The 46,196-nt window shown below is 71.3% G+C and carries 36 protein-coding genes and 1 pseudogene; 18 read left to right on the plus strand and 19 right to left on the minus strand.

The window, feature by feature from the left end:
• The first annotated feature begins 112 nt into the window (after positions 1-112).
• Positions 113-1,510 (plus strand): DEAD/DEAH box helicase, encoded by a 1,398-nt coding sequence (locus AB1460_RS20755; protein WP_420497325.1) that lies wholly within the window; start codon positions 113-115, stop codon positions 1,508-1,510.
• A gap of 278 nt (positions 1,511-1,788) precedes the next feature.
• Here the strand turns inward: AB1460_RS20755 and AB1460_RS20760 are convergent, their stop codons facing one another.
• On the minus strand, positions 1,789-1,965 hold the full coding sequence (locus AB1460_RS20760; protein WP_018638234.1) for a hypothetical protein: 177 nt from the start codon (positions 1,963-1,965) through the stop codon (positions 1,789-1,791).
• Positions 1,966-2,304: 339 nt separating this feature from the next.
• Between AB1460_RS20760 and AB1460_RS20765 the strand changes: the two genes are divergently transcribed.
• Together AB1460_RS20765 and dnaE are read left to right on the plus strand one after the other, a co-directional pair.
• Entirely contained in the window at positions 2,305-3,723 is a 1,419-nt protein-coding gene (locus tag AB1460_RS20765; protein ID WP_368963420.1) for a pyridoxal phosphate-dependent decarboxylase family protein, read from the plus strand.
• 428 nt (positions 3,724-4,151) lie between these two features.
• On the plus strand, positions 4,152-7,688 hold the full coding sequence (dnaE, locus tag AB1460_RS20770) for a DNA polymerase III subunit alpha (RefSeq protein ID WP_368963422.1): 3,537 nt from the start codon (positions 4,152-4,154) through the stop codon (positions 7,686-7,688).
• A 100-nt stretch (positions 7,689-7,788) separates the two neighbouring features.
• Here dnaE and AB1460_RS20775 read toward each other — a convergent pair whose 3' ends face one another.
• From AB1460_RS20775 to AB1460_RS20785, 3 genes are read right to left on the minus strand one after another with little or no spacing between them, the layout of a single operon-like run.
• Positions 7,789-10,578 carry an FtsX-like permease family protein gene (locus AB1460_RS20775; protein WP_368963423.1) on the minus strand — a complete coding sequence of 930 codons (2,790 nt, stop codon included), beginning with the start codon at positions 10,576-10,578 and terminating at the stop codon, positions 7,789-7,791.
• Positions 10,575-11,444, minus strand: coding sequence for an ABC transporter ATP-binding protein (locus AB1460_RS20780; RefSeq protein ID WP_368963424.1), 870 nt, complete (start codon positions 11,442-11,444; stop codon positions 10,575-10,577). Before AB1460_RS20780 ends, AB1460_RS20775 begins: the two co-directional genes overlap by 4 nt.
• Complete coding sequence (locus AB1460_RS20785) at positions 11,441-12,136, minus strand: PadR family transcriptional regulator (RefSeq protein WP_368963426.1); 696 nt, start codon at positions 12,134-12,136, stop codon at positions 11,441-11,443. Before AB1460_RS20785 ends, AB1460_RS20780 begins: the two co-directional genes overlap by 4 nt.
• Positions 12,137-12,392: 256 nt before the next feature.
• Between AB1460_RS20785 and AB1460_RS20790 the strand changes: the two genes are divergently transcribed.
• A complete protein-coding gene (locus AB1460_RS20790) occupies positions 12,393-12,515 on the plus strand; it encodes a hypothetical protein (protein WP_368963427.1) in 123 nt (40 codons plus the stop codon).
• Here the strand turns inward: AB1460_RS20790 and AB1460_RS20795 are convergent.
• Both AB1460_RS20795 and AB1460_RS20800 read right to left on the minus strand, forming a co-directional pair.
• The gene (locus AB1460_RS20795) at positions 12,509-13,504 is read right to left on the minus strand and encodes an arabinan endo-1,5-alpha-L-arabinosidase (RefSeq protein ID WP_368963428.1); all 996 of its coding nucleotides are present in this window, start codon (positions 13,502-13,504) and stop codon (positions 12,509-12,511) included. The genes AB1460_RS20790 and AB1460_RS20795 overlap by 7 nt on opposite strands.
• A 14-nt stretch (positions 13,505-13,518) precedes the next feature.
• Positions 13,519-14,712 carry a pectate lyase gene (locus AB1460_RS20800; RefSeq protein WP_368963430.1) on the minus strand — a complete coding sequence of 398 codons (1,194 nt, stop codon included), beginning with the start codon at positions 14,710-14,712 and terminating at the stop codon, positions 13,519-13,521.
• A gap of 887 nt (positions 14,713-15,599) precedes the next feature.
• Between AB1460_RS20800 and AB1460_RS20805 the strand changes: the two genes are divergently transcribed.
• Entirely contained in the window at positions 15,600-17,042 is a 1,443-nt protein-coding gene (locus AB1460_RS20805; RefSeq protein WP_420497323.1) for a class I SAM-dependent methyltransferase, read from the plus strand.
• A gap of 54 nt (positions 17,043-17,096) precedes the next feature.
• Here AB1460_RS20805 and AB1460_RS20810 read toward each other — a convergent pair whose 3' ends face one another.
• Positions 17,097-18,716, minus strand: coding sequence for an aldehyde dehydrogenase family protein (locus AB1460_RS20810; RefSeq protein WP_368963431.1), 1,620 nt, complete (start codon positions 18,714-18,716; stop codon positions 17,097-17,099).
• Between the two features lie 5 nt (positions 18,717-18,721).
• The gene (gene lat / locus AB1460_RS20815; RefSeq protein ID WP_368963433.1) at positions 18,722-20,260 is read right to left on the minus strand and encodes an L-lysine 6-transaminase; all 1,539 of its coding nucleotides are present in this window, start codon (positions 20,258-20,260) and stop codon (positions 18,722-18,724) included.
• Positions 20,261-20,651: 391 nt separating this feature from the next.
• On the opposite strand from lat, the gene AB1460_RS20820 reads away from it, so the two are divergent.
• Both AB1460_RS20820 and AB1460_RS20825 read left to right on the plus strand, forming a co-directional pair.
• Positions 20,652-22,559: a protein kinase domain-containing protein gene (locus AB1460_RS20820; RefSeq protein ID WP_368963434.1), complete on the plus strand. Its 1,908-nt coding sequence runs from the start codon at positions 20,652-20,654 to the stop codon at positions 22,557-22,559.
• A gap of 264 nt (positions 22,560-22,823) precedes the next feature.
• The gene (locus AB1460_RS20825) at positions 22,824-24,818 is read left to right on the plus strand and encodes a serine/threonine-protein kinase (RefSeq protein ID WP_368963436.1); all 1,995 of its coding nucleotides are present in this window, start codon (positions 22,824-22,826) and stop codon (positions 24,816-24,818) included.
• Between the two features lie 103 nt (positions 24,819-24,921).
• Here AB1460_RS20825 and AB1460_RS20830 read toward each other — a convergent pair whose 3' ends face one another.
• The gene (locus tag AB1460_RS20830; RefSeq protein ID WP_071081661.1) at positions 24,922-25,581 is read right to left on the minus strand and encodes a peroxiredoxin; all 660 of its coding nucleotides are present in this window, start codon (positions 25,579-25,581) and stop codon (positions 24,922-24,924) included.
• A gap of 186 nt (positions 25,582-25,767) precedes the next feature.
• On the opposite strand from AB1460_RS20830, the gene AB1460_RS20835 reads away from it, so the two are divergent.
• Entirely contained in the window at positions 25,768-26,208 is a 441-nt protein-coding gene (locus tag AB1460_RS20835; protein ID WP_018638105.1) for a carboxymuconolactone decarboxylase family protein, read from the plus strand.
• A 113-nt stretch (positions 26,209-26,321) separates the two neighbouring features.
• Here the strand turns inward: AB1460_RS20835 and AB1460_RS20840 are convergent, their stop codons facing one another.
• Positions 26,322-27,221: a LysR family transcriptional regulator gene (locus AB1460_RS20840; RefSeq protein WP_368963438.1), complete on the minus strand. Its 900-nt coding sequence runs from the start codon at positions 27,219-27,221 to the stop codon at positions 26,322-26,324.
• 214 nt (positions 27,222-27,435) lie between these two features.
• Here AB1460_RS20840 and AB1460_RS20845 point away from each other — a divergent pair, with 214 nt between their 5' ends.
• Together AB1460_RS20845 and AB1460_RS20850 are read left to right on the plus strand one after the other, a co-directional pair.
• Entirely contained in the window at positions 27,436-28,347 is a 912-nt protein-coding gene (locus AB1460_RS20845; protein ID WP_368963439.1) for a TIGR03564 family F420-dependent LLM class oxidoreductase, read from the plus strand.
• 108 nt (positions 28,348-28,455) lie between these two features.
• A complete protein-coding gene (locus AB1460_RS20850) occupies positions 28,456-29,757 on the plus strand; it encodes a hypothetical protein (protein ID WP_368963441.1) in 1,302 nt (433 codons plus the stop codon).
• 102 nt (positions 29,758-29,859) lie between these two features.
• Here AB1460_RS20850 and AB1460_RS20855 read toward each other — a convergent pair whose 3' ends face one another.
• From AB1460_RS20855 to AB1460_RS20865, 3 genes are all read right to left on the minus strand, one after another.
• A complete protein-coding gene (locus AB1460_RS20855) occupies positions 29,860-30,555 on the minus strand; it encodes a Clp protease N-terminal domain-containing protein (RefSeq protein ID WP_368963443.1) in 696 nt (231 codons plus the stop codon).
• Positions 30,556-30,623: 68 nt separating this feature from the next.
• Complete coding sequence (gene hepT / locus AB1460_RS20860) at positions 30,624-31,058, minus strand: type VII toxin-antitoxin system HepT family RNase toxin (protein WP_368963445.1); 435 nt, start codon at positions 31,056-31,058, stop codon at positions 30,624-30,626.
• Between the two features lie 3 nt (positions 31,059-31,061).
• Positions 31,062-31,448, minus strand: a complete 387-nt coding sequence (locus AB1460_RS20865; RefSeq protein WP_368963446.1) for a nucleotidyltransferase domain-containing protein — start codon at positions 31,446-31,448, stop codon at positions 31,062-31,064.
• A gap of 343 nt (positions 31,449-31,791) precedes the next feature.
• On the opposite strand from AB1460_RS20865, the gene AB1460_RS20870 reads away from it, so the two are divergent.
• On the plus strand, positions 31,792-32,628 hold the full coding sequence (locus AB1460_RS20870) for a hypothetical protein (RefSeq protein ID WP_368963447.1): 837 nt from the start codon (positions 31,792-31,794) through the stop codon (positions 32,626-32,628).
• A 310-nt stretch (positions 32,629-32,938) separates the two neighbouring features.
• Here AB1460_RS20870 and AB1460_RS20880 read toward each other — a convergent pair.
• Positions 32,939-33,464, minus strand: a pseudogene (locus AB1460_RS20880) (OsmC family protein).
• A gap of 429 nt (positions 33,465-33,893) precedes the next feature.
• On the opposite strand from AB1460_RS20880, the gene AB1460_RS20885 reads away from it, so the two are divergent.
• Positions 33,894-34,127: a hypothetical protein gene (locus tag AB1460_RS20885; RefSeq protein WP_368963449.1), complete on the plus strand. Its 234-nt coding sequence runs from the start codon at positions 33,894-33,896 to the stop codon at positions 34,125-34,127.
• 29 nt (positions 34,128-34,156) lie between these two features.
• Here the strand turns inward: AB1460_RS20885 and AB1460_RS38370 are convergent, their stop codons facing one another.
• On the minus strand, positions 34,157-34,495 hold the full coding sequence (locus tag AB1460_RS38370; RefSeq protein WP_420497324.1) for a response regulator transcription factor: 339 nt from the start codon (positions 34,493-34,495) through the stop codon (positions 34,157-34,159).
• 238 nt (positions 34,496-34,733) lie between these two features.
• On the opposite strand from AB1460_RS38370, the gene AB1460_RS20895 reads away from it, so the two are divergent.
• From AB1460_RS20895 to AB1460_RS20905, 3 genes are all read left to right on the plus strand, one after another.
• On the plus strand, positions 34,734-35,477 hold the full coding sequence (locus AB1460_RS20895) for a CPBP family intramembrane glutamic endopeptidase (protein ID WP_368963451.1): 744 nt from the start codon (positions 34,734-34,736) through the stop codon (positions 35,475-35,477).
• A gap of 98 nt (positions 35,478-35,575) precedes the next feature.
• Entirely contained in the window at positions 35,576-36,196 is a 621-nt protein-coding gene (locus AB1460_RS20900) for a GNAT family N-acetyltransferase (protein ID WP_368963452.1), read from the plus strand.
• Between the two features lie 6 nt (positions 36,197-36,202).
• The gene (locus AB1460_RS20905; RefSeq protein ID WP_368963453.1) at positions 36,203-36,691 is read left to right on the plus strand and encodes a hypothetical protein; all 489 of its coding nucleotides are present in this window, start codon (positions 36,203-36,205) and stop codon (positions 36,689-36,691) included.
• Between the two features lie 141 nt (positions 36,692-36,832).
• Here the strand turns inward: AB1460_RS20905 and AB1460_RS20910 are convergent, their stop codons facing one another.
• The 4 genes from AB1460_RS20910 to AB1460_RS20925 form a co-directional block, all read right to left on the minus strand.
• Complete coding sequence (locus AB1460_RS20910) at positions 36,833-37,480, minus strand: type II toxin-antitoxin system PemK/MazF family toxin (RefSeq protein ID WP_368963454.1); 648 nt, start codon at positions 37,478-37,480, stop codon at positions 36,833-36,835.
• Positions 37,481-37,560: 80 nt separating this feature from the next.
• On the minus strand, positions 37,561-38,556 hold the full coding sequence (locus AB1460_RS20915; protein WP_368963455.1) for an aldo/keto reductase: 996 nt from the start codon (positions 38,554-38,556) through the stop codon (positions 37,561-37,563).
• Between the two features lie 391 nt (positions 38,557-38,947).
• A complete protein-coding gene (locus AB1460_RS20920; protein ID WP_368963465.1) occupies positions 38,948-39,406 on the minus strand; it encodes a hypothetical protein in 459 nt (152 codons plus the stop codon).
• A gap of 83 nt (positions 39,407-39,489) precedes the next feature.
• Positions 39,490-41,721, minus strand: a complete 2,232-nt coding sequence (locus AB1460_RS20925) for a diguanylate cyclase domain-containing protein (protein ID WP_368963457.1) — start codon at positions 41,719-41,721, stop codon at positions 39,490-39,492.
• A 919-nt stretch (positions 41,722-42,640) separates the two neighbouring features.
• Between AB1460_RS20925 and AB1460_RS20930 the strand changes: the two genes are divergently transcribed.
• From AB1460_RS20930 to AB1460_RS20945, 3 genes are all read left to right on the plus strand, one after another.
• Positions 42,641-44,029 carry an APC family permease gene (locus tag AB1460_RS20930; RefSeq protein WP_368963458.1) on the plus strand — a complete coding sequence of 463 codons (1,389 nt, stop codon included), beginning with the start codon at positions 42,641-42,643 and terminating at the stop codon, positions 44,027-44,029.
• Between the two features lie 413 nt (positions 44,030-44,442).
• Positions 44,443-44,637, plus strand: coding sequence for an NAD(P)H-binding protein (locus AB1460_RS38375; protein ID WP_420497326.1), 195 nt, complete (start codon positions 44,443-44,445; stop codon positions 44,635-44,637).
• Between the two features lie 298 nt (positions 44,638-44,935).
• Positions 44,936-46,093 carry an effector-associated domain EAD1-containing protein gene (locus AB1460_RS20945; protein WP_368963460.1) on the plus strand — a complete coding sequence of 386 codons (1,158 nt, stop codon included), beginning with the start codon at positions 44,936-44,938 and terminating at the stop codon, positions 46,091-46,093.
• Positions 46,094-46,196 lie beyond the last annotated feature (103 nt).

Raw genomic sequence — 46,196 nt, forward strand, 5'->3', positions numbered from 1 at the left:
CCCTGTCCCGTTCCGAGGCGGTGAGCGCCCGGCCGCGCGTCCGGCTCTCGCCACCCGTTCCCCCCGCCCGCCCGCCGAGACGTTCGAGGCTGCCGGGCTGCCCCCGAAGCTCGTGGCGGCGCTCGCCGCCCGCGACATCCACGCGCCGTTCGCCGTGCAGGCCGCCACGTTGCCCGACGTGCTGGCCGGCGAGAACGTGCTCGGCCGGGCTCGCACCGGCTCGGGCAAGACCCTGGCGTTCGGCCTGCCGATGCTCGCCCGGCTCGCCACGACCGGCGCCGCCCGGCCGCGCCAGCCCCGTGGGCTCATCCTCGTCCCGACCCGCGAGCTGGCCCAGCAGGTCAACGACGTGCTGGCCCCGCTCACCCGGGCGCTCGGGCTGTGGATGACCCCGGTCTACGGCGGTACCTCCATCAGCCGGCAGATCTCGGCCCTGCGCCGGGGTGTGCACCTGGTGGTCGCCACGCCCGGCCGGCTCACCGACCTCGTCGAGCGGGATGCCTGCCTGCTCGACGAGATCGACATCACCGTGCTGGACGAGGCCGACTTCATGTGCGACCTCGGCTTCCTCCCGGCGGTCAAGGCCCTGCTGGACATGACTCCGGCGGACAGCCAGCGGCTGCTGTTCAGCGCCACCCTCGACCGTGAGGTCGAGGTCCTCGTCCGCAGCTACCTGCCCGAGCCGGTGCTGGTCGCGGTCGACCCGGAGGTGTCGCAGGTCTCGACCCTGGTCCGGCACGCGATGGAGTCCGTCGACCGCAACGCGCAGCTGCGGCTGATCACCGCGCTGGCCGGCGGCGCCGGGCGGACACTGGTCTTCGTGCGCACCCAGCGGGACGCCGACCGCGTCGCGCAGGCGCTCACCGAGGCCGGGGTCCCGGCCGAGCCGCTGCACGGCGGGATGCCCCAGGGCGCCCGCACCCGGGCGCTGGCCGGCTTCACCGACGGCTTCTACCGGGTGCTGGTCGCCACCGACGTCGCCGCCCGCGGCATCCACGTCGACGGCATCAGCCTGGTCCTGCACCTCGGCCCGCCCGAGGACGCGAAGACCTACCAGCACCGCGGCGGGCGCACCGCACGGGCCGGAGCCGACGGCGCCGACGTGCTCGTGACCGTGCCGGCCGAGCGCGGCAAGGCCCGGTCGCTGCTGCGCGCGGTGGGCGTTCCGACCCAGCCGGTGCCGACGTCGCCCGACGACCCGCTCGTCGTCGAGCTCGCCGGCCCGCCGGCGCCGCCGGTCGATCCCGCCACGATCACGGCCCGCCGCCAGCGCGGCGACAGCCGGCGTGAGGGCGGGCGCCGCGACGGGGGGCGCCGGGAAGGCGGCTTCCGTGACGGCGGCCGGCGCGACGGCACGGGCCGCGAGGGCGGTCACCGCCGCGGCGGGCCGAGCGCCCGCACCGGCGCCGACGGTCCCCGTGCCGACGGGCACCGGCCGGGCAGCCGGCCCGCCCGCAGCTTCACGCGCCCGGCGCCCCGCATCGAGCCGCAGCCCACGCCGGGCGGCTGACGTCCCCGGAAGAGGCTGAGGCTCTCCCGGGGGGCGGTGTAAGTTCCGCCCCCCGGGAGAGCCGAGGTTCGACCCACCAGCAGGATCGTGACCGGTACGGCCCGCCGTGCCGCGGACCCGGACACGACAGTGCCCCAGAACGCTTCGGCGTTCTGGGGCACTGGTGTCTCATGGGGACCGTTGTCTCATCGGGTCCGTCCGCGGAGTTCACGCGGTCCGGGTGCCGACTGCGAGCTCCTCCCACAGGTTCGTGGGTCAGCCGCCGGTGGCCCGGGTGGTCACAGGGAGCGCGAGGCACCCAGCCGCAGCCGGTTCGGGTTCGCCAGCGCCCCGAAGGACAGCCCCTCGGTGGACGCCTGGGCGAGCTCCCCACCCTCGGCCGCCACCGGAACCGCCTCCCCCTGGACGGGCACCGCAGACCCCAGCGTGGGGTCGACCGACTCGTCCTGATTCATGCGCAACACCTTCCGAAGAGTCATCGAATCGACACTGGATACTGCAAAACGGTATCCAGTGGGCGCGCCGCCCAGCACGGGAGGTGGCGTCGGTCACAGCGGGGCCAGCCCACGCGGCCCGCGATGGCCCGTGACGGCGCAGGTGTGCCTCGGGCTGCCGCGTGGACCACGTGGGCCGCGCGGCCCGGCGGGGCCGTCTGGATCGTCACGTCGCCGGGCGGGAGCATCGCCACTTCCGGCATCCTCGGAAACGCGCCCTGATCCGAACAGGCGCCGACGCGCCGAGCCGGCCGGCCCTGCCCAGGCAGCACGCAGCACGGGTCGCGAGAAGGAGAGCCGATGGCGGCAGATCCACCGCGGGACGCCGGCGCCGCAGCCACGCGGGCATTCGAGCACATCACGGACTACCTGACCGGGCTGAGTACCCGCCCGATCGCCCCGACCGCGGGGTACGGGAAGATCCGTGCGCAGCTGGACGTCCCGCTGCCCGCCGGCCCCACCGATCCGGTCGAGGTCGTCGACGCGCTGGCCGCCGGATCGGCCGACGGGCTGACCGGCACCGGCTCACCGCGCTTCTTCGGCTACGTCATCGGCGGGATCCTGCCCGCGGCGCTGGCCGCGGACCTGATGGCGGTCGCCTGGGACCAGAACGCCGGCCTCGCCAGCCTCTCCCCCGCCGCCGCGGCCGCCGAGTCGGTGGCGGGTACCTGGGTCAGAGAGCTGCTCGGCCTCCCCGCCAGCGCCTCGGTCGGAATCACCACCGGCACCCAGATGGCCCATGTGACGGCGCTGGCCGCCGCCCGGCACCGCGTGCTGGCCCGGTACGGCTGGGACGTCGAGGCCGACGGTCTGCACGGCGCGCCGCCGGTGCGGGTGTTCGCCGGGGCCGCCCGGCACACCACGGTGGATGCCGCCCTGCGCCTGCTGGGCTTCGGCACCCGGCGGCTGGCCGTGGTGGACGCGGACGAGGCGGGCCGGATGCGCCCGGACGCCCTGCGGGCGGCACTGGCCGGCGGGCACGGCCCGGCGATCGTCATCGCCCAGGCCGGAGAGATCAACACCGGGGCGTTCGACCCGATGCCGCAGATCTGTGCCCTCGGCCGCGAACATGGCGCCTGGGTGCACGTCGACGGCGCGTTCGGGCTGTGGGCGGCGGTGTCGGCCTCCCCGCGGCGCCGCGCGCTCGTCGCCGGCATCGACCAGGCCGACTCCTGGGCCACCGACGGGCACAAGTGGCTGAACCTGGCCTACGACTGCGGCATCGCGATCGTCGCCGACTCCGACGCGCACCGGGCGGCCATGTCGACCCGTGCCGACTACGTGGTGCACGGCGGCGAGGGCGAGCACGACCCGCTGGAGTGGACACCCGAGTTCAGTCGGCGGGCCCGCGGCTTCGCCCTGTACGCGGCGCTGCGTTCGCTGGGCCGGGCCGGCCTCACCGACCTGGTGGACCGGTGCTGCGGGCACGCGCGCCACTTCGCCGCGGCGCTGGCCGGCCTCGACGGGGTCGCCGTGCTCAACGAGGTCGAGCTCAACCAGGTCCTGGTCCGGGTGGACGACGACGACGCGATCACCGGCGCGACCACCGAGCTGGTCGTCACCGGCGGGGTGGCCTTCGTCTCCGGCACGGTGTGGCGCGGGGCCGTGGCGATGCGGGTGTCGGTCTGCAACTGGATGACGACCGAGGCGGACGTCGACCGCGCGGTCGCCGCGATCGCCGCCGCCGCGATCACCGCCCGCGCACGTGCCCGCGCCTGAGCGCCCGCGAACGGTCCCACGCGAGGCGCGCCCGCCCCGGTCCGGCGGCCCGGTCCGGCGGCCCGGTCCGGCGGTCGGACGGGACACCTCGGCATCTTCTCGGAGTCCTGTCGGCGGGTCGGGCTAGGCTGCATCAATGCCGCCGGACGACAGCCGACAGCCGAGTTCACCACCGAGAGACACAATGACGTCACCCTGGCAATAAGAAACAACTCGAGAACAATCGGGCGAGAAAGTTATTTGATTCTCGCCGCGGTTTCCCCCCGTCCCACCGGGGCCCGCCCGAGCCCCGCCGGGTGGGTCACCGCGCGCTCCGCCGGGCCAGTCCCGGCGGTCGCCCCGGCCCGCTCCCGCACCATCGTCCTGACCGACGTGTCCCCACCCAGCAGCGACCGGCGTGCCCTCCGCGCGCGGGAAGGTCCGACGACATGGCGAACTCTTTCGTCCACCTTCACGTTCACACCGAGTACTCGATGCTCGACGGAGCGGCCCGACTCAAGGACATGTTCGGCGAGGTCTCCCGGCAGGGCATGCCCGCCGTCGCGATCACGGACCACGGCTACATGTACGGGGCGTACGACTTCTACCGGCAGGCGACCGCGGCCGGCGTGAAACCGATCATCGGATGCGAGGCCTACGTCGCGCCGGAGTCACGCCTGCTCAAGCAGCGGGTCCGCTGGGGTGATCCGCACCAGAAGAGCGACGACGTGTCCGGCGGTGGCTCCTACACCCACATGACAATGTGGGCACGCAACGCGGTCGGCCTGCACAATCTGTTCCGGCTCAATTCCAGGGCGTCCATCGAAGGTCATTACATCAAATGGCCACGCATGGATCACGACATCATCGCCGAGCACTCCGAGGGCCTGATGGCCACCACGGGCTGCCCGTCCGGCGCGGTGCAGACCAGGCTGCGCCTGGGGCACTACGAGGAGGCGCTGAAGGCCGCCGCCACCTACCAGGAGATCTTCGGGCCCGAGAACTACTTCTGCGAGATCATGGACCACGGCATCGAGATCGAGCGCCGGGTCCGCGACGGCCTGGTCGACATCGCCCGCGCGCTGAACATGCGCTTCGTGGTCACCAACGACTCGCACTACACCTTCGAGTCGGAGCGGCAGACCCACGCCGCGCTCCTCTGCGTGCAGACGGCGTCGACGGTGGCGAACCCGAGCTTCCAGTTCGAGGGCTCGGGCTACTACCTCAAGACCGCCGAGCAGATGTACGCGATCGACTCCTCCGACGCCTGGCAGCAGGGGTGCGAGACGACCCTCATGATCGCCGAGCGGGTCGACCCGGCCGGCATGTTCGCCAAGCACAACCTGATGCCGCGCTTCCCGGTGCCCGACGGCGAGACCGAGGAGTCCTGGTTCCGCAAGGAGACCTGGGCCGGCATGGCCCGGCGCTTCCCGGACGGGTTCGACGAGGAGCACCGCACCCGGGTCGAGTACGAGCTCGGGGTCATCCTCTCGATGGGCTTCCCGTCCTACTTCCTGGTCGTCGCCGACTTCATCATGTGGGCGAAGAACGAGGGCATCCCGGTCGGCCCGGGCCGCGGCAGCGCGGCGGGCTCCATGGTCGCCTACGCACTCGGCATCACCGACCTCGACCCGATCCCGCACAGCCTGCTGTTCGAGCGGTTCCTCAACCCGGACCGCGTCTCGATGCCCGACATCGACATCGACTTCGACGAACGTCGGCGCGGTGACGTGATCCGCTACGTCACGGACAAGTGGGGCGACGACCGCATCGCGCAGATCGTCACCTACGGCACAATCAAGGCGAAGGCCGCCATCAAGGACTCCTCCCGGGTCCTCGGCTACCCCTACGCGGTCGGCGACCGGATCACCAAGGCGATGCCGCCCGCGGTCATGGGCAAGGACATCCCGCTCTCCGGGATCTTCGACCCCAAGCACCCCCGCTACAGCGAGGCCGGCGAGATCCGCGGGCTGTACGAGTCCGACGCGGACGTCCGCAAGGTCATCGACACCGCCAAGGGCCTGGAGGGGCTCATCCGCCAGGCCGGCGTGCACGCCGCCGGCGTGATCATGTCGGCCGAGCCGATCATCGATCACATCCCGGTGTGGCGGCGCGACGCCGACGGCGCGATCATCACGCAGTTCGACTACCCGACCTGCGAGACGCTCGGCCTGCTGAAGATGGACTTCCTCGGCCTGCGCAACCTCACCGTCATGGACGACGCGGTGCGCAACGTCGAGGCCAACCGCGGGTTCCGCATCGACCTGATGGGCCTGGAGCTCAACGACCCGGCGTCCTACGAGCTGCTGGCCCGCGGCGACACCCTCGGGGTGTTCCAGCTCGACGGCGGCCCGATGCGTTCGCTGCTGCGGATGATGCGCCCGGACAACTTCGAGGACATCTCCGCCGTGCTCGCGCTCTACCGGCCCGGGCCGATGGGCGCGAACTCGCACATCAACTACGCACTGCGCAAGAACGGCCAGCAGGAGATCACCCCGATCCACCCGGAGCTCGCCGAGCCGCTGGCCGACATCCTGGACACCACGCACGGCCTGATCGTGTACCAGGAGCAGGTCATGGCCATCGCGCAGAAGGTGGCCGGCTACACGCTGGGCCAGGCCGACCTGCTGCGCCGGGCGATGGGCAAGAAGAAGAAGGAGATCCTCGACAAGGAGTTCGTGCCGTTCTCCGACGGCATGAAGGCCAGCGGCTTCTCCGCGGAGGCCATCAAGACCCTCTGGGACATTCTGGTCCCCTTCTCCGACTACGCCTTCAACAAGGCGCACACGGCCGGGTACGGGCTGGTCTCCTACTGGACGGCCTATCTCAAGGCGAACTTCCCGGCCGAGTACATGGCCGCGCTGCTGACCTCCGTCCGCGACGACAAGGACAAGAGCGCGATCTACCTGAACGAGTGCCGGCGGATGGGCATCCGGGTGCTGCCGCCGGACGTCAACACCTCCGACGCCGACTACACCCCGCACGGGGACAACGAGATCAAGGTCGGCCTGGCCGCGATCCGCAACGTCGGCATCAACGTGGTCGAGTCGATCGTGCGCAACCGGAAGGCGAAGGGGCGCTTCGTCTCCTTTCCCGACTTCCTGGACAAGGTCGACGCCGTCGCCTGCAACAAGCGGACCGTCGAGTCCCTGATCAAGGCCGGGGCGTTCGACGCGCTCGGGCACACCCGTCGTGGCCTGGTCGAGAAGCACGAGCAGGCCATCGACGCGGTCATGGGCGTGAAGAAGAAGAACGCCGAGGGCCAGTTCGACCTGTTCGCCTTCGACGGCGAGGACGGCGCCGAGGACGCCGCGCCCCTCTTCGGCGTCCAGGAGTTCTCCGACCAGGAATGGGACAAGTCGCTGCTGCTCTCGCACGAGCGGGAGATGCTCGGCCTGTACGTCTCGGACCATCCGCTGCTCGGCGTCGAGCACATCATCGCGGCGAAGGCGGACTGCGGCATCGCCTCGCTCAACAGCGGTGAGTACCCCGACGGCTCGGTCGTCACGATCGGCGGGATCATCTCCAGCCTGCAGCGCAAGGTGACCAAGCAGGGCAAGCTGTGGGCGCTCGCCACCGTCGAGGACATGGGGGGTGGCCTGGAGGTCATGTTCTTCCCAGCCACCTACGAGACCTGCTCGACCCAGCTCTCCGAGGACGCGGTGGTCATCGTCAAGGGCCGGGTCGACAAGCGGGAGGACACTCCGCGCCTCGTCGCCTCCGACCTGACCGTGCCCGACCTCAGCGAGCACGCGCTGAGCCCGCCGGTGGTCATCACCCTGCCGGCGTACCGGGTCAACCCGCCGACGGTCGACCGGCTGCGTGAGGTGCTGGGCGACCACCCCGGCACGACCGAGGTCCACCTGCGGCTGCAGTCGTCGAGCCGGACCACCCTGCTCCGACTCGACGACGCCTACAAGGTCCAGCGCACGGCCGCCCTGATGGGCGACCTCAAGGCCCTGCTGGGTGCCTCCGCCGTGGCCTGACCGCCCTGCCGGGCCGGCTCCCGCACCCAGGCCCGGGTGCGGGAGCCGGGCTTCCCGCGAAGGTCGGGTGAAGCTGCGGCGGGATGCCCCACGCTGGCTGTCAGAGGATGGCGCGCCGTGTCATCGGAAGCCGTGCCCGGGTGAACAGCCAGCCGGCCGTGACCGCGAGCAGCGGCACGGCGACAGTGACGATCAGCAGCGTCTCCCAGGGGATGACCAGCCGCCAGGGCGGGCCGTCCACGCCGTCGCCCTGCCGCATCATCAGGACCGTGGCCGCGCCGGGCAGGAAGCCGGCGATCCCGCCGAGCACGGTGCCCAGCCCGGCCACCACACCGGCCTGGCTCGCCGCGAGCCGTCGGCGCAGGCCGGGGCTGGCGCCGACCGCGGCCAGGGTGGCGAGGTCCGCACGGCCGTCCACGGCCGCCAACCCGATCGTGATCACAGTGGCACTCAGAGTGATCAGGGCGGCGCCGGCGGCCAGCGCCAGCAGGCCGATACCGAACTCGCTGACGTAACCGCGCTCCACCAGCGGGTAGCCGAGCCCGAGATCCTCCGCCGCCGCCTGGAGACGCTCCACCTCGGCCTGGGTGGGCGTGCGGTCCGTGGAGGCGACGATCTGGGCCGGAGCGCTGCGCAGACCCAGGTCGCGGGCGGCCGCAGGGGAAAGGACCAGGCCGCCGAAGGTGAGGCCGGACGAGGACTCCGACGTCGGGATCCGCGCGGCGGGGACCACGATCTCCCGCGTGCCTCCCCCGCCCGCGCCGTCGCCCGCGCCGTCGCCGTCCGGGGTGACGGTGATGTGCACGGTCCCGTCCGGCCAGCGCAGCCGGTCGTCGAGCACCGCCGCGCCGCCGCCCGCCAGCACCCGGCGCAGCACGGGCTCCGTCCGGCCGAGAGCCACCTCCAGACCCGTCCCGTCATCGACCAGCACCTCGCCGCCACCGATGGGGACGGGGTAGGGGGCGGTACCGTCCCAGCCGCGGAAGGCCGCCTGACAGCGCGGGTCGTCCGCGGGCGGCCCCCCGGCCGGTGACGAACAGCCTTCTGGCGGGGGTGATACCAGCGTCATCGGCAGGCTCTGGCCGGAGGCGTCGACGGGCCGCTCGACAGCGTGCACCGCCCGGATGGACAGGTGCTCCCGCAGCACCCGCTCCGCGGCGGCCAGCTCCCGCGCCACCGCGGCCTGGTCCCGCGAGTCGTCGACGAGGGCCATCAGCACCACGCCGTCGCCCAGCATGGGCTGGTGGGCACGGCGGTCGTGATCGTCCATGGCGGCGACGAACAGGGAGACGGCGACCGAGGCCGCCACCGCGGCCATCACCGCGCCGATCGCCGGGGTGGTGCGGCCGCGCTGGCGGGCGGCGTCGCGCAGGGCCAGCCGCCCGGCGACGGGCAGGACCCCGGCGAGGCGGGCGACCAGGCCCACGAGGGCGCCGCCGACGGCGATCAGGCCGAGCATCGCCAGCGTGGTCCCGGCGAGGACCAGCAGCCCGTTCTGGTCGCCGGCGCCGAGGATGGCCACGGCCGCTCCGGCGCCGACCAGGACGCTCCCGGCGACCGGGACGCGGCGCCGCATCCGGGCCGGACCGCCGTGGCCGCCCAGGGCGGAGAGCACGTCCAGCCGGCTCGCGGAGATCGCCGGGGCGGCCGCGGCGGCGATCGCGGTGAGCGTGCCGACCGCCACGATCGCCAGCAGATCCAGAACGCGGACGTCGGTGTGCACGATGTCGGCCCAGCCGCGGTCCACCAGGGTCGGGATGAGCGCCGTGCCCAGCCCGGCGCCGACGGCCGCCCCGAGCAGCGACGCGGTCAGGCCGATGACCACACCGCCCGCCAGCACGATGTCGCGCAGGTGCGCGGGCGCCCCGCCGCCGGCCGCGATCAGCGCGAGCTGGCGGCGGCTGCGCCGGGAGCCGATCGCGAACGCGGGGCCGGCGAGCAGCGCCACCAGCAGCAGCGCCAGGCCCGCGGCGAGCACCGTCGCCGCGACCACACCGGCCTCCGGGCCGGTCGAGGAGGCCGCCGGCAGCTGGGAGTCGGGGGGCGGGTCGGCGAGCACGGCCCGGCTCACCACCACCGCGCCCACGGCGTTGGCGGCGCGTACCCGCGACCAGTCAACGGGATGCGGTCCGACGACGTACAACGACCAGATGGCCTCCGACGCCACCGGAGCCAGCGTGCCCGGTGGGAGCAGCACCGTCCGCTCCTGCGGCCCGAGGGTTTCCTCGACGACCCCGACGATCCTCAGCGCGGGCCCGGAACCGGGGGTCTCACCCGCGGCGAGCGCGGTCGCGGTGAGTGTGTCGCCGACTCCGAGGCCGGCGTGGCGCGCGAGCGCCCGGCTGACCGCGGCCTCGCCCGCTGCGGCGGGCAGCCGGCCGGCCCGGACTGTTGCCAGGGCCGCGAGCTCTGGACGGGTCCAGTCGGTCTCCCGCACGTTCGTGGTGACGGCCCGGTCGTGTCGCGACCCGTCGCTGATCCGGAACCTCAGGTGGTGGCGCAGCTCGATGACGGCCGTGTTCCCGGCGGGCAGGGCCGCCAGCACCCGTCGCTGCGCGCCGGCGGGATCGGGCAGGACCGGGGAGATACCCGCCAGCGAGGGGGGTTCCTCGGTCCGGATGTCGCTGCCGTCGGGATTCTGGGACAACGGCCCCTCCAGCCCGTAGAGCGAGACCTCAGCCTGCACGGACGGGTCCGTGCCCAGCTTGCGGTGAGCGATCTGGGCCGGGCCGTTCTGGCTGGACCGTGCGATGACGTCGACCGCCGACACGAGCAGCACCGGCACCGCGATCATCGCGAGGACGAGCGCGGTACGCCCGCGGGCCCGCAGGGCATCGCGCCGGGCGAGGCGCAGCGCCGCCCGCCAGGCCCGCAGCCGGCCAGCCGTCATCGCCGGCTTCCGTCAGACTCGCCGGACCCGTCCCACACCGGGTTCGGCCCGTCCGGCGCGGGACTCGCCGTCGCGTCGCCCCCCGCACCGTCCGCCGGGAAGGGGGCCGGGGCGCCGAGCAGGGACTCCGGGGCCGCGGGCGTGCCGGTCGAGTCCACCACCAGGCCGTCCCGCAGGAAGATCACACGGTCGGCCCAGGCCGCGTGCCGCGCCTCGTGCGTGACCAGCAGCCCCGCCGAGCCGGCGTCACAGCGGGCCCGCAGCACCCGCAGAACCGCCTCGCCGGTGTGCGAGTCCAGCGCGCCGGTCGGCTCGTCCGCCAGGACGAGACCGCGCGGGCCGACCAGCGCGCGGGCGATGGCCACCCGCTGCTGCTGGCCACCGGACATGTCGTCGGGGAACCGGTCGGCGAGGTCGGCGACACCCACCTCGGCCAGTGCCGCGCGTGCCTCCCGCCGGGCTGCCCGGGCGGAGATCCCGTCCAGCTCCCGGGGGAGCATGACGTTCTCGACCGCGGTCAGCGCGGGAATCAGGTTGAGGTTCTGGAAGACGTAGCCGAGTGCCCGCCGCCGCAGCGCGGCCAGGGCCCTGGGCGACTGGCCGCTCAGCGTCGTGCCCGCGACGAGGACCTCACCCGAGGTGGGGGCGTCCAGGCCACCGGCGAGGGCGAGGAGTGTCGACTTGCCCGACCCGGACGGGCCCATCACCGCCACCAGCTCGCCGGCACGCACGACGAGATCCACCCCGCGCAGCGCCTGCACCCTGCTCGCGCCCCGGCCGTGCTCCCGGTGCACACCCCGCAGTTCCAGGGCGGGTGCCCGTCCGACCTCCACCTGGGCGTCCGGGCTGGTCAGTGCCGTCGTCATCGGTTGTCCTCACGGTCGGTTCCGGGGGGAACGCCGAGGCCACGGCGGGTCAGGCGCAGCTCCACATGGTCGAGCCAGCGGACCTCCGCCTCCGCGGTGAAGATCAGGTTTTCCAGCACGAGCAGCCAGGCGAGGTCGGCGCTGTCGTCGGCCTGGCGGCGCAGCCGGGTGTACTCCTGCATCGCCCGGAGCGTCTCCACCCGCTGCCGCTGGACCAGAGATCGGACGTCCACCTCGGGGAGGGTGACGGCGAGCGCGAGCTTGATGGCGAGCTCGTCGCGGCCCGCCATCCGCCGGCTCACCGGGGTCACCCACCAGCGCTGGGCCGCCGCCTCGCCGGCGGCGGTGAGCCGGTAGACAATCCCCCGGCCGTCGCCGCTGTCACCGTCCTGCTCCGGGTTCATGACCGCGGTCCTCGCCGCTGGAGTGCCGGTGACCGGCGTGGCCCTGGCCGCGGCGCTCGCGGCCGGCCCTTCCGCGGCCGGAGTGTCCAGGGCGGCCGCGGGCGCTCGGCTGGGAGCACGGTCGCCCGTCACGAGGCCGTCCCGCTCGAGGCGACGCAGTGTCGTGTAGACCTGCCCGATGTTCAGCGGCCAGGTCGATCCTGTCCTGGTCTCGAACTCCGCCCGCAACTGATAGCCGTACATCGGGCGCTCCGCCAGCAGCGCGAGCAGCCCGTTCCGGACCGACATGCCAGGCCTCCCTCCTCTGCATACCGAGTATGCGCGACGGAGAATACCCGGTATGCGATCGAGGGCTGCTCCTGTGGGCTCGCGGGCCGCGGTTCCGCGCGGTAACCGGGAGGCTTGAAGCCCGGCGCTCGACCCTCGCCAGAGGTCCGCGACCTGCGACGGGAGGAACGCGCGCCATGGCTGTCGAACGGATGCGGCCGACCGCACCCCGCCGGCGTACCGGGTCAACCCGCCGACGGTCGACCGGCTGCGTGAGGTGCTGGGCGACCACCCCGGCACGACCGAGGTCCACCTGCGGCTGCAGTCGTCGAGCCGGACCACCCTGCTCCGGCTCGACGACGCCTACCAGGTCCAGCGCACGGACGGCCTGTCTCAGTAGACCGCGGGCCAGCCTCCGCTCCAGCCGATCAGATTGACGCCCAGCGTCTCCCGGCCCCCGGCGCCTGCGTCGTAGTAGTGGTAGACGAGGAGGGCCCCGTCGGCGTCGCGCAGCACGCTCTGCCCGCCTGGCCCGACCACGGCGCCGTGGGTTGCCAGCACCTCGGTGCCGCCCCCGTTGAGCAGGGGCACCCCCGCCCGGTCGACATACGGCCCGTTCGGACTGGTCGAACGCCCCACCGTGATCCGATAGGTACTTGCCGTGCCCCGGCAGCACAGGTCGTGGGAGGTGAAAAGGTAGTAGTAACCACTCCGGTAGACAATCTGCGGCGCCTCCACCGCGTGTGGGTCAGGCGGGCGGTGGGCGAGGTGGTACCGGGTGGTGTCGGACGCCAGCCGTTTTCCGGTCGAGGGATCCAGCCGGACCATGTGGATCCCGCTCCAGAAGGACCCGAACGAAAGCCACCATCTGCCGTTGTTGTCGACGAGAAGCGACGGGTCGATGGCGTTGAAGGTGCTCGAGCTCGTCGAGCTGACGACGATCCCCCGGTCCGTCCAGCTTCCGGGCAGGCCGGTGGTGGACGTCGCCAGTCCGATCGCGGAGTTGTTGCTGCCGAAGCTCGACGCCGAGTAATAGAGCCAGTACAGCCCGTTCTGGTAGGAGACGTCGGGCGCCCAGAGGTCACCCGAGCTGTTGTAGGAGTACACCCAGGACGGCACGGTCGAGAAGGCCCGCCCCAGGAAGGTGAAGTTCACCCGGTCGCTGGAGAGACGGGTCTCGATCCCGTTGTGGGTGGAGTAAAGCAGATAGCCGGACGGGGTCCGCACCATGGACGGGTCGTGCACGGTCACGTTTCCGGTCACACGACCGGGCCCCGGGTAGGCAGCCAGCGCCGGGGATCGAGGTGCGACCACGGCGCACGCCGTCACCGCCACCATGACCGTGAACGTCCGCCAGAACGATAATCGCCGGCCGTCTCCGAATCTCATGCGCACTCCCACGCTCAGTTCACGTAGGTGATGTTGGAGCCGGAGTAGCGGCAGTAGGTGCCGTCGGCGCCACTGCCGTTGCTCTGGGGTTCGTCGCCGTCGTCGTTGCCGATGTACTTCTGGCAGACGGCGAGTCTGCGGTTGGGGTCGTTGATGACGGTGACGCCGGAGAAGGTGGCCGTGTCGCCGTAGTTGGTGTTGATGCCGGCAAGGCGGTTCGCGGGAGTGGTCACCCAGATGTTCTGGAAGACGACGTGGCGGGCGTACTGCGTCGAGCAGTTGCCGCACGAACGGTAGGCGGTGCCGATGTTCTGGAACTGGAAGTTGCGGACGGTCAGGGTACCTGCGCCGTTGTGCTGGAAGACCTTGTCGGAGGCGAGGCGGGCGCCGCCGCCGTCGACGAGGAAGGTCGGCGAGCCACTGCCGCGGAAGGTGGCGGCGTCCTCGCCGACGTCCTCCCACCAGACGTTGCGCAGCGTGCAGGTGCCGGCGCAGTGGATGCCGTCGGCGGCGGGGGCGCCCAGGATGACGTTCTGGAGGGTGGCGCCGGCGGGAAGGTCGAACAGAGCGTCCTGGCCCTCGTCCTGGCTGCTGCCGCCGAGAGCACCGCTGCCGTAGTACCGGCGCATGCCACCGTCGTAGGTGCCGTTGACCCGGATGGTGCTGGAGACGGCCTGGCTGCCGGTGGCACTCGGCCAGCTCGGCGGGGTGGTGCCGCCGCCACTGCCGCCACCACCGCCACTGCCGCCACCGCCTACCCGGACCAGCTGCCACTGCTGGTTGTTGCCGTTCAGGTTGCGGTACTGGACGACGTCAGCACCGTTGGCGGTGGAGGAGTCCAGCACCTCGAGCACCCGGTTGCTGTGCCGGTTGACCAGTTGGACGTAACCGCCGGAGACGTCGCTGAGCCTCCACTGCTGGTTGGCGCCGTTGAGGTCGGTCCACTGCACCACGGGGGCGAGATTGGCGGTGGACCACTCGTAGACCTCGAGGACCTTGCCGGAGTGGCGTGACCGGAGCCGGTAGTGGCCGCCGCCGGAGTCGACGAACTGCCACTGCTGCCAGTACCCGTCGTTACGGGGCCACTGGGCGATCCGCGCGCCGTCGTGGGTGGCCAGGTCGTAGACGTCCAGCGCCTGGCCGCTGTGACGATTGACCAGGACGTACCAGGCGCTGGTGTCCACCGTCGCCGCGGACGCCGCCGGCATGTTCATCACCACCGCCGTGCACCCGACCACGACCACGGTCAACGCCGACGCGATGGCCCTTAACCATCGTGGACGTCTCCGCGACCGAGCGGGAGAATTCTCACCGTTGACTTTCATCGTGCACTCCTTCGACGGGAACCACACAGGATCAGGACGAACGCGTGCCCTGCCGTGCATGCCGCTCCGCTTTCGATGGAACCGGCACGTCGAGACGGCCCGGCAGAGAAGTGACCGATGCCGCTGGAACAGCCGTGAATGCAGAACCGACTACTGGTCTCGCGTATCCGGGGAAAGCGCGTGCGGGATACCGAGGCGACCGGGTGAGGATATCAACGGTCGACAGCGGACGAACCCGCCGCCTGCTTTTGTCGAGTGCCCTGTCCGGCGAATTCCGTGCGGCGGACCGATTCCCGGGGCGAAAGAAGTGCACCACACCGGCAGGAATCGGCGACCGTCGCCATCCTGACCGGGCCAGCGCCGCGGCCCGGTCTCCGCGGCCCGGTCTGCCCAGCCTCCCTGGCCTGGTCTGCGTCGTGGCCGGGGACGCCCGCGCCGGGGCGAGGAGTCCCACGCGCGCGCCGTCCGGGTCGCCATCGCGTCGACGGGAACGAGTACTCGATCCGTCACACACAGCGTGTGGCGTACGAGACTCCCCGGCGCGGCACGCGGTAGTTTGCGCCACCCGGATGTTGGGGGAGCATCCGGTTCAGGTGGGCCCGCGTCGCCCTGTCTCCGCCGACGCCGCCCTGGCACACGATGGGCACGCAGGGCCGGTACTCCTCCGCGACGTCGCCGTGTCGCCCGTGCCGTGCGGTCGCCGTACGGGCGTGCTGGCACTCCCCGTGGTGGCCACGGTCCTCGGTGCCCGGAAGGACCCGGAGGACGCTGTGACGGTCGATCACCCCGTCAAGTCGCAAGCCACCACACCGGCGCAGGGAGGAGCGCTCCCGGCCGCACCCGTGAGCCGGTCCCCCGCGCCACCCGGGCCGGGAGGGTCGGCAGCTGCGCGGCAGTGGGCACCGCACGAGACCCGGCCCGCCGGGTTCGACTGGCCGCCCGCAGTCGAGAAGACGTCCCACGAGCTGCTGCTGGACGTGTTCGGATCGTCGCCAGCAGTCCGCGTCGAGCTGTGGGACGGCTACGCGCTCGGCCCGCGGACGGGCACCCGCGTGCTGGTCCGCAACCCGCACGCGCTGCGCCGGGCGCTGGCCCACCCCGGTGAGCTGGGCTTCGCGCGCGCCTTCGTCGCCGGTGACCTGGAGATCGACGGCGACATCTTCGAGGCCCTCGCCCTGCGGGCGCAGATCGCTCGGTTGCGGCCGTCGGCGGCGGTGCTGCGGGCGGCGCTGGTGCTGGCCCGGCAGTTCGGCCCACGACCGCCGCAGCCGCCACCGGAGGAGGCCCGCCTGCGCGGCCGGGCACACAGCCGGTCCCGCGACGCCGACGCGATCTCCCACCACTACGACGTCTCGAACGACTTCTACCGGCTGGTTCTCGGGCCGGCCATGACCTACTCATGCGCGGTCTGGGAGTCCCCCTCGACCGGCCTGGCGGCCGCGCAGGAGGCCAAGCACGAACTGATCTGCCGCAAACTCGGCCTGCGGCCCGACGAACGGCTGCTGGACGTCGGCTGTGGCTGGGGCAGCATGCTCCTGCACGCGGCCCGCCACCACGGGGTGACCGGAGTCGGAATCACGATCTCGGCGGAGCAGGCCATCGAGGCCCGCCGCCGGGTGGCCGAGGCCGGGCTGGAGGACCGGATCGAGATCCGCCTCCAGGACTACCGTCAGATCACGGACGGCCCCTTCGACGCGATCAGCTCGGTCGGTATGGTCGAGCACGTCGGGCGGGCGAAGCTGCCGGTCTACTTTCGCAGTCTGTTCGATCTGCTCCGCCCGGGCGGTCGCCTGCTCAACCACGGCATCTCCTTCCCCGGCGACCCGGCGAGTGCCGCCCGCAGCCATCCCCGGATCGGCCCGATCCCGCTGCCGAAGGACGCGGACTTCCTGCACCGCTACGTCTTCCCCGACGGCGAGCTGCACGAGATCGGCGCCCTGGTCACCCTGATGCAGGGCGGCGGGTTCGAGGTGCGCCACGTCGAGAACCTGCGCGAGCACTACGCACTCACCCTGCGGGCCTGGGTCGGCAACCTGGAGAAACGCTGGGACGAAGCGGTCGCCCTGGTCGGCCCCGGCCGGGCCCGGGTCTGGCGGCTGTACATGGCCGGCTCGGCGCTCAGCTTCGAAGCCGGCCTGTCCCAGATCCACCAGGTCCTCGGCGTCCGCCCCGACGCCGGCACCTCCCACCAGCCGCTCCGTCCTTCCTACTGAAACCGTCCGTCCTACTGAGATCATCTGTCGCCGGACCCGTACGGCCGGAGCCCGTCACTGCTGGGGCCCGGCCGGCATGGGCAGGCGGAAGGAGAGGTCGGCGGCGGGGACGGAGACGTCCATCTGGGCCTTCTGGAGGCGCCCGGACAGTTCCCAGGTCAGGGACTGCCAGCGGGTCATCTGGTCGAGCACCCACTGGCCGGACTGGCGGGCGCCGTTACCCGACCGCCCGTTCCCGCCGAACGGCAGGTGCGCCTCGGCGCCGGAGGTCGAGGTGTTCACGCTGACCATGCCGGCCCGGATCCCGCGCCGGAACCGCCGGACCGTCACCGGGTCGCCGGTGAAGATCGACGACGACAGGCCGTAGCCGGGGCGGTTGGCGAGCTCGACCGCCTCCTCCAGGTTCCGGTAGGACGTCAGCCCGACGATCGGCCCGAAGGTCTCCTCCGTGAACAGGTCGTCCTCCGGACGGACGCCGTCGACGACCACCGGGTGGTAATAAAGGCCCGCCTCCGGGTCGCCGGCGAAACCGCGGCGCGGGCTCGCCGGGCCGATGCGGCCGAGCGCGGTCGAGCCGAACGGCTCGTGGTGGTCCCGGATGCTGGCCAGGTGCTCCTCGAAGCCGGCCGCGAACCGCGCATCGAGCAGCGGCCCGTACAGGACGTCCCGCATCGGGTCGCCGATCACCGCGCGTTCCAGCGCCGCCGTGAGCCGGCGACGGAACGCGTCATGCACCGACTCGTGCGCGATCACCGTGCCCAACGAGGTGCAGCGCTGGCCGGCGGTGCCGAAGCCGGCGAACAGCGCGGCGTTCGCGGCGGCGTCCAGATCGGCGTCGGGCGCGAGGACCATCGGGTTCTTGCCGCCGAGCTCCAGGCACGGCGTCTGCAGGTGACGGCCGCAGAGCGCGCCGACGAACCGGCCGACGGGCGTCGACCCGGTGAAGCCGACCTTGTCGACCAGCCCGGCGTCCAGCGCGCGCTCGAGGCCGACGGAGGTGGCGGCGCCGTCGGCGAGCACCAGGTTCGCGACTCCAGCCGGGACGCCGGCCGCCGTCAGCAGGTCCACCAGGGCGGCGGCGCACGCCGCCGCGTACTCGGCCGGCTTCCACACCACCGCGTTGCCCGTCAGCAACGCCGGGACGAGATACCAGGACGGCACCGCCACCGGGAAGTTCCCGGCAGTGATCACCATGACCACGCCGAGCGGCTCGCGATAGGTGAACAGCTCCCGGTCGGGCATCTCGGAGGGGACCGTCTGCCCCTGCGGACGCCGGCCCTCGGCCCGGAACAGCGTGCAGGTGTCGACGATCTCCTGGACCTCGCCGCGGGCCTCGGCCAGCGGCTTGCCGACCTCCCTGGTGACGAGCCGGGCCAGCGCCTCGGCGTTGTCCTCGACGAGGCGCCCGAACGCGCCGATCACCTCCCCGCGCACCGGCGGCGGGACATCCGCCCACTCCCGCTGGGCAGCGCGGGCCGCGGCCGCCGCTGCGACGATCGCCTCCGCACCGTCCAGGACGACCTCGGCGACGACCTCGCCGAGGTGAGCCGGGTTCGTCGAGGTGATCACCCGGGCCTCGTCCGGCGCGATGCCCGCGGGCCCGGCGGCCGCGTACAGGTCGTGCTGGCGTCCACCGATCACCGCGGCCACCCGGCGGGGCTGAACGAGAGTCATGGCAGTCACGTCTCCTGCGTTGATGAGCCCGCGTCGACGGCTGCGGCGGGTCTGACGGGTGTGACGGGTGTGACGGGTCCGACGGGTGTGGCAGGCCTGGCCGCGGGCGCGGCGGGTCCGACGGGCGCGGCCGGAGTGGTCGGTGCAGCCGGGGTCGCCGGGGCGGTCCGGGCGCGGCCCAGACCGGCCAGGACGCGGTCGAGGGCGCCGACACCGGCGGCAAGCTCCTCGGCGCTGATGGTGAGCGCGGGGCGGAAGCGCAGCGCCCGCTCCCCGGCGGGCAGCAGCAGGACCCGCTCGTGCTCCCGGAGCCGCCGGACCGCCTCGTCGCGGCGGGCGCCGTCCGCCACGTCGACGGCGCACATCAGCCCGCGGCCGCGAGCGTTCCCCACCAGACCGGGATGGCGATCGACGACGTCCCGCAGCGCGGCGAGCAGATCGGTCCCCAGCGCCGCGGCCCGGTCGAACAACCGCTCCGACTCCATGATCTCCAGCATCCGCCGGGAGCGGACCATGTCGACCAGGCCGCCGCCCCAGGTGGAGCTGATCCGGCCGGGCACCCGGAACACGTTGTCGGGGACCTCGTCCACCCGGCGCCCGGCCATCACCCCACCGAGCTGGACCTTCTTGCCGAACGCGACGATGTCGGGGCGCAGCCCGAGCTGGGTGTGGGCCCAGGCGGTGCCGGTCAGGCCGACGCCGGTCTGCACCTCGTCCACGACCAGCAGTGCGTCGTGGCGCTCGCACAGGGCGGCCATCGCGCGCAGGAACTCGCCGCGCAGGTGGTTGTCGCCGCCCTCGCCCTGGATCGGCTCGGCGAGGAAGCAGGCGATGTCGTGCGGGTGGCGGGCGAAGGCCTCCTCGGCCTGGGCGAGTGCGCGCCGCTCGGCGGCCACCACCGCGTCGAGCGCCGCACCGGTGCACGGGAAGGTGACCGCCGGGCAGTCGATGCGCGGCCAGGCAAAGGCCGGGAACCGGGCGGTCTTGGCCGGGTCGGTGTTGGTGACCGACAGCGTGTAGCCGCCGCGGCCGTGGAAGGCCGATCGCAGGTGCAGCACCAGCCGGCCGAGCTCGGCGGACCGTCCGTGGGCCTCGTTGTGCCGGCTCTTCCAGTCGAAGGCGCACTTCAGCGCGTTCTCGACGGCCGCCGAGCCGCCCTCGACGAAGAACAGGTGGGGCAGTTCCGGGTCGCCCAGCACGCGGGTGAAGGCGGCGACGAACTCCGCGTACGGAGCGGAGGCCATGTCCGGGTTCGCGGGCTTGTTGACGGCGATCCGGGCGAGCTCGGCGAGGAAGGCCGGATCACCGACGAGCGCGGGCGGGTTGACCCCGAGCGGCGCGGAGGCGAAGAAGCTGTACAGGTCGAGGTAACGCGCTCCGGTGCGGGCGTCGACGATCGTGCTGCCGGAGCTGGCCTCCAGGTCGCAGACGATGTCGTACCCGTCGGTCAGGACGTGACGGGACAACGTGGGGATCACCTCGGTGGGCGCCAGGTGACCCTGGGCGTGGGCCGAGGTGCCCACCTGGACCTCTCCGACAGCCACGGCGTGCCTCCTCCCCTGCGGGCGCAGCCCTCCCGGTGGGGGGCCGGCGCCAGGATGCCAGCGTCGCGGTTGCCAGGCAGAACCGCGAATCCGATCTCCCGCGGCCGGCCGGCGCCGCGACCTGCACGCCGACCGGCGAACCGCACGCGGGCCGACCTGCGAGGCCCCCATGTTCCGGCCTGCTGGGCGGCCTCACCGACGGCGCCTGCGCCCGCGGGAGATCCTTCTGAGAACATCGACTGGGGGGAAACGCAGCAAACGCGACAAGAACCCCCGTTATCCCGGGTTCTCCTCGGGGGAGGCAACAGACGGACACCAGCAGAAGCCATCCACCACGAAGACACGAAAAGACCACGGAACCGGCGACAGGAGACGAGGTGTCGAGGACGCGGTGCTGACGCCGCTCACCCGGGACGATCCCCAGCGGATCGGGCCCTACCAGCTCACCAACCGCATCGGCGCGGGCGGGATGGGCGTCGTCTACCTCGGTTTCACCGACGACGGCCAGGCTGCCGCGGTCAAGGTCCCCTCCGCGACACTGGTGGACACCCCGGAGTTCCGGGCCCGTTTCCGCCAGGAGGTGGCGGCCGCCGGCCGCGTCCGCAGCGCCTCCGTCGCCGCCGTCCTCGACGCCGACCCCACCGGGCCGCAGCCGTGGATGGCCACCGAGTACGTGGAGGGCCGCAGCCTCTCCGAGGCGGTGCAGACCCGCGGCCCGTTCGACGAGCACCTCGTCACCGCCGTCGCCGTCGGGCTCGCCGACGCGCTGGTCGCGATCCACGCCGCCGGCGTGGTGCACCGCGATCTCAAGCCGGCCAACGTCCTGCTCGCCTTCGACGGACCCCGGGTCATCGACTTCGGAGTGGCCCGCGACGACCACAGCCCCACCCAGACACAGGCCGGCAGCCTCATCGGGACCCTGGCCTGGATGGCACCCGAGCAGCTGCGCGGCGAGCGGGCCGGGCCGGCCGCCGACATCTTCGCCTGGGGTGCGTGCGTCGCGTTCGCGGCGGCCGGCCGGCCCGCCTTCCACGGAGACACGGCGCAGGTCGTCGCATTACAGATCCTCACCGGCGAGCCCGATCTGGAGCGTCTCCCGCCGTCCCTGACATCGCAGGTGCGCGCCGCGCTGCGCAAGGAGCCGGCCGAGCGGCCCACCGCCACCGAGCTCCTCGCGCATCTGCTCGGACGTCCACCAGGTGCGCCCGCCGACCCCGCCGCCACCGGCCAGGTGATGCGCGAGTGGTGGAACCTGCCAGGCACCCCGCCCGGCGGCGGGCCCGCCCGGCGGCCGGGCACACCGACGGCCCGGCCCGGGCAGGTACCGGCCAGCTCGTGGCCGCCCCAGCCGCCGGCGGCGTCCCGGGCCCCGGCGCCCGGCCGCCCGGCCCCGGGGCAGGTCCACCGGACCCTGCCGGAGCACCCACCGCCGTCCGCCGGACAGCCCTACCGAGGCCAGCACGGTCCCGGCCAGCACGGTCCCGGCCAGCACGGTCCGGGGTACCAGAGCCCCGGCTACCCGAACTCTGGCTACCCGAGTTCTGGCTACCGGCAGCCCGGGCCGCCCCCGGGCGGATACCGCAACCCCGGTCCTCCCGACCGGTCAGGCCGGCCCGGAGGCGGTCGGCGCCACGGCACGGTGCCCGTCGCGGTAGCGGTCGTCCTCGGCCTGCTGCTGGTCGCCGGCGGGGTGACGGCCGCCGTCCTGCTCAATGCCGGGCAGGACCCCGGCACCGGCCCGCGGACCGCGGCACCCTCCCCGGAGGGCACACCGTCCACGGCCCCACCCGTCAGCACGGCCGGCCCCGGGACACCCGGCGCGCCCGGCACCGATCCCTCCTCGGGTTCGTCGCCCACATCGTCCGCGCCGGTCACGTCGACGTCCGGCCAGCAGTCCGGCGGCACGGGCTCGACCACCGCGCCGGCGCAGGTGCTGACCGCGAACGACGCCGCGCAGATCATCCGACGCGAGGGCTACACCCCGGACATGGGCACCTACGACCCGCAGCGGATGCTCAGCCTCGTCCGCGGCAGCCGCGAGGAGGGCGGGCGTCATCAGGAGCTGGCCTTCGTGTTCGCCGACGGCGCCTACCAGGGCACCGACACCCGGGCGCCGAGCACGAGCATCGCCGTCGACCACTCGGGGCCCGTCGACGCGACGGTGACCTACCGGACCTACGACGCCGGCGGGACGACTCCCACCGGTGAGGTCACGGTGCGGTTCCGCTGGAACGGGGCCAACTTCGTCGCCCTCGACACGATCCCGACCGAGGACCCCACGGTGGCCAACCATCGCTGACACGGGGACGCCGGCGCAGGCGGCCGGCGGGAAGCACACCATCGCGCCGGAGAACAGACCCACCTTCAGGCCAAACAAGTGTGAGCGGCACAACGAAGCCACCCGGATGGGCCTACCGGTATTCGGGCGTCAATGTTGGGATGGTGAGAAGCCCGACCGGAGTGGGCGCAAGCGCCACGGTCGTGACATCACGGGAGCCGCTCCGGCGGCGCCCGGGGCAGGAACGACACTGGAGCCCGCGCGGGCCGGTCACGAGGGGGCACGGTGCTGACACCGCTGGCGGCGGGGGATCCTCGGCGCATCGGCCCGTTCGAGATCCACAACCGGATCGGCGCGGGCGGGATGGGCTCGGTCTACCTCGGCTTCACCGCCGAGGGCCGGGCGGCCGCGGTGAAGGTCCCCGCCGACAGCCTCGCCGGTGACCCCGAGTTCCGCGCCCGGTTCCGGCGCGAGGTCGAGGCCGCCCGCCGGGTCCGCGGCCGCGCCGTCGCCGCGGTCGTCGACGCCGACCCGGACGCCGCCCCCCCGTGGATGGCCGTCGAGTACGTCGAGGGCACCAGCCTGGCCGACGCCGTCATCCGGCACGGGCCGCTGGAGCAGCGCCTCCTGCACGGCTTCGGCGTCGGGCTGGCCGACGCGCTGATCGCCATCCACGCCGTCGGTGTCGTCCACCGCGACCTCAAGCCGTCCAACATCCTGCTCGCGTGGGACGGCCCCAAGGTGATCGACTTCGGCATCGCCCGGGCCACCGGCACCCTGACGCACACCCACACCGGCATCCTCGTCGGCACCCCTGCCTGGATGGCTCCCGAGCAGCTCCGCGGGGAGCGGGCCACCCCGGCGGCCGACGTCTTCGCCTGGGGCGCCTGCGTCACCTACGCCGCCACCGGGCACCCGCCGTTCGGCACCGGCGATCCCGCGGACGTCCTGACCGTGCTGCACCGCGACGAGCAGCCCGACCTCGACGGCGTGCCCGCGAACCTGCTGGATGCGGTGCTGGCCACCCTCTCCCGCCGGCCCGAGGACCGCCCGACCGCGACCGAGCTGGTCCGCGCTCTGGTGACCGATCGACCCGGTGGCCGTGGTGTCCCGGACCCCGCCCGCGCGGCCGCGAACGCGCTCACCCCCTGGCAGTGGGACAAGTGGGACCCGAACGCGCCCGCCGGACGCGACCAGGCACTGGCGGCCGCGGCCGCCGCGTCGGCACGCCCCGCCAACCCCACCGACTCCGCACGTGTTGCCGGTCCCGCTGGGTCTGCCGGTCCCGCTGGTTCTGCCGGTCCCGCTGGTTCTGAGGCCTTCGCGCGACCCGGTGGAGCGGCCGGGACGGCAGCACCCAGCAGCGCGGCCGGCCTCGCGGCACGCGGCGCCGGCGCGGCCGCGGACCGGGTCGGCCCCGAGGGGACCGGACCGGACAGGAACGAGGCGGGCGGGCCAGGCGGCAGGCTTCCCGCCATCGACCGGCCCACGCAGCCGCTGGCCTCCCGGGCGGATTCCGGCCTCTGGGAGGAGCCGCCGGGCGGGGATTCATCCCTCGGCACCATTCCGGTTCCGCGGTTGTCCGGCCTCGCCGGCTCGCGCAGTGAGATCACCGCCCCGTCGATCAGGCCCCGGCACGGCGGGTCCGGCCCGGGCTCCGATGCCGGCAGCAGCAACGGCAGCAACGGCAGTGGCAACCGCGCCAGTACCGGTGACCGTGCCGGCGGCGGTGACCGCGCCGCCACCGGCAGCGGCCAGCCGGTGTGGAGTACCTGGCCGCCCGACCCGCGGGCCTGGCTGGCGATGCTGGCCACCACGAGGCGGCGTGACCGGGCCGCCATGGTCGCCGCCGTCGTCGCGATCGGGCTTGTCGTCAGCATGGTTGTCCTGCTCACCGCCGCCGACGGGCAGCGGGCGGAAGGCAGCCCGGGAACCCCGGCGCCCGACCCGTCGCCGTCGGGCGTCACCACCACGACCCCGCCGGTGCGGACGTCCCAGCCGACCGTCACGGCCGTACCGACGATGGCCTACACCGGCCGCCCCGGCCCCCGGGCAGGGAGCGCGACCGCCACCGACCGGCCTGCTCCGCACACGGGAGTCGGGCCGACCGGGGACGCGGGGCCAGGGCCGACCGCACCGGTCTCCCCCACCGCCAGCGCGTCACCCAGCCCGGACGCGCCCGCCCCGACGGCACCGAGCGGCTCCCCGACCGGTACGCCGTGCGCAGCCGGCAGCCGGACGGAGTCGTTCGTCGCCACGCCCACCGCGGAGCCCTGCTGAACCGCGCCCGTCAACTGCCGGGCCCGTCGCCCGTGACACCCCGTCGCGGCCTGCGCCGTGGGCCGGCCGGGGGCAACTGACCCCGGGCCGGCCCACGCCCGGGTCAGGCGCTCGGCTGCGGGACGATACGCAGGTAGGGCTTCGGCTCCTCCCAGCTGCCGAAGATCTCCTTGGCCTGCTCGTTGTTCACCGAGCCGGCGATCACGACCTTCTCGCCCTGCTTCCAGTTCACCGGCGTCGCGACCTTGTGCTTCGCGGTGAGCTGCAGCGAGTCGATCACGCGCAGCACCTCGTCGAAGTTGCGGCCGGTCGTCATCGGGTAGACGAGGATCAGCTTGATCTTCTTGTCCGGCCCGATCACGAACACGTTGCGGACGGTCTGGTTGTCCGCGGCCGTACGGTCCGCCGGGTCGCCGCTGACGTCCCTGCCGAGCATGCCGTAGGCCTTGGAGACAGCGAAGTCGGAGTCACCGATCAGCGGGTAGTTCGGCGCCGTGCCCTGCGTCTCCTCGATGTCCTTGGCCCAGCCCTCGTGCAGCTCCACCGGGTCCACCGACAACCCGATGATCTTCACGCCCCGGCGGTCGAACTCCGGCTTGATCGACGCGACATAGCCGAGCTCGGTCGTGCAGATCGGGGTGAAGTTCTTGGGGTGCGAGAAGAGCACCGCCCACGAGTCACCGATCCACTCATGGAAGTTGATTTTGCCCTCGGTGGTCTGCGCCACGAAGTCGGGAGCGGTGTCGCCGATCGTCAGAGTCATCACTGTCTCCGTCAACGGTCCGGCGCACAGCGCCGGGCTCTGCCTGGGTCACGGAAGACTTTACGAGTACACGGATCCCGGAACATTCCCTTGAACCAGGAAACCGGTTGGCCGACGACAGGGGCGCCTCCGGCGGCCGATGATGTGACCGACAGTGCACGGCCCAGCAGGATCAGAGGAGATCTCATGCAGCGTCTCGACGTGGCCACGATCGCTCCCGGCGCCTACCGGGCGGTCGCCGGGCTGGAGAAGTACGTCCGGTCGGCCGTCGACCCGACCGTCCTGGAGCTGGTGAAGCTGCGCGCCTCCATCCTCAACGGATGCGCCTTCTGCGTCGATCTGCACAGCCGCGACGCACTCGCCGCCGGCGAGTCCAGCCGCCGGCTGTTCTCGGTGGCGGCCTGGCAGGAATCGCCGTTCTTCACGGAGAAGGAGCGGGCCGCCCTCGCCCTGACCGACGCCGTCACCCGGCTCGGCCCCGACGGAGTCCCCGATGACGTGTGGGACTCGGTGACGAAGGTCTGGAGCGAGGAGGAGACCGCGAACCTCATCGTGGCCATCGCGACGATCAACGTCTGGAACCGCATCTCGGTCACCACCCGCACGCAGCCACCCACTGACGTCTGACGCTTCCCGCCCCGGATCGCATGGACTTTTTCAAGATCTATTACGTCATGGGCGGCCGTCAACACCGTTGATTATCTTGACGGCACCGGCCTGCGCGGTCCTCCTCGCGGTCCTCAGCGGCCTGGCGGGCCGGCGGCGAACGCGGCGCGCAGGCCCGCCACGCAGGCGGCGGTCCTGGTCGCCGGGACGACCAGGCATCCGCAGGCGATCAGCGGCGGATCCAGCGGCACCACGGCGACTGCGGAGTCATGCACGACCGGCGCCGGGACGGCGTCCGCGTACGCCATCGTCCAGGCCGGGGACCCGTTCGCCAGCTCGATGACGGTGTCCGTGACGGTGCCGGCGGGCCTGCCGAGCCGCGGTTCGAACCCCGCCGCCCGGCAGGCGTCCAGGGCGAAGACGCGGAAGAGCGGATCGTGCGCCTTCGCCGGCAGGCGCAGGGGCAGCTCGGCCAGGTCACGCAGGCGCACCGCCGGGCACCGGGCGAGCGGATGGGCCTCCGGCAGCACGGCCACCACCGGCTCAGGCCACAGCTCGATCACCTGGAGACCCTCCCCGGACGGGGCCAGTCGCAGCAGCGTCATGTCGAGGTCGCCGCGGGACACCGCCGCCGGCTGCTCGGCCATCGGCATGCCGACCACCTCGAGCTCCACCTCGAAGTCGGGATGGGTCTGCCGCAGCCCCCGCAGCCCCCGGTCCAGGCGCGGGCCCAGCCCGGGCGCCGCGCCGACCCGCAGGACGCTGACCGGCGCGGAGGCCAGACTCGCCGCAACCGCCCGCACCCGGTCGGCGGCGGCCAGCGCGGCCCGCGCCTCGACCAGCAGCCGCTCCCCCGCCGGCGTGAGCCGGACCCGCCGCGGCGAGCGGTCGAACAGCAGCAGGCCGACCTCCCGCTCGAGCCGGCTCACCTGCTGGCTGACCGCCGGCTGGGCGATGTGCAACCGGTCGGCGGCCCGCCCGAAGTGCAGTTCCTCCGCGACCGTGACGAAATACCGCAGCTGCCGGAGTTCCACGCCCCGCCCTCCACCGTCCTCACCCGTCCTCACCCGTCCTCACCCGCCGCGCCTGGCCTGGCCGAGCCGGCCGGCCGGGCAGGCCAGCGATCAGTTCCCCTTATCGCTGTGCATCGGGAACGGGTCTTGGTCCGCGGGCGGCCCGACCGTTGACTGGGCCCTGTTGATGCTGACACGCCGGGATGCGAACCGGTACGAGAGAGGGCCAGGCCGGATGCGGATAGGACTGTGGATCGACGACGACCAGCAGTCGGTCGACGAGGTGCGACGACGGCTGCACACGGCGGCCGAAGCCGGATTCGGTGCGCTCTGGCTGAGCGAACGCGGCGGGTGGGACCCACTGACCCTCCTGGCCGCCGCCGGCCCCGCTCCGTCCGGTGTCCCGGTCGGGACGTCCATCGTGCGGACCTACCCCCGGCACCCGCTGGCGCTGGCGGCGCAGGTCCTGACGGCCCAGGCCGCCACCGGCAACAGCCTCGTCCTCGGTCTCGGACCGGGGCCCCAGCCCATCGTCCAGGGCCAGTACGGCTACGACCCCGCGAAACCCGTCGAGAACCTGCGGGAGTACCTCGGCGTCCTGCTGCCGCTGCTGCGCGGCGAACAGGTGGCGCACGACGGCCCGGCCTGGCACGCGGCCGGCGCGATCGCTGTCTCCGGCGTCCCGGCGCCGCCGGTCTACCTCTCCGCGCTCGGCCCGCGAATGCTCCAGCTCACCGGCGAGGTCGCCGACGGGACCCTGACCACCTGGACCGGCCCTCGCACCGTCACCGAGCACGTGCTGCCGCGACTGTCGCGGGCCGCGGCGGAGGCCGGCCGGCCCGTGCCCGCCGTGGCCGCCGGTGTGTGCGTGGGCCTGACGAAGGACGTCGACGGCCTGCGTACCTGGGTCCACGAGGCGTTCGGCGCGGCGGTCGGCCTCCCGAGCTACCGCGCCGCGTTCGACCGGGAAGGAGTTTCCGGCCCCGCCGACATGGTCCTTGCCGGCGACGAGACCACGCTCGAACGCGAGGTCAGCCGCTTCGCCGCGGCCGGCGTGGCAGAGCTGCAGATCATCCCCTGCGGCACCGCGGAGGAACGGGACCGCACCATCGCCTTCGCCGCCGCGCTCAGCGCTCGCACCGGCTAGGGCTCGGGCGACGGCTCGGGCTCGGGTTCGGGCTCGGGCGACGGTTCGGATCCGCACAGCCCGCGCGGTGCGTGACATCCTCGACGCACCGGTTCGGGGAGGGTGTTCGTGGCGCGAGGCGAGAAGACGAAGGCCGCGGACCTCGACGCGGCCGTGCTGTCCGCGGCTGCCATCGGTGGTGCGGCAGGCGCGTCGCTCGCCGCGCACCGCGGCTGGCGGGCCAGCGGCCGGGGGGCGCTGGTGGGGGCGGCTGCGCTGGCGGCCTCCGAAGCCGTCGCGCGTGTCCGGCAGCGGCCGGGTGAGATACCCGCGCTGTGGCAGCGGATCGCGACCAGCGCGGCGCTCGTCGCCCCCGCCGGCTGGGCGGCCGGGCGGCTGACCGGCGCGGGCGCGGTCGCGGTGGGAGCGGCGACCGGCGGCGTCGGCGGCCTGCTGGGGCTACGGCCGCAGAAGGTGCTGCTCGGGCCTCCGTTCGGTGCGGCGGTCGGAGCAGTGCTGGCGGCTCGTGGCCGCCCCGTCCCGGCTGCGGTCGTCGCCGGCGTCACGATGGCGGCCTACCGGACGGCGTCGTCGCTGGTGTTCCGCGACCCGCAGGTGGGTCTGCTCGCCGAACGGGTCCCGGCGACACAGCTGCCCTTCGTCGTGCCGCTCCAGGCACGTTCCCGGCGGGTCGGCACCGGCTACGTACGCGAGCTGGCCGAGGAACTCGGCGGCCACTACGCCGCCGCCGCGGCCGACGTCGGGATCGTCGCCTCGCTGGACGACCTGGCAGGCCCGGACTTCGAACCGGCGACCGCCGACCCGCTGGTCCGGGAGTTCTACGAGCACACCACCCGTTTCGCCCTCGACATCGTGCCGCGATGGCGCCCGTGGGTCCGCCCTGGTTACCTGCTCTACCGCAGCGCCCTCGCCCGCCCGCTGGGCCAGGCGAACGTGCCGATGAACCAGCGGGAGACCCAGCGGGGCATCCGGAGCCGCATCGACACCATCACCCTTCCCGATACCGACGCGGTTGCGGTACGCGGCTGGATCCGTTCGTTCGCCGACACCGACGAGCCCATCTACGTGGGCATCTACACCACCTATCGCCATGGCGACCGGGGCTACGTCAGCGTCGGCTTCCCGCTCCCCCAGGCCAGTTTCACGGCCACCCTGCTGCCGCGTTCCCGCCCGGACGGCGGTCTGACCCTGACCAGCAGCAGCGACCTGGAGCACCCCGGCCACTACCTCGCCTATTGTGACCCGGCCGACGGTTCCCTCACCGCGCTGACCGTCCACGGCTTCACCGAGGACCTCGACGTGTACCGGCAGGGCGGCGATCTCCGCGCCGAACACGCGTTCTCCCTGTTCGGCATTCCCTTCCTCGTCCTGCACTACCACATCACTCGCAAATCTCCGAACGAACCCTGAGGCGAACGAGTAGAGCAGGCGTCAGCTGGATGAATTCCTCAAGGTCACCGAGAGCCTTCAGCCGCGACCGCTCCATCCGGCCGTCAGCCAGGCACATCGCGGTTATTCCGGCGAGGCGCATGGCGGTGGGGTTTGACTGTCCGCCAGAAACTCCGTCATCAGCTCGGCACGTTCCGCGAGTAGTGCCTTCTCGCGTTCGTGCATCGCGGTCACGCGTGCGCCATCACCGGCGACATGCGCGGCGTCCATCTCCGCCTTCACCCGGCTGAGTTGCGCGGCGATCTCACCTGCTCGGGCATTGGCGAGGGCGAGATCGAGGGCGGATCGGGGCAGGGCGGTCGTCCCGGGCGGAGCAGCTTCCGGTACGGCGGCGATGGCTGCGAGGGCTCGGCGGCGAGCTTCCTCGGCGCTGATGCCGAGACGGGTCAGAAACTCGGCGGTGCGGCCATCATTCGCTACCAGCAGCCCGAGCAGGAGATGCCCGGAGCCCACGTAGACATGGTGCAGCGCCTGACTTTCAGGCAACGACGCCCTCAGGACAGCCTGCGCGCGCGGCGTGAACGGGTTGCGTTCCCGCGAGGGGGGCCGGCTCGCGCCGACGGCAGCCACGACCGCCGACCGGGCGTCGGCCAGCGTGAGGCCGAAGGAACTCAGTACGAGGCTCGCGGGCCCGGTATCCTCCCGGACCAGGCCGAGCAGAAGATGCTCCGTGTCGATCCGGTCGTGGCCGAGTCCCCTGGACTCCTCCTCCGCGAGGAAGATGGTCTGCCGGGCGCTGTCGGTGAACCTCTCGAACATCAGCACCTCTCGGGACGCGTCCGGTTCTCACCTCACGATAGATCGCCGTTCCTGAGGAGTCCGGGTACTCACCGAGACCGCCAGGTATCCGGGCCGGACACGTGGCGCGCGATTCCGCGGACGAAGTCCGCAAGGTCACCGAGATTCTTCAGGCGAGTGATGACGATGCCGTCGTCGACATCGACGTAGTCGTGCACGAGGACGTTCCTGAAGCCGACGGCCTTGCGGAGAGACTGGGCGAGCACCGGGTCCAGTACACCGTGGGCACCGAGAAGACGGACGGCGTCGCCGTTGTCAGCTGGTGGGCCCCAGCCCTCTGTCGCGCAGATGTGCTGCGCCACGTCGACGCACGCCTCGATCGCCGTCACGAAGGTGTACTTGACGCCGCGCAGCCAGATCGGGTCAGCACGACGTTCATCGTCGGCATCCGCTTCGCGGCGGAGCACGGACAGGTCATCGGTGACCGCGCGGAGGAGGCGCAGAACCCGGGCTTCGTCGACCACGCGCTACGTCCTCCTGGCCAGCAGGGCCGCAGCGAACTCGCGGTGCGCGCGTGTGATCCTCGGGAGCTCGTCAAAGTAGATCTTTCTGGTCATCGCCTCCCAGCGCACCCTCGCAGCCCGGTCGTCCTCGAAGAGCAGTCGGCCACCGGCCGCGACCCTGCCGGCGAGCTCAAGCGGAGCACGGTCGAGGACGAGGAGATCGACGCCAGCTGGCAGCAGTACATCGAAGGAGTGCGGGGGCCGCGTCCCGCCGAAGTAGGCCGCGATGTCGATGTCCGACTCTGCCCGCGCCCGACCGTCGGCGCGACTGCCGTGCAGGTAGGCGAAACGAGCGCCGGCCTGACGCAGTGCGGCGACAGCGTCCTGGGCCGCCGCGGGCGTCTCGTCCATGCACCGATCTTCCCAGACCGAACGGCTGTGCGGCGTTCGCCCTGCACTCGCGTCGCCGATCCCCATCGGGTGGACGCCGACAGTTCCGAAGCTCTGCGCCGACGATGCCAGCCGAGATCGACCGCTTCGCCGCTGTGGGTGCGGCGGGGTTCCCGATCATCCCCTGTGGCGCCGCCACCAAGCGGGAGCGCACCATCGCGCTCGCATCAGGAAGGACACAGAACGTCGCGCGGCCCGCGCCCACAGTCTCTAAGGTCGCAGGGGACATCAGCTTTCTGACGGTGTGTCCAACCATTCGAACGGAGCATCTTCTTCGACCACCTCTGCCCCGGGAGTCGACGTCATGCGCAGACACCTGCTGTGGGCCGTGCCCCTCACCCTCACCGTCGTTTCGGGTGCCCTGAATGCCGCCGTTCTCCCGGATGACGATCAGACGGCCTCTGTCGGCGCAGCCCGCACGGTGGCTGGCGTCATCACAGGCCTGGTCTTTCTGGTCTCGCTGATGGCCACCCTCGTCCTCGGCATCGTCGCCATGGTTGAGGCTCACCGGGCAGACCGCGCAAGGGCAGCAGCCACCGCCGCGGCGCACCAGGCCAGTGCACGCGATGCCGCACGCCATGGCTGGGACGGAGCCGCGTACCTTCTCCGTCATCTGACCGCGGGCCTGTTCCCCGCTCCGGTGACCATCTGGGGCCTGGTGCTGCGGCCCGGAGAGGAGGCACACCTCGTACTCCCAGCCACCTACTCCCGTTACTACGGCGGCGACAGCGGCTATACGCACGTCAACGGCTTCTTCATGGGGAGCCTGCCGTTCGTGGCCGCCGGCTACGCGCTGACAGCGATAGGAAACACGGCGCGCCGTAACGCGGCGTTTGCCGAGGCGGCACAACGATGGCGCGAACAGCAGACCGTGCAGGTCGTCGTCACAAACCAGCGTCTGATCTGCCAGACCTGGCAGAGTTGGCTGACCTTCGACTACGCCGGGGTCCGCGCCTTCTACCCCGAGCCGGAGAACTGGTCTCTCGTCATCGACTTTCCGGATACCCCGCCGCTGCGTCTGAGCGGCGCGAACAGCCCAGCGATCGCCGCCTACGTCACCTGGGCCCTGCACGGAGTGCAGGGCCTGCGCAGTCATCCCGCGCTCGCGCCACTCCGCGCGGCGGCGCAGCTCCCAAGCTGACGGCCAATCCAGGCACCTGCCGGACGTGCACCTCGCGGCGTATGACGAGCGACTGTCCGCCTACAACGCCCGCTTCGGCCTGGACGGCGCCTGGAGCGACCGTGCCCTCGCCCGCCTCTCGGGGGCCCCGAGTCGATGGCGGGCCGCCACCGCCTACGCGAGACCCTGGAACGCCTGGGCCTGCCTTCCCGCTGACCGATCGCGGGAACAGTCGGGAACAGTCGGGAACGGCCGCACCGGGAGCCGTTCCCGACCAGTGGTGACTGCGGGCTCCGCGGTCGTCCGTCCGCCGGTTGTTACCAGGTGGCGGTCAGGCGCTCGGGGTGTGGACCAGCGAACCACTGATCGTCTGCGGGTTTGTGAACAGTGCGAGGAGCGGGCACTCCGCCTCGACGGTCCGGAACAGCGCGTCGATCTCCTCGGTGGTGGCCGGGGAGGTGACGGACGCCTGGAAGGTGATGGCGTGGGGTTCGCGGGGCACCCCCTCGAAGCCGGGCTGACCGGCCCGGGGCTCGATCCGGCCCTCGACCTCGACCCTGATCTCGTCGAGCGGTATCGCCAGCCGGGCGGCGACGATCTCGAAGACGTGGGTCAGGCAGCTGGCGAACACGCCGAGCACAAGCTCCGGGGAGCTGGGCCCGAGGTCGTAGCCGGCGAAGTCGGGCTGCGAGTCACTGAGGATCTGGTGGTCGCGGATCCGGATGCGCCGGACACCGCTGCGCCCCTCCGCGGTGGACTGCGCCTTCAGCACCACCGGACCCACGAAGGTACCCGCGGCGACCGCGGCCTCGCGTTCGGCGCACCGCCGCCCGCTTGTGGACGAGGAACTCCCGCAGGCCAGGGCCCGACCCGACCGAGGTGGGCTCGTCCCGCCCGGTGCGGTGGCGCCCGCCGGTCTCCTCCCCCGGTGCCGCGCCGGCCGCGGCGGGCGTTCCGGCGAGCCCGGATTCGATGGCGGTTGATGTGTCGGTCATCAGCATGACCTTCCGTTCCAGAGACAGTGATGCCCTGATGCCACACCATTCCGACGGACACGCGCAACTCTGCGCAATCGCGCTGCAGCAGATGCGTAACAGAACTGTCCGCACCGCCGCCCTGTCACTTCCGTGACAGCCGGGATTCATCCATCGAGTGGAGGATCGAAACTCCGGAGCCTCCGCGGCGCGGGCCTGACCATGGATGGAGCTTGTATGACGCACGGAAATCCGCACCGACAGTCCGGGCCCGGCCAACCCTCCCCGACAACACGGTGCCAGGCGCGTCTGGTGGCCTTGGCTGGTCTGCTCGGCCTGCTCGGTCTCGTGGTGACAGCCTGCGGGAGCAACGACCGCAACGAGGTCGTCACCTTTACCGACGCTCACGGCAGAGTCTGCACAATCATCGTCAACACCGACGGCAACGAGGACTCCGATGTGGACTCGTCCGCGCCGGACTGCGAGTACCCGCCGCAGGGCCGCACCCCCGGGCCTGCCACCTACGCGCCCCTCCCCAGCCCCTGACCAGCAATCGGGCCGGCAGAACCTGTCGCTCATCTCTCGGCGCCCGGCCGCACCAGGCCTGACTCATAGGCCACGATGGTCAGCTGCACGCGGTCCCGGACATCGAGTTTCGTCAGCAGGTGGCTGACGTGGGTCTTGGTGGTGGCGAGGCTGATGTGCAGGCTCCGGGCAATCTCCGCGTTCGACAGGCCCTGCGCGACCTCGACCAGCAGCTCGCGTTCCCGGGCGGTGAGGCGCGCGACCGTTTCCCGGTACCGGTCGGACAGGATCGGCTGACCGGCGACCTCGATGTCCGGCGCGGAGTCGAGCAACGCGACGAACCCGCTCCGGACCAGCTCCTGGTCCTCGGCGACCGCCACCGTGATCACTCTGAACCCGGATCTCGGTCACTGTCAGCTCGACGGCGTCGCCTCGACAGGCGATGACGACGTCGGCGGTGGCGTCCGCGGCGTGCTTGAGCACGTTGGTCAGTGCCTCCTGGACGATCCGGAAACTGCACGCCTCGGCCGCTGGTGACAGGCACCGGACGGTCCCTTCAGCGCGCAGCCGGACGGCCGGACCGGTGTCGCGGACCCGGGCCACGCGCGCTTCCACGTCGGCCAACGTGTGCGCCGGAGCGGTCGCGGTCGCGGGACTGTCCCCGGCCGCCGCGCCGATCCCGTCGCCGGCTCCCGGGCCGTCGGCTCCCGGGCCGTCGGCTCCCGGGCCGTCGCCGCGCAGCACCGACAGCAGCTGGCGCAGCTCGTCTTTCACGATCTCGGCCGGACCGGGCCCGACCTGCTCTTCGGAGGCGTGGTGTTCTCCGTGGTCATCCTCGGGGAGGAGATCGGCTGGCGGGGATTCCTCCTGCCCCGCCTGCGCGAGGTGACCTCGCCCCGCCGTGCCGCCGTCATCACCGGCTTCCTCCACGGCTTGTTCCACGTCCCGCTGATCACCTTGACCACCAGCTATGACTCGGTCGGCAGCCCGTGGCTGGTCGCCCCGATCGTCGTGGCCACGATCACCGCCGCCGGCGTCTTCTACGCCTGGCCGTGGGAGCGCAGCGCGAGCATCTGGCCGGTCGCGATGGTCTCAACCCCGCGGACCGCTCCGGTCGTGTCGCTGTCGCCGTGGGCTCAGAGGGCACGCGGGCGACCAACCCCCACCGTGGCCTCCAGCACCAGGCAGAAGATCTGGCCCCAGAAGCTACCCAGAGTCGCGCGCCTCGGTTGGTCACGCTACGTGTCACACAGGATGTGCCGCCGCGATGGCGGCCCGGGGCAGGGGATTGATGGCGCGAGCCGGCCGTTCCGAGGAGGCGGACGACGGTCTCGAGAACTACGCGAGGACCGCTGGCATCACCCAGCGTGATCGCCATCCGCGACCGAACATGATCGGGACAAAGCCGAGCTATCGACTTCCGTCGTAGTCCATACGGGGCTGCCACCAAACCGGCTAGTATGCGGAGTATGCGCGTAACGGCGTTGTCCGATCTCGAGCCAGCGCAGGTCAGTTCAGTTAAGAGAATTTATCTGGAGGCCTTCCCCGCAGGCGAGCGGATGCCGTTCGAGGAGATACTGCAGGACGTCAAGGAGGGTATTCGCGTCGCCTACGTCGCATCTGACGAGGGCACTGCGCTGGGCTTTGCGTCGGCCTACGTGCTCCAGTCGGTCCAGACGTACTTCCTTGAATACCTCGCGATCGACGAGAGTCACCGCGGCGGCGGGATCGGCGGCGAGCTGTGGTACCACATCTGTACCGACGCCCAGCGCCATCGGGGCGTGGCGGCGATTGTCCTCGAGGTCGAGGACCCCGACGAGGCGGATATCGATCCGGAAGCAGCCGTCACACGCCGACGACGGATCTGTTTCTACGAGAACCGAGGCGCCCGCAGGTTGCCCGTCACCGACTTCCGGGTTCCGCTTCTCCAAGGAGACGGCGAACAACCGATGCTCCTGATGTGGGCACCGGCCGCGCGGCCGGATCCGCCGACCGGCGACGAGCTGACCGACCTCGTTCGAGCGCTGTACGTCGAAGGCTACGACCTCCCTCCCGACCACCCACTTGTCATCGCGACAGCTGGAAAGTGACCTCGGATGGAATTCTCAAACGTTGTCGCGCTCGTCGCACTGATACTTTCCATCGGCGCGACGGCGCTGTCCGTGTCGGATGCCAGGCGAAATCGGACGGTCACGACCTACAACAGCACGACCGATCTGGCCCTCCAGGTGGACAGAGTCTTCATCGAGTACCCGCAGTGGCGACCCCATTTCTATGAGAACGAGCCAGTACCGGCGGATGCAGCACACCAGGACCGCAACCAGGTGCTGGCGATCACCGAGTTCTGCCTCGACATCATGGAATGCATCTGGGATCGGAAGCTCGAGTACTCGAAGAAAGATCTCAACTCCTGGCGCGCGTGGATTCTGGATCTCTTCAACTCGTCGCCGGCCATGAGGAGTTACTTCGTCGAGAACAGCACCTGGTATCCCACTCTCATGGGTCTGCACGAGGAGGAACGGTCAGCCTGGTGGCTTGACGGCCCTCCTCCGGCGCCCGCACCGCCTCAGCCGCGGGTCAGCTGATCACTGCGCGAACCCGACCTCCGCTGTCGACCGGGAACCCAGCCCGAGGCACGCGGGCACAAGGCTGGCCGCGACCGTCTCCCGAGCAGATCCCGCGCGCGAGCGTCCCTCGTCCCGAGGGCCCCATCGAGGCCTCGCCCGCTACCGCCAGCCGTAGCGCTGACGCAGTCGGTCCGTGACCTGCTCGAACGGCTCGCGCGACAGGGCCGTCGCCTCTCGGCGCATCCCGCCCTCGTGCACCCGGATCACCCGGTCCAGGTTGGCCCAGGACGGTCGGCGCTCGCCGTCCCACCCGCCCGCGCCGACGGACACGAAGTCGCCCTCGCCGCCATGGTCCTTGCTGGTGAGCTGCACGGCCAGACAGGTGCCCGCGGATTCGACAGCCACCACGAGCACCGGCCGGTCCTTGCCTCGTCCGTCGTTCTCCTCGAACGGCACCCACGTCCAGACGACCTCGCCGGGATCCGGGGCCCCGTCCGACTGCGGCGAGTAGCTCATCCGCACCGGCCCGATGCGACGCGGATCGACCTCCCTGGTGGCGTCCGGCCCGAACTCGCCCGGCGAGAACTCCGCGTTCGCGCGGGACGACCGCGCCCGCTCCCGGGCCGGGTGACTGCGCGCGGATGCCGCCGAGGGGGAAGAGGCAGAGGAGGAGGAACGGGCCGTCGGGGTTGATGCCGACCGCCGCCGGCCTTCCCGCCCCGCCTTCCGCGAGGGTGCCTCACCCCGGCGGCGGCCACTCGTCACCAGGTCGGACACGACCTTGATCAGATCCCCCAACAACCCCATGCCGCCACAGTAATCGGGCCAGCCACAGCTCCTTGAGGAGCAGACACGCGCGCGGCGGCTGACGCAGCGGGCGGACTCTGCTACCAGGCGAAGTGCTCGGGGGCCGTCCGGTAGCCCGGGAAGATCTCGTCCAGCCGGGCAAGCGCCTTCTCATCCAGGCGGACGTCGAGCGCCCGGACAGCGTCGTCGAGGTGCTGCTGGATGCGCGGGCCGACGATCGGCGCGGTAACGGCCGGCTGGCGCAGCAGCCAGGCGAGCGCGACATCACCGGGCTCGTGGCCGAGCTCGGCGGCGAAGTCCTCGTAGGCCTCGATCTGGGGGCGCCTGGCCTCCAGGGCCTGCGCGGCACGGCCTTCGAGGCGCCGCCTGCCCTCTCGCTCCTTGCGCAGCACTCCGCCGAGCAGCCCGCTCTGCAGCGGCGACCACGGGAGGATGCCCACGCCGTGGTGCTGGGCTGCGGGCAGCACCTCCAGCTCGACCTCCCGGGTAAGGAGGTTGTAGATCGGCTGCTCGCTGACCAGACCGAACGTCCCACGTCGGGCCGCGGCAGCCTGCGCCTGGGCGATGTGCCAGCCCGCGAAGTTGCTGCTGCCGACGTAGAGGATCTTGCCAGCCGTGACGGCGACGTCGATGGCCTGCCAGATCTCGTCCCACGGGGTGGCGCGGTCGACGTGGTGGAACTGATAGAGGTCGACATACTCGGTCTGCAGGCGGGTCAGGCTCGCGTCCAGGGCACGGCGGATGTTGAGTGCCGACAGCCTGCCCTCGTTGGGCCACTCCCCCATGGCGCCGTAGACCTTGGTGGCCAGCACGGTGCGCTCCCGGCGCCCGCCGCCCTGCGCGAACCAGCGGCCGATAATCGACTCGGTGTGGCCCGGGCCCTCACCGAGGCCCGACACACCGGCCGAGCGCAGGCCGTAGACGTTGGCCGTGTCGAAGAAGTTGATGCCGTACTCGTGCGCCGAGTCCATGATCCGATGGGAATCGGTCTCGTTGGTCAGCGGACCGAAGTTCATCGTGCCCAGGCACAGGCGCGAGACGGACAGACCGGAACGGCCGAGTTGCGTGAACTGCATACTGGGTGGAGTCCTCTCCGATGAGGGATCGGCCTGCGCCGCCGTGAGACGGGCGGCGTGCCGACACCCAGTCTCCAACTTCAAGCCCGCTTCAGGTCAAGCCCGTCACGACGGTCAGCGCTCGACTCCGCGTGGTCGTCGACGCAACCTCGACATCGAGATGGAGCAGGGGGAACTGCAGCGGGTCGAACGCGGCGCGGTCCGGCTCGGCGCGACGACCTCATACGCGCGGCGGACGCCACCGAGTTGCCGCATCGTGCGGCGCTCGCGGAACGGTGGGCCAGCCTGGCTGGCCGGGACACCTACTCGCTCGGCCTGCGCAACCTCGTCGACGGATCTCTCCGGAACCTGCCAGATCGCGGCGAGCCCGACCGTGCGTAGCAGGACCTGGTCACACGTCCGCGGCGAGCACGTCGACCGCGGTCGCGGCCAGTGCGGGACGGACGACGACGTCGACACCCTCGATCGCGTCGTCCCGGGCACCGGCGAGCACCGCCTCCAGCATCACCTGCATCGTCGGTGACGGAGTGTGATGGACGACCAGAATGATGTCGGGTGACTCGGCCGCGGCCATTGCCAGCTGCGCACTGAAACCGGCGGCGCTGAAGCAGGTAGGCCTGGCGGTCGGCGCACCCCGCCGCCCCTGGACGCTCAGCAGGTCCCGGACACGTCTGAGCCGTTCGAGGTGGGCCAGGCCCATGATCTCGCCCCACCTGACCGCTCCGATCGCGATGAGGCGTTCCTGACCCTGGTCTTCGTGGAAGCCGAAGGCGACGACGTCAAGCTGGTGGCTGGCGCGGGCGGAGGGATCATTGACAACGCCCGTGTAGAGAGCCGGCGGGCCCGACAAACATGATGTCGATGACTCGGCGGCTGTCGCCAATCCACCTGTTGAAGTGTGACCCGCGGCCCTGACTGGCCGAGTTCGGCTCCTTACCGCCGGTTCCCGTTCCCCTGACCAGCCCGGCCGTCGGCGTCCTCATTGCGGTGAGGTGACGGCTGACCAGGCAGTGCGGCTGGCGGTCCGAAGAACTGTCCTTGTCCGAAGCGGCAGCCATGGCGCGCCAATGTACGTGCCTGCTCCTGGTTCTGGACGCCGGTGGCAACGACCGTGAGATCGAGGTCCCGGGCGAGGGCGAGCAGTGCCTGGCGGAGCAGGTCGGCCGGGCTGGCGCTGCCCGTCAGGCCGCCGGCGTAGGAGCTGTCGAACATGAGTATCTGGATCGGCAGCTCGTCGAGCGCCAGAAAGGTGCTCTGTCTCCTGGCGATGGCATTCAGCGCGAGGCGCAGGCCACGGGTGACGCATGTCTGCAGGCTGTGCGCGACCTCGTCGTCGAGGCACTCCATGTCCGTAAGCTTGAGGATCAGGGCCTGGGCGGGGAGGCGGGAGGCCACCAGCGCCGCCTCGACGTCGGGCAGTAGGTCACCAGCCGGCCTCGCCACCGAAACGACGACGCAGACAGCGACGTTCTGCCCTGTCTGCCTTCGGTAGTGGCCGATATCGTGGCAGGCGCGGCCGAGGATCAACTGCTCGAGCTGTGCTCTTAGCCCCGCTCCGGTCGCGACGGTGACCGTCTGCTCCGCCGTGAACGACCCGAGTGTCGGATGGTGCCAGCACGGTGAAGCCTGAAACGCCACCGTGTGATGGTGGGTCAGATCGACGATCGGCTGATAGAGGACATCGATGACGCCGCCGGCGGGATCCCCCCGCAACAACTGGGACAGCGCGAGCTGAGCCGTCGGCGACCAGCCGTGAGCGAAGATGTCAGGATCGTAGACGACCAGGCTGTTTTTTCCCCGCCGCTTGGCCGCGTACATGGCGAGATCCGCCTGCTGGACCAGGTCCTCGGCACTTATCGAGGATCCCGGCACGGCGATTGTCAGGCCAAGGCTCGCGTGAATGGCGCACGGCTGCCCGGCGAGAAAGCACGGTGCCCGGACCACCGCGGCCACCCTCCTGCCGACCGCCTCGGCGTCCACGGCATCGTCCGCCAGAAGAACCGCGAACTCGTCGCCACCGAGACGGGCGACCGTGTCCGAGGGCGGTACGCAACCAAGCAGCCGCCGAGCGGTTATCATCAGCAATTCGTCTCCGGCCGGATGGCCCAGGGTGTCGTTGACACTCTTGAAGTCATCGAGATCGCAGAAGAGCAGAGCCAGCCGGTCACGGGCTCGCCGAGCGACCACCTCTTCCACCCGGTCGCCGAACAGCACACGGTTCGCCAGCCCGGTCAGCGGGTCATGGAGCGCCTGGTGGTGCAGCTGGCGACGGCTGCGCTGAACCCTGTCCAGCAGCTTCTGGTTGTCCGCCAAAGTAAGCATCTGCCGGATCAGTACCAGCAGCACGAGCGCGAGGAGACCGAATATTTCGATCGGTTCGACCCGCGCCTCGGTTGACACCTGAAATCCCACCAGCATGCCCAGCGCGGACAGCGGAACGTACGGAAGGAATATCCTCATCCAGCGTACGCCGGGTCCGGCCCGCCAGCCAGCCCATCGGGCGCGCCACGAGGCCCTGCGGTCAGAACCGGATTCAGGACCCAGGGGGGCAGCGGCAACTACAGAGCCAGTCGATGGCCGTGGTGGCGCGATACAGGCAAGCCCGATCATCACAGTGCCAATGACGTTGGCGGCTTCGATTTGCAGGGGCTCCGGTTGGCCACTCGCGATGAAGTAGAGCGACACGTGCAGAAGTATGGTGATAGAGGCCAGCCCGCCGCCGAGCAATGCGAACGACCTGTTCTGGTGCGGGCGCCGAAACGCCGCCACGAGCAGGAGGGTGATCAGTAGCAGGAGACATCCGAAGCCGAACGCCAACAAAGCCGCGAGACTGACTGGTGTGGGTGCTCGCGCACGCACCAGAGGCTGGAGGACGGCCACCCAGCCGAGCAGGCTCAGCGAGCCGGCGAGGAGCACCGCGTCCATGACGGTGACAGTCCGCCAATGGGTGCCGTGCTGGCCGGCTCGGCGCACCGGGTCGTCCTCCGGGCTGAGTGGGTCGGTGGGAAAAGCCAGCAGCGCGGCAACGGATGCTGGAATGAACGCCAGATACGCCGGCTCCGTCCCCGACAAGGGTGGCACCGGGCTCTGGCCCGCGAACAAAGCCCTGACGGAAGTGATCGCCAGGCCGGCTGCCACCGTGATCCATCCGGCGAGAAGGAGCACTCTCCAACGTCGCTCGCCACCCCTCGCTCGCCGTGCAGACCACAGTTCACACCCACCCTGGAACGCTATGGCGGCCATGCCGCAGGCGCTGACAACCAGGTCAGCGGTGCGCGAAGGAAGGATGAAAGAAGCGAGCATGACTGCGGCCGCGACAGCCGCCCACACGCAGACTGTTCGGCGGAAAACGGTCGCACCGCAGTTCGGTGCGTCGCACTCCGCCGCGGCCACTCGAGTGATCTCCGCGCGCGACATCGTCCTCTCCGCCTGGGATCATTTCCGTCCACCCGACCTGGATCTTCCTGCCAGCCGGAATGGATCGCCGCGACGCAGCCCCCTCGGACTCATCCAACCGAAAGTGGCGCCAAATTCTGCCAGAGTGATGGCACGTACATTAGTACGGGTGGACGAAGACCGCCAACGAGGCGAGGAGGCCCGCTGGTACCGTGCGTTCCTCGCCCCAATCCCAGCGCCTTTTCCACGCCGCCACTGCGTCGACATCGCGCAGGTCTACCGGAACCGACGGCGCACCGGCCCTGGGGCAGGACGGTTCTCAGAATTGCGTCTCACAACGGTTCGGACCGGCCCGGCCCGAACCGGGTCCGACCGAGCGATCCGGGCACAGCCAGCCCCTGGGGCATCAGGCTCGCGGCCACCGTCATCCCCGGGCTCACAGGCACACCGGGTCCGACAGTTCCCGATCGTGACCATCTGAGCTGGGCAGGCTCCAACAGGCAGGCTGGCAGGCAGGGTGTCAGTATTCGGCCCGGGGGGACGTCGACCCGGCTCTCCCGGCGGCGTGGCGGCAGCGACCAGCCCGCGGATCAGGGGCAGCCACACGACGAACGGGCGTCCGACCGCTGTCGGCCGGACAACGGCCGGCCAAGCCCACGGGGACAGGACGACCGATGACGAGACGGCGGTGACCGGGCGAACGGCGCACGCCGCACAGCCCACCCTGGCGCCCGTCCTGAGTGGGCGGATGCTGTTGTTCCTCGTGCTCGGTGATGTCCTCGGATCGGGGATCTACGCGCTCACCGGGCAGATCGCCGCCGACGTCGGCGGGATGATCTGGGCACCGTTCCTGATCGCCTTCGCACTGGCGTTCCTCACCGGGACGGCCTACGCCGAACTTGTCGGCAAGTATCCCCGGGCGGCCGGAGCAGCGCTCTACGCCAACGAGGCGTTCCGCCGCCCGTTTCTCACCTTCATGGTCGGCTTCACCGTGCTGGCCGCCGGGATCACCTCCACCGCCACGGCCGCGCGGGCCATCGGGGGCAAGTACCTCGCGGAGTTCGTGGCGGCCCCGACGGTCGTCGTCGCGGTCATGTTCATCCTGCTGACCGCGGTCCTCAACGCCCGCGGGATCGAGGAGTCGGCCCGGGTGAACCTTGTGCTCACCGTGATCGAGCTGACCGGGCTGTTGCTGATCGTCGGGATCGGCGTGCACGCGCTGGCTACCGGAGCGGGCGAACCGGGACGGGCCTTCGAGCTGCGTGCCGAGGGGCCTGCGCCGCTCGCCCTGCTCGCCGGCACGACGCTCGCGTTGTACGCGATGCTCGGCTTCGAGAACTCGGTGAACCTCGTCGAGGAGGCCCGCCGGCCGCGCCGGGACCTGCCCCGGGCGCTGTTCGGCGGCATGTTCATCGCCGGCACGGTCTACCTGTTCGTCGCGTTCACCTGCGCGATGCTGGTGGATCCCGACATCCTCGCCGGCTCCGGCGCCCCGCTGCTGGAAGTGGTGAAGGCCTCCGACGTGCCGGTGCCGTCGAAGCTGTTCGCCGCGGTCGCGCTGGTCGCGGTCGCCAACACCGCCCTGATGAACATGGTGATGGCCTCCCGTCTCGTCTACGGCATGGCTGCCCAGGGCACGATCCCGACCGTCTTCGCGCGGGTGCTGCCCGGCCGACGCACCCCGCTGACAGCGATCGGCTTCGTGACGGCCCTGGCGGTGGTATTGGCCAGCACCGGCCAGCTGGCCGGCCTCGCCGACACCACCGTCGTGCTCCTGCTGCTGGTCTTCTTCGTCGTCAACATCAGCGCGCTGGTGCTGCGCCGCGAGCCCGCCCCGCCGGGCGCCTACCGTGCCCCCACCTGGGCCCCGGCGCTCGGCGCGCTGTCCTGCGCGGCGCTGGCCTCCCCGCTGGTCCACCGCGAGGGCACCGTCTATCTGCGGGCCCTCGGCCTGCTCGCGCTCGCCGCCGTCCTCCTCCTGGCCCAGAAAGCTGTCAGCGGCCGGTTCGGTGCGGGTGAGTTATCTGGTGCCGCCAGACCGCCCTGTCACAGTCGTGGGGATCTGATGGTTCTGTGACCGCCGAAGGAGACCCGGTAACGCGTCAGCCCTCCATCGAGCTGGCGGCCGCAGTCGCCGACAAGGGTGCTCAATAGCTAGGATAGGGCGGCGGGCAACTGCCCGGTGAGTAAAGCTCCGGGAGAGACTCCCATCATGCGGCGGAACTCGGCGGTCATACGGGACTGGTCGTAGTAGCCTGCCTCGGCTCGGCGCGGACGGGGTGCGCAGGTGCGCCGCCGGACGCGGCGGCACTCAGCTGGGAGATCCACGGCCGCAGCACGACAGGCAGCAGGTGACGCGTTCGGAGTCGTCATTCACCACCGGCCCCACGATAGAAGCCTGTCCGTGGTGAGCGGCCGCGGTGCCAGCGCCTACAGGGTGTGCCGAAACCTCCTATCCGCCGCGGTATGCCCATTGGCACCGGCGCCCACATGATCCTTGCCACCGGTGCCACCGGTGCCACCGGCACCGTCGGTCGCGAAGTCGTCCGGCTTCTGGTCGCCCGTGGCGCGGCGGTCCGCGCGATGACACGCAACCCCGCGAACGTTCCCGCCTCGCTCGGTGTGGACATCCGTGGATGTAGAACCTGTTGGGCCGACCGAGGGCGGTATGAGGAGCATGCGTAGTGGATCTGGTCGCAGAATTTTCGCGGAGCCGGGCGTCGTCCGGTCACGCTTGGGCAGCCGGCCACCCCCGGACCTCTCCGGCCGGTAGGTCTCCGAAGCCTGGTCGAATACCAGGTAAGGAGGGGTTCCCCGTAGTCCGCGCCACCAGGACATCCGCCTGGCAGTAAGATCGCAAGGTAGCTTGCTTGAAGCGGACGTATGTCGGCCCGCCACGCATGAGACGATATCCTGGTGGTCGGCGTGTCACGAACGACGGGGCACATGTCTCGGCTACCGGGAGACTCTGCGAGTGAGTGGTTTGTCGACCGACGAGGTCTCCGCGCTGGCTGAGGCTTTTCCGGATCCGGTCTCGGCCAAGCGCGTGCTGATAAACGCAGGCCTGCCCGCAGGGAGAATCCCCACCTGGAACACTCCGGACGCCGAGAGCTTCTGGTCGATGGTGTCGGTTCTGATTCGCAACGGGGTGCTGCTCGACGGACGTGAGGCGGTGCTCGTCGCTGCTCTGGACATGTACCCGGCGAATCGGGTGTTCGCTGCCGGAGCCGGGGAGACGAAGTCCGCGTGTACCCGGCCTCTCACCAGGAGCACCGGGTCGCCTGACCTGCCGAACAAGAACGTACCGCTTGTGCTGGGGCGCATTCCGCAATGCCCGCCATGCTTTCAGTACCGCACCGACGTCTACAGTCAACTCTCAGCCGACGAGAACTGCGGGACCGTACAGGTCCTCACCGGAATGCGAGGCATCGGCAAGACACAGATCGCCGCCGCCTACGCTCGCAGCCGTATAGACGATCAATGGTCCACCATCGTCTGGATCAACGCCTCGACGAACGACGACATAGTCGCCGCTTTCGCCGAACTGGCCGCAGCACTCTACCTGCGCGTCAAAGATGACAACGTCATTTCTGCTGCAGACCGTGCGAGACTCTGGCTCCATACCGCCGAGCGATGCCTGATAGTTTTTGACAACGCTCTGGACTCCGACGTCGTGCGGCCCTGGCTTCCGGTCTCGGGGAAATCTCAGATCCTGATCACGACCACGCAACGCGACTTCGACGACCTTGGGCTGTTGGTCGAGGTCGATATTTTTACCGACAGGGAGGCTCTGGCCTTCCTACGAGAGCGTACCGGTCTGGACGACGATCTGGGCGCACGGGGAATAGCCTCGGAGGTCGGGCACCTACCCCTCGCCCTAGCCCATTCCGCCGCTGTCATCCGTCGCCAGCGCCTGCAGTACGACGTCTTTCTGCAACGGTTGCGGACGATCCCGGTCGCACATTACCTCAGTCGCCGATCCGGCGATCCCTATCCGCACAGTGCCGCCGCCGCCATTCTGCTGTCTATCGAATCATGCGTGCACGACCACCCGCCGACAAACTCCCTGATTGACCTGCTATCACTGCTCTCGCCGGGTGTCAACGGCCAGTTCGTGGTGGCTCTGGCGCAAATTCCGTGAAGGAGGGTGTGATGATCTCTATCGGTCGAGGAGGACGCGCTTGCGGAGCAGATCGGGCTCGGCGCGGCCGTACATCTGACGTTTCAGCATCTTGATCCGGTTG

It is taken from the genome of Parafrankia sp. FMc2 (genome assembly GCF_041008525.1).
GTDB lineage: Bacteria > Actinomycetota > Actinomycetes > Frankiales > Frankiaceae > Parafrankia.

Excerpts from the sequence above, each read along its gene's own strand:
- AB1460_RS20905 (WP_368963453.1), top strand. The coding sequence starts at position 36,203 with ATGGAATTCTCAAACGTTGTCGCGCTCGTCGCACTGATACTTTCCATC.
- AB1460_RS20800 (WP_368963430.1), bottom strand. The coding sequence starts at position 14,712 with ATGCCGGCGGCGTCCGCGGCGACGGTGGACACCAGCGCCTGGTACGTC.
- AB1460_RS20810 (WP_368963431.1), bottom strand. The coding sequence starts at position 18,716 with ATGACTCTCGTTCAGCCCCGCCGGGTGGCCGCGGTGATCGGTGGACGC.
- AB1460_RS20910 (WP_368963454.1), bottom strand. The coding sequence starts at position 37,480 with ATGGGGTTGTTGGGGGATCTGATCAAGGTCGTGTCCGACCTGGTGACG.
- AB1460_RS20845 (WP_368963439.1), top strand. The coding sequence starts at position 27,436 with ATGCGGATAGGACTGTGGATCGACGACGACCAGCAGTCGGTCGACGAG.
- AB1460_RS20855 (WP_368963443.1), bottom strand. The coding sequence starts at position 30,555 with ATGTTCGAGAGGTTCACCGACAGCGCCCGGCAGACCATCTTCCTCGCG.
- AB1460_RS20780 (WP_368963424.1), bottom strand. The coding sequence starts at position 11,444 with ATGACGACGGCACTGACCAGCCCGGACGCCCAGGTGGAGGTCGGACGG.
- AB1460_RS20830 (WP_071081661.1), bottom strand. The coding sequence starts at position 25,581 with ATGACTCTGACGATCGGCGACACCGCTCCCGACTTCGTGGCGCAGACC.
- AB1460_RS20785 (WP_368963426.1), bottom strand. The coding sequence starts at position 12,136 with ATGTCGGTCCGGAACGGGCTGCTCGCGCTGCTGGCGGAGCGCCCGATG.
- AB1460_RS20765 (WP_368963420.1), top strand. The coding sequence starts at position 2,305 with ATGGCGGCAGATCCACCGCGGGACGCCGGCGCCGCAGCCACGCGGGCA.
- dnaE (WP_368963422.1), top strand. The coding sequence starts at position 4,152 with ATGGCGAACTCTTTCGTCCACCTTCACGTTCACACCGAGTACTCGATG.
- AB1460_RS20775 (WP_368963423.1), bottom strand. The coding sequence starts at position 10,578 with ATGACGGCTGGCCGGCTGCGGGCCTGGCGGGCGGCGCTGCGCCTCGCC.
- AB1460_RS20760 (WP_018638234.1), bottom strand. The coding sequence starts at position 1,965 with ATGAATCAGGACGAGTCGGTCGACCCCACGCTGGGGTCTGCGGTGCCC.
- AB1460_RS20915 (WP_368963455.1), bottom strand. The coding sequence starts at position 38,556 with ATGCAGTTCACGCAACTCGGCCGTTCCGGTCTGTCCGTCTCGCGCCTG.
- AB1460_RS20865 (WP_368963446.1), bottom strand. The coding sequence starts at position 31,448 with ATGGACGAGACGCCCGCGGCGGCCCAGGACGCTGTCGCCGCACTGCGT.
- AB1460_RS20795 (WP_368963428.1), bottom strand. The coding sequence starts at position 13,504 with ATGAGATTCGGAGACGGCCGGCGATTATCGTTCTGGCGGACGTTCACG.
- AB1460_RS20835 (WP_018638105.1), top strand. The coding sequence starts at position 25,768 with ATGCAGCGTCTCGACGTGGCCACGATCGCTCCCGGCGCCTACCGGGCG.
- AB1460_RS20870 (WP_368963447.1), top strand. The coding sequence starts at position 31,792 with ATGCGCAGACACCTGCTGTGGGCCGTGCCCCTCACCCTCACCGTCGTT.
- AB1460_RS38375 (WP_420497326.1), top strand. The coding sequence starts at position 44,443 with ATGATCCTTGCCACCGGTGCCACCGGTGCCACCGGCACCGTCGGTCGC.
- AB1460_RS20900 (WP_368963452.1), top strand. The coding sequence starts at position 35,576 with ATGCGCGTAACGGCGTTGTCCGATCTCGAGCCAGCGCAGGTCAGTTCA.